The organism is Streptomyces sp. Tu6071 (assembly GCF_000213055.1).
Lineage (GTDB): Bacteria > Actinomycetota > Actinomycetes > Streptomycetales > Streptomycetaceae > Streptomyces > Streptomyces evansiae.
The window spans coordinates 2,010,693-2,068,363 of sequence record NZ_CM001165.1 but is presented as its reverse complement, the minus strand read 5'-3'; the positions used below and the strand labels follow the sequence as shown (position 1 = coordinate 2,068,363).

Genomic DNA, 57,671 nt, shown 5'->3' with positions numbered 1-57,671 from the left:
TGGAGTTCCGCCCGCAGATCCGGCGTCAGGACGGAGCCCGCCCGGTCCACGAGCAGGGCCATCTCGTAGCCGACGAGGCCGATGTCGGCCTCGGGGTGGGCGAGGACCGCGAGCGAGGAACCGTCCGAGATGGACATGATGAAGAGGAATCCCCGCTCCATCTCCACCACCGTCTGGTTCACGGTGCCGCCCTCGAAGATCCGGGACGCGCCCGCGGTCAGCGAGGTGAGACCCGAGGCCACGGCCGCGAGCTGGTCGGCGCGGTCGCGCGGGAAACCCTCGGACATCGCGAGGAGAAGACCGTCGGCGGAGACGACCACCGTGTGCGACACCCCGGGGGTGTTGTCCACGAAATTGGTGATCAACCAGTTCAGGTTCTGTGCCGCCTGGCTCATCGGGCTCACGCTAACGCTCCTGGTCGTAGGTGCTGTCGGGGCCGGAACCCCGGCCGTTGGTGCCATTCGTGTCGCTTCCCGCGGTGCGGCCCCTCGCGACGCCGTTGCGGAGCCGGCTGAGCCGGCCGCGGACGTCCTCGGGAGCGCGGGAGACCTGGGGGCCGCCCTGCGGGCTCTGTTCCTCCGCCGCGCCCTCGACCAGATTGGCCCTGGGCACCCGGCGCGGCAGACCGGAGGAGGTGACCCCGCCCGCCTGCGGGCGGCGCAGGCCGCTCGCGCGCTGAGCGCGGTCCTCGTTGGCCGCGTGGGCCGAGGAACCGGGGTCCTGCTCCGCCCGCGGCTGCTCGCCTGCGGGCGTGCCGTCCTGGGGCGGGGTGCCGCTCGGGCCATTGTCCCATCCCTGACGGTCCGTCACCTCACCGGCCCCCGCGGCGGGAACCCGGCGCGGCAGACCTGCTTCGGTCACCCCGCCCTCCTGCTCGGCGGCGCCACCGTGCGGGCCGAAGCCTACGCGGTCGGCGTCCTCCTGGGGAGCGCGTGCGGGGGATTCCGCTTCACCCCCGGGGGCGCCGCCCTGGGCGGGCCCGTGCTGCCACTCCTCCCGGTGAGGGGCGGCCGGGTAGCCGCCGGTCCCGGCGGCGTCCGGCGGGTACGGGGCGTGCGTGGGCTCCGCATAGGGCGTATAGGCGGACTGCGGGGCGTACTCGTCCTGTTCCCGCGCCGGGTAGCCGCCCTCGGCGCCCGGTGTCCCGGCCGCGGCGCCGGGGTACGCCCCCTGCGTGAAGCCGGGGTACGGCGGCTGCGGAGCGTAGGCGTTCCCGTCCGGGTAGGGCGCGGTCCCGCCCTCGCCCGCGTAGCCGGCCGGACCGTTGCCGTACGGGGCCGGGTAGCCCTGCGCGTACTCCCCGCCGTTGCCGTAGGAGGGCTGCGGGGCCTGCCCCGGGTAGCCGGGGCTCCCGCCGTACGGCGCGTCGGTGCCGCCGTTCCCGTACGGGCCGCCGCCCTCGTACGGGCCCGGCGCCGCCTGGTCGCGGAAGAGCGGCCGGTTCCCGTCCTGGTGCCGCTCCGGCGCGGGCTCCTGCGGGTGCGTCTGGGCCTCCAGGGCCGCGCGGCGCTCCTCGCGGAACAGGGAGCGGCCCACCGGGTCGAGCCCGGCCGGGTTCTCGCCCGCGGGCAGGGCGGGCTGCCCGGCCCCGTACCGGGTGTCGTCGAAGCCGAGTTCGGCGGCGGTGCGCAGCGGCGCGTGGCCCGCGCCCGGTGCGGCGTGCGGCTGCCCCGGGATCATCGAGGAGACGGTGAACTCGTTCTCCTGACCGGCCTGTCCGCCCCCGCCGTGCGTGATCGACTCGGGGAGCATGACGAGCGAGGTCGTGCCGGCCTGCTCGCCCGAGGGCCGGAGCTGGACCCGGATGCCGTGCCGGTCGGAGAGCCGCCCGACCACGAAGAGGCCCATGCGCTGCGAGATCGCCGCGTCCACGACCGGCGGATTGGCGAGCCGGTGGTTGATGTCGGCGAAGTCCTCGGCGTTGAGGCCGATGCCCTTGTCGTGGATCTCGATCACGACGCGGCCGTCCGGCATCCGCGTCGCCGTGACCCGCACCTTCGTCTGCGGCGAGGAGAACGTCGTGGCGTTCTCCAGCAGTTCGGAGAGCAGGTGCACGAGGTCGGTCACGGCGCGGCCGTGGATCTCGGCCTCGGGCACCCCGGACAGCTCGACGCGCTCGTACTGCTCGACCTCGGACGAGGCGGCGCGCAGCACGTCGACGAGCGGCACCGGCTGGTCCCAGCGGCGTCCCGGCTCCTCGCCCGCGAGGACGAGGAGGTTCTCGCCGTTGCGGCGCATACGGGTCGCGAGGTGGTCGAGCTTGAAGAGGTTCTCCAGCTGCTCGGGCTCCGCCTCGTTGTTCTCCAGGTCCGTGATGAGGGTGAGCTGCCCCTCGATGAGGGACTGGTTGCGCCGCGAGAGGTTGGTGAATATGGCGTTGATGTTGCTGCGCAGGAGGGCCTGTTCGGAGGCGAGCCTGACCGCCTCGCGGTGCACCTGGTCGAAGGCGCGGGCGACCTCGCCGATCTCGTCGGTCGAGGTGATCGGCAGCGGTGTGACGCGCGTGTCCACGCGGCCGGGATCGGTGCGCGAGAGCTGGTCGACGAGGGCGGGCAGCCGCTTCTGCGCTATGCCGAACGCCTCCGTGCGCAGGCGCCGCATGGACTTGCTCATCTGCCGCGCCATCATCCCCGCGATGAGGAAGGCGAGCAGCAGGGCGGCGACGACGGCCGCCGAGACGAGGAGCGTGTCGCGCTTGGCGTCGTCGACGATGCCCGCCGCCTCCGTCACGGCCTTCCGCGTGAGATCGGACTCGATCGTGCGGTACGCGTCGAAGCGCGGCGTCGTCGTGGCCCACCAGCTCGCGGGGGTGACGCCCTGCGCGGTGAGCCGGTCCTGCGTCGCGTCGGGCCGGGAGAGGAGGCCGACCATCGTCTCCTGGTCGGGCGGTGCCACGTACTTCTTGCCCGCCTCCTTCGCGGCCACGGCCGCGCGCGCGTTCGCCTTCTTGCCGTCCGCGGCGAGCTTCTTCATCGCCTCGTCCAGCGCCGCGACGTCCGCGGGGGTACCGCCGGAGGTGTACTCCTCGACGGCGATGCCCTCCAGGTAGGCGTAGGTGGGCAGCGCGGTGCGCTGCTTCGCGGCGCCCGCCGCGTCGGGACCCGGCGCGACCCACAGGTGCATGCCGATGGAGCGCTGGAGCGAGAGCGCCGCCTTCGAGAGCGAGATCGCGTAGACGGTGCGCCCGTAGCTCGTGATGTTGCCGGTGCCGAGGCCGAGTTCGTTGGCGAACTCCATGAGCGGGTGCTGGACCTCGGTGTAGCCCTCCTCGGTCCGCACGCCGGAGAGCTTCTTCGTGTACGCGGCCTTGCGCAGCGCGTCGAGCCCCGGCTCGACCTTGCGGAAGTCGGCCATGCGCCGGTCGAGGCCCTCGGTGTGCGGCATCTCGGCGGCGGCCGCGGTGAACTCGCGGGCCGCGACGTCCGTGGCCGTACGCGCCTTGGTCACCGCCGGGGTGACGCCCTCGCCCTTGAGCAGCGGCTCGGCGCTGACGTCGCGCTCCTCGATGAGCCGGTTGCCGTACGTCATGGCGGCCTGCACGAGGCGCGCCGTGTGCTCGGCGTCCTCCGCCTCCCGCCAGGTGTCGATCGACCCCTTCACCTGGAAGCCGCCCATGACGAGGCCGACGATGACGGGTATGAGCAGGATCGCGTTCAGCCGGGTGGGGACCCGCCAGTTGCGGGGGGACAGCCGGCTGCCGCGGGCGGAGGGGGAGGTGGGGCTCCCGCTCTCCGGCACCGCGGCCGGCGCCTCGGCGGTCGCGAGCGGGGTGAAGTTACCCCGGGCCCGCTCCGCCGGGCCTGAGCCCTTCTTGCTTCGCCTCACTCGACCAACAACCTCTCGGCGCCGGCACCGCTCGCGTGCCGCTGATGTTTTCCGGCCCTCAACAGCGGGCGGCTCACCACCCTTGCTACTGGGCAGTTCAGCGATTTCAGCACGCTCCGCCGTGCGCCGCCAAACGTTCTGCGGAAGTGGTCTTCCGGACACCCGGGACGCCGCGCCAGGCTAATAAAAGGGGCATAAAAGAACGAGCCCCGGCAAAAGCCGGGACTCGTATGCGCGCAGCGGCACCGCACGGGCGCGGCGCGTGGTGGCGCGCGGTCAATTCTCTGTCGAAACGTTATGAAGCCTGTCGACACCGTGTCGAAGGACACAGCGGGGCCGGGCGGGCGCGCCGGGCGGCCCGCCGGCCCCGTTCCGCGGCCTTCACTCCCGTCGCGCGGAGCCCCCGCGGGGCTCCCGCGCCCTCACTTCAGGCGGGCCATGAGGGCGTGTTCGACGAGGGTGATGAGGGCGGATTTGGCGTCGGCGCGGTGGCGGGCGTCGGTGGTGATGATCGGGGTGTCGGGTCCGATCTGGAGTGCTTCGCGGACTTCGTCGGGGGTGTAGGGCTGGTGTCCTTCGAAGCCGTTGAGGGCGATGACGAAGGGGAGGCCCGAGTTCTCGAAGTAGTCGACGGCGGGGAAGCAGTCGGCGAGGCGGCGGGTGTCGACGAGGACGATGGCGCCGATGGCGCCGCGGACGAGGTCGTCCCACATGAACCAGAAGCGGTCCTGTCCGGGGGTGCCGAAGAGGTAGAGGATGAGGTCCTGGTCGAGGGTGATGCGGCCGAAGTCCATGGCGACGGTGGTGGTGGTCTTGTCGCCGGTGTGGGTGAGGTCGTCGATGCCGGCGCTCGCGCTCGTCATGACGGCCTCGGTGCGCAGCGGGTTGATCTCCGAGACGGCGCCGACGAAGGTCGTCTTGCCCACACCGAAGCCGCCGGCGACCACGATTTTCGCGCTGGTCGTCGACCGTCCCGCCTCGGCGTTAGAGCTTGCGAAGTCCACTGAGCACCCTTTCGAGCAGTGTCACGTCTGGCTGGCCGCCGGCGTTCTCGTCGCCGCCGGGCTGGTGGATCGCGACGAGACCGGCCTCCGCCAGGTCGGCGACGAGAATCCGGGCCACGCCGAGGGGCATCGTCAGGAGCGCGGAGACCTCCGCCACCGATTTGACCTCGCGGCACAGGTGGCAGATCCGCTGGTGCTCCGGGAGCAGGCCCGACATCTGCATCGGGTCCGCCGTCGTGCTGACCAGCGCCTCGATGGCGAGCTGGTAACGGGGCCGGGTCCGGCCGCCCGTCATCGCGTAGGGCCGCACCAGGGGCTGGTCACCCTCGACCGCGTAGCCGGCGGAGGGCGGATTCCCGTACGGGTCGTGCGGTGCGGTGGGCGGTGTCATGCAATCCTCCGGGCGGAACAGCGGATGGTCTCGGCGCCGTCAGGCTGTGGCCGGTGGGGGGCTGAATGCGGCCGGGCGGGGTGGCGTTGAGCGGACGTCAGTTGAGCAGGCTGCCCTGGAGTTCCGCACGCAGGTCCGGCGTCAGCACGGCCCCCGCCCGGTCCACCAGAAGGGCCATCTCGTAACCGACGAGGCCGATGTCGCACTCGGGGTGGGCGAGCACGGCGAGGGAAGAGCCGTCCGAGACGGACATGATGAAGAGGAAGCCGTGCTCCATCTCCACGACCGTCTGGTTGACGGTGCCGCCCTCGAAGATCCGGGAAGCCCCCGCGGTGAGCGAGGTGAGACCGGAGGCCACGGCCGCGAGCTGGTCGGCGCGGTCGCGGGGAAAGCCTTCGGACATCGCGAGGAGGAGTCCGTCGGCGGAGACCACCACCGTGTGCGACACCCCAGGGGTGTTGTCCACGAAGTTGGTGATCAGCCAGTTCAGGTTCTGTGCCGCCTGGCTCATGGGGGTCAACTAGCGCTCCTGCTGGTGAGAGGGGCGGGGGTAGCCCTCGTTCGGCCGGTTCTCACCGGACGGACGCAGACTGTTGCCGGCCTGGTAGCGGCCCTGCTGGATGCCCCTGCGGAGATTGGTCAGCCGGCCGCGCACGTCGTCGGGCGCCCGGGAGACCTGGGGACCCGTCTGCTGCTGCGGCTGCTGCTGAGCGGTACCCGGCACCAGGTTGGCGCGGGGCACCCGGCGCGGGAGACCGGAGGTGGTGACGCCGCCCGCCGAGGGCTGCCGCACCCGCTCCGCCTGCCGCACCAACTCGTCGTTGGGCGAAGCGCGCCAGGTCTCCTGGCCGACCTGCGCGGGCAGCGCGCCGGGGCCCTGTCCCGCGGTCTCCTCCCCGCCCTCGGGCGCGGCGGCGGGCGAACGGGTCTCCTCGGCGGACCGCTGGGAAGCGCCGGTACGGGGCGGCTCGGCCGCGTGCGGCGGCTCGGGCTGCTCCGGCGGCTGCTCCTGCCCGCCGGGCTGCGGGCCGCGGAACCAGCTCGTCTCCAGCGTGTCGTACAGCGGGGTGCGGCCGTCGCCGGGACCGGCCGGGGGCAGCGCGTTCTCGGCGGGGCCGCGGCGCGGGAGTTCGCGCGCGGGCGGCCCGTCGGGACGCGGCGCCCTGGGCGGCTCGTACCCGGTGTTCACCGGGAAGGAGGAGGTCTCGCTGACCGCGAACCCGCCCTGACCCTGCGGCGCCTGCGGGCCCTGGGGCCCCTGGGGGCCCGCCTGTCGCGGGCCGCGGGGCTGCTGCGCGTTCGGCCCCTCGGCGTAGGCGCCGGGGCGCCCGTCCTGCGGGTACGGGGGCGCGGGGAACTGGCCGGTCTGCGAGGCGGCCGGGAACTGGCCCGTCTGCGAGGGGGCCGGGTACTGGCCGGTCTGCGAGGTGTCCTGGTACGGGCCGGGCTGCTGCGACGGCGCGGGGAACTGCCCGGTCCCGGAGGCTCCCTGGTACGGCTCGCCCTGGTACTGCCCCTGCTGCGGGGAGGCCGCGGGGAACTGACCCGTGTCGGAGCCCGCCGGGTACTGGCCGCTGTCGTAGCCGTTCGCCTGCCCGTACGGGGCCGGGGCGCCGCCCGGCGCGGGGAACTGCCCGGTCTCCTGCGGCGACCAGCCGCCCTGCTGCCGCGCGTCGTCGTAGCCGTAGCCCTGCTGGCCCTGACGGCCGGGGGCACCCTGGCCCTGGTCCTGCTGGGGGTGGCGCTGCTCGCGGTGCTGGTCCTGACGCTGGTCCTGGTGCGGCGGGTAGCCGCCGTCCTGGCCCTGGCCGCCTGGGGCGTAGCCCTCCTGCGGGCGTGCCCAGGAGCCGGTGTCCTCCGCCCCGTAGCCGCCCTGCGGGCCCCGCGCGTTCGCGGGGTCCACGGCCGGGAACGCGCCGGTCGAGGCGGGGTCGCCCTGCGCCTCGTAGCGCCCGATGCCCTCGGGGGCGGGCATGTCGGGAGTGATCGCGGGGAACTGCGCCGTCGAGCCGGGGCCGCTGTCGTTGCGGGGCGCGGCGAAGTTCTGGCGCGGGCCGCGCGGCTCGTCGTGGCCGCGCGGGGCGTCCTGGGCCTGCGGCTCCCACGGCGCCGCGGGCTGCTGCCGGTCGGCGGGCGCGGGGTGCTGCGGCTGCGGCGGGCCGCCGGGCAGCTCGGCGCGCGGGCCGCCGCGCGGCGGGAGCTGCGGGCGGCCGTCCTGGCCCTCGCCCTGCGGAGCGCGGCGCTGCGGCGGGATCGGCGCGGTCCGGCCGCCGCCGAAGGCGTCCTGCCGGTTGTCCTGCGGGGGCACGGGGCGGGCGCCGCCGGGGGGCGGGCCCTGCCGCGTGTCGCCGAAGAGGTTGCCGGGGCCCTGCGGCGGCCGTCCGCCGCCGACCGGCGGGAAGGCGTCGCGACCCGTCGGGGCCTGCGGGGCGTTGCCGCGAGCGGGCAGCGCGGCGCGCGGGGCGCCGCCGGGGCCGACCTGGCCGCGCTCGGGCGCGGCGCCGAGCCGCTTGCCACCGGGCCCGCCCTGACCGGGCCCGCCCTGACCGGGCCCGCCCTGGCCGCCGCCGAGCGCCCCCGCGGGAGCGCGGCGGGCCGCCGCGGCACCCGCCGCGGCCTGCGCGGCGGCGGGGCCGCCCTGGCCGGTGGGCGCGCCGGGCTTGCCCGGGACCTTGCGTCCGCCCTGCGCGACGTCGACGGGCAGCATGACGAGCGCCGTCGTGCCGCCGGAGTCGGAGGGGCGGAGCTGGATGCGGATGCCGTGGCGCTGCGAGAGGCGGCCGACCACGAAGAGGCCCATGCGGCGCGAGACCGAGACGTCCACGGTGGGCGGCGCCGCGAGGCGCTCGTTGATCGCCGCGAGGTCCTCGGGCGAGAGGCCGATGCCGGTGTCGTGGATCTCGACGAGCACACGCCCGTCGGGCAGCGCGTGCCCGGTCACCTTGACCTTGGTCTGCGGCGAGGAGAACGACGTCGCGTTCTCCAGCAGCTCGGCGAGGAGGTGGACGAGGTCGTTGACGACGCGTCCGGCGACTTCGGTCGAGGGCACGGCGGAGAGTTCGATGCGCTCGTACTGCTCCACCTCGGAGGCCGCGGCGCGCAGCACGTCGACGAGCGGCACGGGGCGCGTCCAGCGGCGTCCCGGCTCCTCGCCCGCGAGGACGAGGAGGTTCTCGCCGTTGCGGCGCATACGGGTCGCGAGGTGGTCGAGCTTGAAGAGCGAGGAGAGCTGGTCCGGGTCGGCCTCGCGGGACTCCAGTTCGGAGATGAGCGAGAGCTGACGCTGGATGAGGCCCTGGCTGCGGCGCGAGAGGTTCGTGAACATCGCGTTGACGTTGCCCCGCAGCATGGCCTGCTCGGCGGCGAGGCGGACGGCCTCGCGGTGCACGTCGTCGAAGGCCGTGGCCACGCGGCCGATCTCGTCGCGCGAGTGGACACCGACGGACTCGACCGAGAGGTCCACGTCCTGCGGGTCCGACTCGGAGAGCTGGCCGACGAGTTCGGGCAGTCGCTCCTGGGCGACCTTCGTCGCGGTGTCCTGCAGTCGCCGCAGCGAACGGATCATGGAGCGCGAGACGACGAAGGCGCCGACGAGCGAGACACCGAGGACGAGGATGATCAGCGCACCGTTGATGATGGCGTCGCGCTCGGCGCTCTGGCGCAGCTCACGGGCCTTCTGTTCCATCTGGCCGAGCAGTGTCAGCTCGATGGTCTTCATCTGGTTGATCTCTTCGGACGCCGAGTCCGTCCAGTCCTTGTAGGACCGCTTGGCGCGCAGCTCCATGCCGCCCTGGGTGCTCAGGGAGCCCTGGGCGTAGTCGCGCGCGCCCTTGATGGTGGGCTGCTCGTCCGGGTCGATCGGCTTGAGCAGGTCCTCCGGGTCGCCCGCGTAGGCGCCGTAGATCTCCTTGAACTGGTTGATCTCGTCGTCCTCGTTGCTCAGGGCGTTGAGGGCGTAGCGGCGATCGGTCTCGGAGAGCTTGCCGAACTGCGACTTGTTCGGGGGCAGCGCGGCGGCGAGCACGGCGCGCTGGATCGAGGCGTACTCCTTCGCCGAGGAGAACGCGGCGAGCGCGCGGGTGCGCTGGACCATCTCGGGGTTCGACGTCGCCTGCGCCATCTCCTGGGAGAGGCTGAGCAACTGGTCGATGAGCTGGCTGTAGGCGTCGACGGTCTGCGTGATCGAGGCGTCGTCGGCGTAGGCGTCGCGGCGGATCGCCTTGAGCTGGGCGACGCGCTTGGTGATCGCGTCGAGGTTGCTGCGGACACCGTTCAGCTCGTTGTTGCCGGTGATGTCCTTGGTGTTCTGCAGGAACGTGGCGACCTGGCGGTCCGTCTTCTGCCGCCAGCTCGCGACCGAGTAGTCGGTCGCCTTGACCTTGTGCGAGAGCGGCCCGGCCGACTGGTCGCGCTCGTCCTGGAGCGCGGCGGCCAGCTCGGTGGCCTGCTTCGTCATGTCGGTGAGCAGCTTCATGTTGTCGAGCTGCTGGATGTCGTCGAGGGAGTCGCTGATGCGGATGCCACCGAGGGTGGTCGCCGCCGCCACCGGGAGCACCAGGAGCGAGACCAGACGGGTCGAGATGCGCCAGTTGCGCAGGGCTATTCGCGAGCCGGGCCCGCTCGGGCCCGTCTTCGTCTTCGCCTTCTTCTCCGCCTTGTCGGCCTTCCCCGGCTTGTCGCCCTTGTCGCGCGGGGCCTCGCCCTCGGGGCCCTGCTCCTCGTGGCCCGCGGTGCTCAGCCCCTGCTGCGGTGCGTGCGGGGCAGCGGCGCCGCGGTCAGTGGCGCCGTTCGGCTCCGGCTCGGCCGGAGCACTGCCATCCCTCTTGAAACGTCCCTGCACTAGCGTCGCAACCTCTGGACCAGGCGCCCCTCACGCCGGTGGCGCTCGGGACGGTGTCGAGTCGTGGAGGTCCGTGAACCCCCGGGTGGTCGTAGTGACCGGCGCGTCTCCCCTTGACCGCCGCTCGGCGCTGCGTTGCGCCCTCGCGTGCCGGCCGAATCCCGCGGCGGTCCCGGGAATTCCAGCACAGCCGGGGATCTCCAACAAGGTCCGAAGAGCCCTCGCCGAAGCCTGTGACCGCGTGTGCCGGGCGCAACACGAGGAGTGCGAAACGATCTTGAACATTACGGGCATACGGGTCCGATCCGCATTCGCCGCCCACACCCCGCCCACACCCGTGAGCGCGAGGCGACGGGCGGAATGCCTGAGTCCGTACCCGGATGACCGATTCCCCGCCGCGCGACGGCAGCACGTTATGCCCCGGTTTCGCGCGTCACTCGTGAGCAAAATCACATGGGGAGGTCGTGTGCCGGTTGTGGTGGAGGGGGAGGGGGGCCGTACGCGTTAGCCTGGGGAGGCGGTTCTCCGTGTCGCGTCTGTGCCCCGTTACCGGCGGTCATACCCGCGGGACGGCAGGCCGAACCCACGACCCGGACCAACAGAGGGGCACCCGCCAGCCGTGCGCATCGCCAGATTCTCCATCGACGGCAATGTGGCCTTCGGAGCCGTCGAGGGCGAGGACCCGGACGGGCTCGTCCTCGACATCATCAAGGGCATCCCGTTCGCCGAGTTCGAGCTGTCCGGCACCAAGGTCCCCCTGGACAAGGTCCGCCTGCTGCCGCCCACGCTGCCCAGCAAGGTCGTGGCCGTCGGCCGCAACTACGCGGAGCACGCCAAGGAGATGGGCAACGAGGTCCCCGAGCACCCGGTCACCTTCTTCAAGCCCTCCACCTCCGTGAGCGGCCCCGGCGACCCGATCCCGTACCCCTCCTTCACCGAGGAGCTGTCGTACGAGGCGGAACTCGCCGTCGTGATCGGCCGCATGTGCCGCGAGGTGCCCCGCGAACGCGCCAAGGACGTGATCCTCGGCTACACCTGTGCCAACGACGTCACCGCCCGCGACGCCCAGCGCCGCGAGCAGCAGTGGGCCCGCGCCAAGGGCTTCGACGGCGCCTGCCCGCTCGGCCCCTGGATCGAGACGGATCTCGACCCGGCCGACCTCACGCTCCAGTGCACGGTGAACGGCGAGCAACGCCAGCTCGGGCGCACGAGCGACATGCTGCGCTCGGTCGAGGACCTCGTCGTCCACGTCACCGAGGCCATGACCCTGCTCCCGGGCGACGTCATCCTCACGGGCACCCCGGCAGGGGTCGGCCCGCTCAGCGTCGGCGACGAGGTCGCCGTCCACATCGAAGGCATCGGCACTCTCACCAACAAGGTGATCAAGCGTGGCTAACGACGGCACCGTCCGCGTACGTTTCTGTCCCTCCCCGACCGGCAACCCCCACGTCGGTCTCGTCCGCACCGCCCTGTTCAACTGGGCCTTCGCGCGGCACCACCAGGGCACCCTCGTCTTCCGCGTCGAGGACACCGACGCGGCCCGCGACTCCGAGGAGTCCTACGAGGCGCTCCTCGACTCCCTGCGCTGGCTCGGCCTCGACTGGGACGAGGGCCCCGAGGTCGGCGGCCCGCACGCCCCGTACCGCCAGTCGCAGCGCATGGACGTCTACCGCGACGTCGCGCGCCGCCTGGAGGAGTCCGGGCACGCCTACCGCTGCTACTGCACGACCGAGGAGCTGGACGCGCGCCGCGAGGCCGCGCGCGCCGCGGGCCGCCCCTCCGGCTACGACGGCCACTGCCGCGACCTGAGCGCCGAGCAGGTCGCCGCCTACGAGGCCGAGGGCCGCAAGCCCATCGTCCGCTTCCGCATGCCGGACAAGGCGATCACCTTCACGGACCTCGTGCGCGGCGAGCTGACCTTCGCGCCGGAGAACGTCCCGGACTACGGCATCGTCCGCGCCAACGGCGCCCCGCTCTACACGCTCGTCAACCCCGTCGACGACGCCCTGATGGAGATCACCCACGTCCTGCGCGGCGAGGACCTGCTCTCCTCCACGCCCCGGCAGATCGCCCTGTACGAGGCGCTCATCGAGCTGGACCTCGCCAAGGAGATCCCCGCCTTCGGCCACCTCCCCTACGTCATGGGCGAGGGCAACAAGAAGCTCTCCAAGCGCGACCCGCAGGCGAGCCTCAACCTCTATCGCGAGCGCGGCTTCCTCCCCGAGGGCCTGCTCAACTACCTCTCGCTGCTCGGCTGGTCCTTCTCACCGGACGAGGACATCTTCACGCTCGACCAGATGGTCGCGAAGTTCGAGATCGGCGACGTGAACGCTAACCCGGCGCGCTTCGACCTGAAGAAGGCCGAGTCGATCAACGGCGACCACATCCGGATGCTCTCGGTCGAGGACTTCACCGCCCGCTGCGCGCCCTGGCTCCGGGCGCCGTTCGCGCCCTGGGCGCCGGAGGACTTCGACCCGGCCGCCTTCGCCGCGCTCGCGCCGCTCGCGCAGACCCGTCTCACGGTCCTCTCGGACATCACGGCCAACGTCGACTTCCTCTTCCTCGACGAGCCCGCGATCGACGAGACCTCGTGGAACAAGGCGATGAAGGAGGGCTCGGACGCCCTCCTGGCCACGGCCCGCGCCAAGATCGCCGAGGCCGACTGGAAGGCCGAGGCGCTCAAGGAGGCGGTCCTGGAGGCCGGCGCCGAGCACGGCCTCAAGCTCGGCAAGGCGCAGGCCCCGGTCCGCGTCGCGGTCACCGGGCGCACCATCGGGCTCCCGCTCTTCGAGTCCCTGGAGATCCTGGGCCGCGAGAAGACGCTCGCGCGCATCGACGCGGCGCTGGCCAGGCTCGCCGCCTGAGCGCGCGGGCGCGGCGACGCCACCGCGTGGGACACGCGTCCCGAGGGGCGGACGCCGGGGACACCTCCCGGCGCCCGCCCCTCGGGCGTACCCGCAGGTCCGCGCCTATCCTCGGCGGCGTGGCAGCGAATACAGCGGTCAAGGCCGTCCTGTGGGACGTGGACGACACCCTCTTCGACTACACGGGCGCCGATACCGCGGGTCTCGCGGCGCACCTGCGCGCCGAGGGCCTCCTGGAGCGCTTCGGCGGCCCGGAGGCCGCGCTCGCACGCTGGAGGACGCTGACCCGGCGCCACTGGGGGCGCTTCGCCGAGGGCGGCGTCGGCTTCCTGGAACAGCGCAGGGACCGCGTACGGGACTTCCTGGAGGCGCCGCTGAGCGACGCGGAGGCCGACGCGTGGTTCGAGGCGTACTTCGGGCACTACGAAGCCGCCTGGACGCTCTTCGCGGACGTCCTCCCGGCCCTCGACGCCCTCGCCGCGAGCCACCGCCACGGCGTCCTCTCCAACTCCTCCGTCACCGTGCAGGGCCCCAAGCTCGGGACCCTCGGCCTCGGCGACCGCTTCGAGACCCTGCTGTGCGCCGCCGAACTCGGCGTCTCCAAGCCCGATCCCGGCGCCTTCCGCGCCGCGGCGCGCGCCCTCGGTCTCGCCCCGGCCGAGATCGCGTACGTGGGCGACGAACCCTGGATCGACGCACGCGGCGCGGTCGACGCCGGCCTCGTCGGCGTCTGGCTCGACCGCGCGGGGCGGCACACGCGCGAGGAGGTCCCGGAGGGCGTGCACCGCATCGGCGGGCTCGCCGAGCTGCCGGTGCTGCTGGGGGATACCCGTTTTGGAGCGCCGTCGACCTTCGGGTAATGTTCTTCCTGCGCCGCCGGACGGGAGGAACGCCCGAAAGAAAGCGCGAAGCGGATACCGGGCCCCAGGGCTTGCGTATCAATGGGCTATGGTGTAATTGGCAGCACGACGGTTTCTGGTTCCGTTAGTCTAGGTTCGAGTCCTGGTAGCCCAGCTGATCACTTCTCGTGATCGCGCCCCCGTTGTGTAGCGGCCTAGCACGCTGCCCTCTCACGGCAGTAGCGCCGGTTCGAATCCGGTCGGGGGTACTTCTCGCTAAGCCCTCCATCCTCCACGGATGGGGGGCTTTTCGGTGTGCGCGGAGCGGCGCGCGGCGGGCGCTTGTCCGGACGGGCGGGGCGGCTTCGTCGGCGTCCCGCCCGTACCGGCGGGTACGGGGGATGGAGCGTGCGGTACGGGGTCGCGCGTGCGGGTGCGGGACGTCAGCCACCGTTGCGGCGCAGGGCCTCGCTCAGGCGGGCCGCGGCGTCGATGATGGCCTGGGCGTGCATCCGGCCCGGGTGGCGCGTGAGGCGCTCGATCGGCCCGGAGACCGAGACGGCGGCGACGACGCGGTTCGAAGGACCCCGTACCGGCGCCGAGACCGAGGCCACGCCCGGCTCGCGCTCGCCGATCGACTGGGCCCAGCCCCTGCGCCGTACGCCCGAGAGCGCGGTCGCCGTGAAACGCGCGCCCTGGAGCCCCCGGTGCAGGCGCTCCGGCTCCTCCCAGGCGAGCAGGATCTGCGCCGAGGAACCCGCCTTCATCGTCAGGGTCGAACCGACGGGGACCGTGTCCCGCAGTCCGGACAGCCGTTCCGCCGCCGCGACGCAGATGCGGGTGTCGCCCTGCCTGCGGTAGAGCTGCGCGCTCTCGCCCGTCACATCGCGCAGGTGCGTGAGCACCGGGCCCGCCGTGGCGAGCAGGCGGTCCTCGCCGGCCGCGGCGGCGAGTTCCGAGAGGCGGGGGCCGAGGATGAAACGGCCCTGCATGTCCCGCGCCACCATGCGGTGGTGCTCCAGTGCCACGGCGAGGCGGTGTGCCGTGGGCCGGGCGAGCCCTGTCGCGCCGACCAGGGAGGCGAGAGTGGCCGGACCGGACTCGAGGGCGCTCAGAACGAGAGCAGCCTTGTCGAGTACGCCGACGCCGCTAGAGTTGTCCATGCAACGATATTCGCGTCTCACTCTGTGAAACGCAAGTTCAATTTCCACGGGAAGTTGCCACTCTGTACGAGCGGGCCCGAGGACCACCGGGCCCAGGACCGCCGCCACCCACGAGGGGACGGCCGGGTACTCACCTCTCTAGTTGGGCCAGGCATCGCCGCCGGCCGAAGGGAAAGCGATGGGTAGGACACTCGCGGAGAAGGTCTGGGACGACCACGTCGTCCGGCGCGCCGAGGGCGAGCCCGACCTCCTCTACATCGACTTGCACCTGCTGCACGAGGTCACCAGCCCGCAGGCGTTCGACGGCCTCCGCCAGAACGGCCGGCAGGTGAGGCGGCTGGACCTCACCATCGCGACCGAGGACCACAACACCCCGACCCTCGACATCGACAAGCCCATCGCGGACCCCGTCTCGCGCGCCCAGCTGGAGACCCTGCGCAAGAACTGCGCGGACTTCGGCGTCCGGCTGCACCCGCTCGGCGACGTCGAGCAGGGCGTCGTCCACGTCGTGGGACCGCAGCTCGGCCTCACCCAGCCCGGCACCACCGTCGTCTGCGGCGACTCGCACACCTCGACGCACGGCGCCTTCGGCGCTCTCGCCTTCGGCATCGGCACCTCGCAGGTCGAGCACGTGCTCGCCACCCAGACGCTGCCGCTCGCGCGCCCGAAGACGATGGCCGTCACCGTCGAGGGCGAACTGCCCGCCGACGTCACGGCGAAGGACCTGATCCTCGCCGTCATCGCGAAGATCGGCACCGGCGGCGGCCAGGGCTACATCCTGGAGTACCGGGGCAGCGCCATCGAGAAGCTCTCGATGGAGTCCCGGATGACCATCTGCAACATGTCGATCGAGGCCGGTGCCCGCGCGGGCATGATCGCGCCCGACGAGACGACGTTCGCGTACCTCAAGGACCGCCCGCACGCGCCGCAGGGCCCCGAGTGGGAGGACGCGGTCGCGTACTGGAAGACGCTGCGCACCGACGACGACGCGGTCTTCGACGCCGAGGTCGTCATCGACGGCGCCGCGCTCGCCCCCTTCGTCACCTGGGGCACCAACCCGGGCCAGGGAGCGCCGCTCTCGGCGAACGTCCCCGACCCGGCCAGCTTCGACGACCCCTCCGCACGCTTCGCCGCCGAGAAGGCCCTGGAGTACATGGGCCTGGCCGCCGGGCAGCCGCTGCGCGAGATCTCCGTCGACACCGTCTTCGTCGGCTCGTGCACCAACGGCCGTATCGAGGACCTGCGCGCCGCCGCCGACGTGCTGCGCGGTCGCGCGGTCGCCGACGACGTCCGCATGCTGGTCGTCCCCGGTTCCGTACGGGTCGCGCTCCAGGCCGTCGAGGAGGGGCTCGACAAGGTCTTCACCGAGGCCGGGGCCGAGTGGCGGCACGCCGGCTGCTCGATGTGCCTGGGCATGAACCCGGACCAGCTCGCCCCCGGCGAGCGCTCCGCGTCCACGTCCAACCGCAACTTCGAGGGCCGGCAGGGCAAGGGGGGCCGCACCCACCTCGTTTCGCCCAAGGTGGCCGCCGCGACGGCGGTCCTGGGCCGCCTCGGCTCGCCCGCCGACCTCACCGCCACCGCGCCCTCGGGAGTCTGAACCACCATGGAAGCCTTCACCGTCCACACCGGCCGCGCCGTCCCGCTGCGGCGCTCCAACGTCGACACGGACCAGATCATCCCCGCGCACTGGCTCAAGAAGGTCACGCGCGACGGCTTCGAGGACGGCCTCTTCGAGGCATGGCGGAAAGACCCGGAGTTCGTACTGAACAAACCGGAGCGCGCCGGGGCCACCGTCCTCGTCGCGGGCCCCGACTTCGGTACGGGCTCCTCGCGCGAGCACGCCGTCTGGGCGCTCCAGAACTACGGCTTCAAGACCGTCATCTCCTCGCGCTTCGCCGATATCTTCCGCGGCAACTCGCTCAAGAACGGTCTCCTGACGGTCGTCCTCGACCAGAAGATCGTCGAAGCCCTCCAGGAACTCGTCGAGAAGGACCCGCAGGCCGAGATCACCGTCGACCTCCAGGAGCGTCAGGTGCGCGCCGAGGGCGTCTCCGCGGACTTCGAGCTGGACGAGAACTCCCGCTGGCGGCTGCTCAACGGACTCGACGACATCAGCATCACGCTGCGCGAGGACGAGGCGATCGCCGCGTACGAGGCGCGCCGGCCGGCCTTCAAGCCGCGCACGCTGCCGGTGTGACGTGCGGCGGGACCGCCGCCCGGTCTGAACCGGCCGCCCGCGAGCCCGCCCGTGGAACGCAAGCTGTGCCCCTGGTCGTACGACGACCGGGGGCACGGTCGTGTGCGGGGCGGGGGGCGGATGGGGTGGGGTCGCTGCGGTCTGCGGCCGGGTGAGTGTTTGCGTGGGGCGGGGGGTCGGTGTCGCGTGCGGCGCGGGGTTCGGCGTCGCGTGCCGCGTGGGGTGGGCGTGGCGTACGAGGGGCGGCGCCGTGGTGCGCGGCGTGGGGTGAGGGCGGCACGGAGCCTTGGCCAAAAACCCTCGGTCGGCGCAGTGTTGCGGATGTCGGCGACGCGCCCGGGGCGCCGCCGAACGGGTGGTCTCAACTCCCTTGCCCCACAAGGCAGAAGACCTGCGATTATGGCCCCTGCCTGCACTGTCCCGGCCCGCCGACGAGGCCGCCCCAGACGGTAGTTACCCCCTGCGCAGGCGACAACTCAGGCCAGATGGCACAATCGAGGCATGGAAAGCGACGGCCAACTCCAGCTTTACGGCGCGGTCGCCGACCGACTCAAAGAAGCACATACAAGGGTGCGCACACTGCAAGTCCCGGAGAGCGTACGGATGGCGCTGACCCGGAAGCTGCTGGTCATTACGGCCGCGGCCAAACACGATCTCGCAGGTGCGGCGGCACGCCTGGACCGGTTGTTGAAGGACATCGACGAGGGACGCTATCCCGGTGACGGCTGAATCCAGCCGTGGAGCGGGACTCTCCCGGGTCCAGTGGGTGTTGCGGCACAAGGGTGATTAGCCCGTTTCGTGTTTGATTTGCGGTATATATCCGCCTAGCGTGCGAAAAAGCTTGAACAGATTCGTTCTGGCAATGTCTCCGAAGGGGAAGACGTGAACAAGGCGCAGCTCGTGGAAGCGATTGCCGACAAGCTCGGCGGGCGGCAGAACGCCGCCGACGCCGTGGACGTGGTCCTGGACGCCATCGTCCGGGCCACCGTCGCCGGTGACCGGGTCTCCGTCACCGGGTTCGGCTCGTTCGAGAAGGTCGACCGTCCGGCCCGGTACGCCCGCAACCCCCAGACCGGGGAGCGGGTCCGCGTGAAGAAGACCTCGGTGCCGCGCTTCCGCGCGGGCCAGGGCTTCAAGGACCTCGTCGCGGGGACCAAGAAGCTTCCGAAGAACGACGTCGCGGTGAAGAAGGCCCCCAAGGGCAGCCTCACCGGCGGCACCAAGACCACCGCCAAGGCGGCGGCGAAGAAGGCCACGGCGAAGAAGGCGACGGCCGCCAAGAAGGCCACCACGGCCGCCGCTCCGGCGAAGAAGACCACCGCCACGGCGAAGAAGGCCACGACCAAGAAGGCCGCCCCGGCGGCGAAGAAGGCGACGGGCACCTCCGCGACCGCGAAGAAGACCACGGCCAAGACGGCGCCGGCGAAGAAGGCGACCGCCAAGAAGGCCCCGGCCAAGAAGAGCACGGCGCGCACGACGACCGCCAAGAAGGCGACGGCGCGCAAGAAGTGACCTTCCCGCACGTCGTGCGCCTTCGGCGGTGACGCTCTTTCTTCCGCACCGGACGCAGTGACGTCACGGCCGCGGCCGGACCTCCGGTCCTCCGGGGGGGACGCGGCACCCACGCGTCGGGCCGGGCTCCTCGGGGAGCCCGGCCCGCGGCGTGTGCGGGGCGTTTGGCGCGCGGGATGCGAAGGGGCCCCCGGCGCGCGGCGTGTGCGGGTGTGTTTGGCGCACGGGGTCGGCGGGTCGCTCGGCGTGCGGCGTCGGCGGGTCGGTCGGCGTGCGCGGAGATGCCTTGGCTCTGACCGGGGCCGGCGGGTGCTCCCGTGCGGGGTGCGCGCCAGGGGAGCGCCGCCGACAGTCACTCAGAACGTTTGCAGGGTCACCAACGTGACGCGCAGTCCCGCCGCTTCGCCCTCGGTCTCGATCCGTACCCGCTGACCGGGGCGCAGGAGCCGCAGGCCGCCCGCGAGGAACGCGGCGCCGTCGAAGGGCACCGGGGTGCCGTCGTCGAGCAGCACGCTGCCGCTGTGGTCCGAGGGATCGTAGGTGTACGCCGTTGCCTGCATGGGGGGACCTTAACGGGGGCGGGGGCCCCGGCGCGGCGTGGGGAGGCCCGGCGGTCACGCACCCGCGCTCCCCGCGACGCGTTCCCTCGCCGGGAGTGCGGCGGCGGCGCGGCGGGTGTGCGGGCCCACGCCCAGGGCCAGCGCCGCGCGCAGATCGGCGACGGTGTCCACGTCCTGCCGCACCGAGGCGACCGCGCGCGCATCGAGTTCCACCGCGCCCGAGGCCCGGTGCCGGTTTCGCGAGTGCCCGCCGAAAAGGGGGCTCAATTCCGTACCGGAAAGCGCGGCGAGAAATGTCGTGCCGATTTCCGCGGCGTCGGGGAGAAAAGAACGCGGGAATTGCGCGGCGGCGCGCAGCACGGCGGACAGTTCCGCCGGGCGCAGAGCGGGCAGATCCGCGTTGAGAGCGGCCACGGCGCCGCGCGAAGTGCCGCGCCGTGCCGCGCGCGCCCCGTGCGCGAGAGCGGCGTTGAGGCCGGCCCCGGGAGTGTCGGGGACCACACGCGCGCCGAGCGCGGCGAGGGCGGCGCCGCCCCGCGCGTCGTCCGTGACGACCACCACACCCCGTACCTCGGGACACGCGAGCGCGGCCTCGACGGTGTCCTGCGCGAAGGCGAGCGCGAGGCGGCGACGGCTCGGCGCCGAGAGCGGCCCGGCGAGCCGGGACTTGGCCAGGGGGAGGGGCTTCACCGGGACGACCAGGGTCCATGGTGGGGGCGCGGCGGGCCCGGCGGGAGTGTTCATCGGCGCCATTGTCGCCCGTGGACGCCGCGCGGGAAGGGGGCGGTGCGGCGGCACGGAGGGCGCGGAAGGGGGCGCGCGAACCGGCCGCGGGGGAGTGCGCGGGCGTACCGTGTTCTCGACAGACGGGGGAGGCGGGTCCACACTTGTGCGGCCTGCCAGGCGCAGTACGTGATCTTTGGCCCGGGTCGGGCCGAACAGGAAGGTGCACGCGTGTCCCGCCGTAAAATCGGCTTTTGGTATCGCTTTGCCGCGGCGGTGCTCAAGCCGCTGTTGCTGGTCTTCTTCAAGCGGGAATGGCGCGGAGCGGAGCACATGCCCGAGGACGGCGGATTCATCACCGTCGTCAACCACAATTCGTACATCGACCCGCTGTCGTACGCGCACTACCAGTACAACACCGGGCGGCTGCCGCGATTTCTCGCGAAGGACGGCCTTTTCCGGCACGGCATCGTCGGCGCCATGATGCGCGGCACCCAGCAGATCCCCGTCTACCGCGAGACGACCGACGCGATGGACGCCTTCCGCGGCGCCGTGCGGGCGATCGAGAAGGGCGAGTGCGTCGCCTTCTACCCCGAGGGCACCCTCACGCGGGACCCCGAGCAGTGGCCGATGAGCGGCAAGACCGGTGCGGCGCGCGTCGCGTTGGCGACGCGCTGCCCCGTGATCCCCGTCGCGCAGTGGGGCGCCAACCTCGCGATGCCGCCGTACGCGCGGGAGAAGAAGCTGCGGCTGCTGCCCCGCAAGACGCTCCAGGTGCTCGCCGGGCCGCCCGTCGACCTCTCCCCGTACTACGGCAAGGAGCCCACGCCCGAACTCCTGCGCGAGGTCACGGAGGTGCTGATGCGCGCCGTCACGGACCTGCTGGAGGAGCTGCGGGGCGAGAAGGCGCCGGCGGAGATCTACGATCCGCGCAGGGCCCGGATAGAACAGCGTCGTCGGGCCGCGGCCAAGCGTGCCGTCGGTCCGGACGGCGCGGCCCAGGCGCACGACGCGGACGGGAACGGTCCGCGCGACGCGGACGGGAGCCGTTCGCGCGACGAGAGCACGACGCACGCGACAGGGGAGCACACCACGTGACAGGCCAGCCCGGCCGGAACGACCGTCCCGCCAAAGCCGCCGTCTTCGGCAGCGGTTCCTGGGGCACCGCCTTCGCCATGATCCTCGGCGACGCCGGGAACGACGTGACGATGTGGGCCAGGCGCCCCGACGTCGCGGAGGCGATCAACACGACGCGCACCAACCCCGGCTATCTGCCGGGCACGGTCCTGCCCGAGCGGGTACGCGCCACGAGCGACCCCGCCGAGGCCGCGGACGGTGCCGACCACGTGTTCTTCGTGGTCCCCTCGCAGACGCTGCGTGAGAACCTCACCGCCTGGGCGCCGCTGTTCGGGCCCGAGAGCGTGCTCGTCTCGCTCATGAAGGGCGTCGAACTCGGTTCCAAGATGCGGATGAGCGAGGTCATCGAGGACGTCGCGAAGGTGCCGCAGGAACGTGTCGCCGTCGTCACCGGGCCGAACCTCGCGGGCGAGATCGCCGCGCGGCAGCCCGCCGCCGCCGTCGTCGCCTGCCGCGACGAGAGCGTCGCCCGGCGCATCCAGCACGCCTGTCTCACGCCGTACTTCCGCCCCTACACGAACACCGATGTCGTGGGCTGCGAACTCGGCGGCGCGGTCAAGAACGTCATCGGGCTCGCGGTCGGCATCGCCGACGGCATGGGGCTCGGCGACAACACCAAGGGCTCGCTCATCACGCGTGGGCTCGCCGAGACGACGCGGCTCGGCCTCGCGATGGGCGCGGACCCGATGACGTTCTCCGGGCTCGCGGGGCTCGGCGACCTCGTCGCGACGTGCTCCTCGCCGCTCTCGCGCAACCACACCTTCGGCACCAACCTCGGCCGCGGCATGAGCCTCGCCGAGACCATCGCCGTCACCAACCAGACCGCCGAGGGCGTCAAGTCCTGCGAATCGGTCCTCGCGCTCGGCCGCGGGCACGGCATCGACATGCCCCTCACCGAGACGGTGGTGAGCATCGTCCACGAGGGGAAGGCGCCGCTCGTGGCGCTGGAGGAACTGATGTCGCGGAGCGCGAAGTCCGAGCGGGGGTAGGCGGCGGGGCGGGCCGGTGCGTTCGCCGCCGAGCGTGTGACGGGGCTGGCCGGGACGTGCGACGCTCCGCCCCACGCCCCGCTCCGCGGACGCCGGAGGGGCTTCCACGACATGGCCGGTGCGGTGCCGGGGCGCGGCGTCGTGGCGTTCGGCCGGGTGGTGGGGGTGGGCGACAAGCCGGGCTCCGGGCGCTGACGGGGCGGGGGGCAGCAGGTACCCTCATCGCGATATGAGCAGCCAGAACCTCCCCCAGAGCCCTGTTCCCCCCGTTGAAGGGGGAGAGCCGCGCAAGCCGCGGGTCGCCGTCGTCTTCGGCGGGCGAAGCTCCGAGCACGGAGTCTCCGTCGTCACCGCCGGTGCCGTGCTCGGCGCCATCGACCGGGAAAAGTACGACGTGCTGCCGATCGGCATCACCGGTGAGGGCCGCTGGGCCCTCGCCGTCGACGAACCGGCCCGGATGGCCATCGCCGACCGCGCGATGCCCACTGTCGAGAGCCTCGCGGAGTCCCTGGAGGGCAGCGTCGTCCTGCCCTTCGACCCCTCCGTGCGTGAGGTCGTCTACACCGAGCCGGGCTCGGTCCCCAAGGCGCTCGGCGAGGTCGACGTCGTCTTCCCGATGCTCCACGGGCCCTACGGCGAGGACGGGACCCTCCAGGGCCTCCTGGAGCTCTCCGGGACGCCCTACGTCGGCGCCGGGGTGCTCGCCTCCGCCGTCGGGCAGGACAAGGAGTACATGAAGCGGATCTTCACCTCGTTCGGGCTCGCGGTCGGCCCGTATCTCGTGATCCGCCCCCGCGAGTGGGAGCAGGACCCCGACGCGGCCCGCCGCCGCATCGCCGACTTCGCGGGCGACCACGGCTGGCCGCTCTTCGTGAAGCCCGCGCGCGGCGGCTCCTCCGTCGGCATCAGCAAGGTCGACGGCTTCGACGGCCTGGACGAGGCGATCGCGGAGGCGCGGCGCCACGACCCGAAGTTCCTGATCGAGGCGCTCGTCCAGGGCCGCGAGATCGAGTGCGGGGTCCTGGAGTTCGAGGACGGGCCGCGCGCGAGCGTGCCCGCCGAGATCCCGCCGGTCACCGACCACGCGTACTACGACTTCGAGGCGAAGTACATCGACTCCGCCTCGGGGCTCGTGCCCGCGCCGCTCACGCCCGAGGAGACGGCGGAGGTCCAGCGCCTCGCCGTCGCGGCCTTCGAGGCGACCTCCTGCGAGGGCCTCGTGCGCGCCGACTTCTTCCTCACCGACGACGGCTTCGTGATCAACGAGATCAACACCATGCCCGGCTTCACGCCCATCTCGATGTACCCGCAGATGTGGGAGAAGAGCGGCGTCGGCTACGCCGAACTCGTGGACCGGCTCATCCAGGCGGCGCTGCGGCGGTCGACGGGGCTGCGGTAGGACGCGGGGCTCGCGGCGCGTGACGGGGGCCGGGGCGGGGCTCTCGGCGCGGGCCTCGCGGTGAGGGCGTCGCGCTGGGGGAGTGTGGCGGCGTTCGTGGCGGGGGTGTGGCGGGCCGGCCGTTGAGGTGCGTCGTGGCGCGGTGGGCGCCCGGGGGGCGCGTCGTGGCGCGGTGGGTGCCCGGGGGGCGTCGTGGCGCCGGAGCTGTGGGGTGTGGGGTGCGCTTCGTCGCGCGGGCCGGCGATGACGCACGCGGCGTGGCATATGCGACGTCGCGTGTGACCTGCGGTGATGCGCGCGGCGTGTGGGCGTGGGCGCGACGTGGGCGCGCGACGTGGCGTCGGCTGCGTGGCGTCCGCGCGACGTGGCGTCTGCGGGCGACGTGGCGTGTGTGCGACGTGGCGTCTGCGGCGACGTGGCGTCGGCTGCGTGAGGGTGGTGCGGCGGGTGGTGTGCCCGGCCCGGGTGGGCGGGTCGTCCTCGTACCGCTGTCCCTTCCCGTACCACCGTCGCGGCGGGTTCCGCGCGGTGCTCAGCCCTCCGCGATGCCCTTCGGGATGGCGCTCGTGACCGGCTTCGCGAAGTCGGTGAGGGGGGAGAGTCCGTTGTCGGCGCGCGCGGCGGGGATCGTCACCTCGACGTAGGCGATGCGCAGCGTCGTGTAGAGGCGGTAGGGGCCACCGTCCTCGTGGACGATGGCCCAGTCCACGCCGTCGACCTCGACGCCGTCCGTCTTCGGGTCGTCGAGCGCGGCCGGACGGGGCACTCCGCAGCGCAGTATGATCGCCGGGTCGCCCCATCCGGCCGTCAGTTCGGACTTCGGAGCCGGGTTGTTCCTGTCGAGTCCGTCCACGCGCTCCGGAAGCTTCGGGTGCAGCTTCCGGCACGCCTTCGCGGCGGCGGCGTCCGGTGCGGGGACCGCGGCCTTCGCCGCGGAGTCCGACGCCGAGTCCGGCGACGAACAGCCGACGGCGGTCAGCAGCGGGAGCAGGACGGCGGGAACGAGCAGTCGCCGCAGCACGGAGATGTTCACGCCGCCCAGCGTAGACGGGGGTTACAGATGGACGACGGGGCAGGTCAAGGTCCTGGTGATGCCCTCCACCTGCTGCACTTTCGCGACGACCATGCGACCGAGGTCGTCCATCGTCGTCGCCTCGGCACGCACGATCACGTCGTACGGGCCCGTGACGTCCTGGGCTTGTATCACACCGTCGAACGAGCCGACGAGTTCGGCTACCGCGGAGGACTTGCCGACCTCCGTCTGGATCAGAATGTACGCCTGTACCACGGAACCTCCAGGGCGGCCATGAGGATCATGGGGGAAAGGGGACGCCACGGTATCGCGTCGCCGCGCGCCGCGGGGAGCCCCCCGCGCGTGCTGCGCCCCGCTCCGTACGGTGGTGCCGCTTCCGGGGGACGCGGCGCACGGAAGTTCAGGCAAGACTTGACGGTACCCGCGGCGGCGAAGGCACTCGGCCGTGAACGGTACGGCGCAGAAGGGGCACAGGGATGAAGGGCACTGTGGGGGAACTCGGCGAGTTCGGGCTCATCAGGGAGATGACGTCACGACTCACCACGACGCCGGCGGTGCGGCTCGGCCCGGGGGACGACGCCGCGGTGGTGACCGCGCCCGACCGCCGCGTCGTGGTGAGCACCGACGTCCTCGTGGAGGGCCGGCACTTCCGCCGCGACTGGTCGACCGCGTACGACGTCGGGCGCAAGGGCGCGGCGCAGAACCTCGCCGACATCGCCGCTATGGGCGCGGTGCCCACGGCCCTCGTCCTCGGCCTCGTCGTGCCCGCGACGCTGCCCGCGACATGGGCGATCGAGCTGATGGACGGGCTGCGCGACGAGTGCCAGGTGGCGGGCGCTGCCGTGGTCGGCGGCGACCTCGTACGCGGCGACACCATCACCGTCGCGATCACGGCGCTCGGCGACATGCGCAACCAGGAGCCGGTCGTCCGCTCCGGGGCGCGGCCGGGCGACGTCGTCGCCGTCACGGGTTGGCTCGGCTGGTCCGCCGCGGGGCACGCCGTCCTCTCGCGCGGCTTCCGCTCCCCGCGCGCCTTCGTCGAGGCGCACCGCAGGCCCGAACCGCCCTACCACGCGGGCCCCGCCGCCGCCGCGCTCGGCGCGACGTCCATGACCGACGTGAGTGACGGCCTCATCGCCGACCTCGGGCACATCGCCGAGGCGAGCAACGTCCGCATCAACCTCGTCTCCGGCAAGGTCGACGTGCCCTCGCAGATGTACGACATCGGGCAGGCGGTCGGCGTCGACCCGCTCCAGTGGGTGCTGACGGGCGGCGAGGACCACGCGATCGTCGCGACGTTCCCGCCAGACGTGAAGCTGCCGGCACGCTGGAAGGTCATCGGCGAGGTCCTTCACCCCTCGGCACGCCCCGAGGTGACCGTCGACGGCGCGCCCTGGACGCGCGCGGGGGGCTGGGACCACTTCGGCGGGGACGAGGGCGACGACGGGATCGAGACGCCGGGGCGGGGGTGAGGTTGCGGGGGTGAACGTGGCGCGGGGGACGTCGCGTCGGTGAACGTGGCGCGGAGGGACGTCGCGTCGGCGCACGTCGCGGCGGTGCGTGGTGTGCGGGGGCATGGCGCCCAGGTGCACGGCGCGTGGGGGCGCGTCGCGTTGGTGCACGTACGGGGGGCGTCGTGGTGCGTGGGTGCGGCGTCGTGTCGCGTGGGGTGACGGGGCGGGCGGTGCGCGACGTGGCTGCGCCGTGGCGCGGATGGGGCGGTAGATTCGGGCGTATGCACATACCCCCGCGCGTCCTGACCGTGGCCGGTTCCGACTCCGGCGGTGGCGCCGGCATCCAGGCGGACCTCAAGACGATGCTCGCGCTGGGCGTGCACGGGATGAGCGTGCTCACCGCCGTCACGGCGCAGAACTCGCTCGGTGTGCAGGGCGCCTGGGACCTCCCCGTCGAGGCCGTGCGCGCCCAGTACCGCAGCGTCGTCGACGACATCGGCGTCCATGCGGTCAAGACCGGGATGCTCTCCTCGGCCGCGCTCGTCGAGACGGTCGCGGAGCTCCTCGCGACGACCGACGCACCGACCGTCGTCGACCCGGTGGGCGTCTCCAAGCACGGTGACGCGCTGCTCGCCTCCGACGCGCTCGACTCCGTACGTACGCGACTGCTCCCCGTCGCCACCGTCGCGACCCCCAATCTGGACGAGGTCGCCCAGCTCACCGGCGTCCACGTCACGCGCCCCGAGGACCTGCCCGAGGCGGCCGGGGCCGTCCTCGCCCTCGGCCCGCGCTGGGCCCTGATCAAGGGCGGCCACCTGGAGGGCGAGGCCGTGGACCTCCTCACCGACGGCACCGAGGAGCACTGGCTCCGCGCCCCCCGCCTCGACAACCGCCACACCCACGGCACCGGCTGCACCCTCGCCTCGGCCGTCGCCTCCCACCTCGCCCTCGGCCACGACGTCCCGACCGCGGTGCGCGCCGCGAAGGACTACGTCACCGGCGCCATCGCGGCGGGCTTCCCCCTCGGCGCGGGCATCGGCCCCGTCGACCACGGGTGGCGGTTCCGGGGGGCGGGGGCGCAGGCGGGCTGAGGGGACTGAGGCGGGCTGAGGGGGCTGAGACGGGCGGCTGAGGCGGGCTGGCGGGGGTGGTGGTGACGCCGTGGAAGCCGCCGACGCCTCTGCACGTCGCGATGTGGGGAGGGCCGCCGCGGGGTGTGACGCGGCGCGGCGTGCGCGCGACGTGGCATATGCGACGTCGCGTGTGAACTGCGGTGATACGGGGCGCGGTGCGCGACGTGGCGGCGCGAGGCGCGCGACGTGGGGGCATGGAATGCGTGACATGGCCGCGAGGGGCGCGCGACGTGGTTGGGGCGGAGGCGTGGGGCGCGCGACGTGGTGGCGCTGAAGGCGAGGGCTGGAGCAGGGGTCACCGGAAGCGGCGGCCGGTGGCGACCGGCCGCGTGCGTGGAGTCCGCCTCGCACCGGAGGCCGACGCTCCGGTGTCCGGGCACACGTAAGAGCCGGTCCGCCCTAAGACGGACCGGCTCTCACAGCAACCAGCCAGGTGGCCGCGCCGCACTACGTCAGCGCGAGACCGGATCGGTACCGTCGTGAAACGGGACCGCCTCACGCTTAGCGCGAGACCTTGCCGGCCTTGATGCACGAGGTGCAGACGTTGAGCCGCTTCGGCGTTCCACCGACCACGGCACGCACGCGCTGGATGTTGGGGTTCCAGCGACGCGGCGTACGGCGGTGCGAGTGCGAAATGTTGTTGCCGAAGCCCGGCCCCTTGCCGCAGACGTCGCAGTTGGCAGCCACGGGTCACTCCAAAGACTTCAGATGCACTTACAGTGAATCCCGGCAGGCCGGGATCAGAGACGGAAGTGCCTGATTTGGCGTTGCCGGGGGGAATGGCCCGATTCTCATCGGGCAACCGGAGCAGCATACAGCGGCCACTCCCGCTCTACGAAACTACCATGACCGCGGCCATGGCCGTTCCCGGCCTCCGACCGTACCCGGTCCGAGCTGCGACTACGCTGCGTTCGTCCTGCTGCGCAAGGAGGCCCTGGTGCCCGGGAAGGCCCTGATGTCCGGGAACGAAGGACGGCTCCTCGACGCGACCACGCTCCGCGCCTGGTGCGCGACGGCCCTCGACGCACTGGGCCGGGCGCGCGAGGAGATCGACTCCATCAATGTCTACCCGGTCGCCGACGGCGACACCGGGACGAACCTCTACCTCACGAGCGAGGCGGCCTTCCGCGCCGTCGAGGCCGTCTTCGAGGCGTACGGGGACGACGCGTCCCCGGCGGCGGGGCCCGGCCTCGACGGAGTCGCCCGCGCGATGGCGCACGGCGCGCTCGTCGGCGCGCGCGGCAACTCGGGCACCATCCTCGCCCAGTTGCTGCGCGGCGCCGCGCAGGTGCTCGTCGAGGCGCCGGGCGAAGCGGTCGACGGCGTCGTCCTGGCCGCCGCGCTGCGCCGCGCCGCCGAGGCCGCGTACGAGGCCGTGGCGCACCCCGTCGAGGGAACCGTCCTCACCGTCGCATCCGCCGCTGCGCACGCCTGCCCGTCGGAGGAGGCGGACTGCCGCGTCGTCGCCCGCACCGCGTACGACGCCGCGCGCGACGCCCTGGAGCGCACCCCCGGACAGCTCGCCGCGCTCGGTCGCGCGGGCGTCGTCGACGCGGGCGGCAGGGGCTTCGTCGCCGTCCTGGCCGCGCTGGTCGCGGCGTTGGGCGGGGAGCCGTTCGCAGCGGGACCCGTCGCGCGGCCGGAGCGCTGGCAGCCGCGTCATCCGGAGACGTCGCGTATGGAGCGGGGCGGGGACGGGGCGCGAGCGGGCGGCGGGAGGGACGCGGACGACGCGGCGTTCGGGGAGGACGTCGCGCGCGGGGGCGGCGTCGCGGGGCGTGACGTCGCGCGCGGTGGAGACGTGGCGCGGGGTGACGTGACGCGCGGGGACGACGGGGCGTCGCGCGACGTCGCGCGGCGGGGGAGCGGGGACGTCGCGTGCCGGGACACCGAGGAGTGGGACGGGTCCGGGCCCGGGTACGAGGTGATCTATCTCCTCGACGCCGAGGACGAGGCGGTGGCGCGCCTGCGCGCGCGGCTCGACGCGCTGGGTGAGTCCCTCGTCGTCGTGGGCGGAGACGGCCTGTGGCACGTCCATGTGCACGTGGACGACGCGGGGGCCGCTGTCGAGGCCGGTATCGAGGCGGGGCGCCCGCACCGCGTCCGCATCACGCACTTCGCCTCCGACGCCGCGCGACCCGCCCCCGCGAGCGGTGAACGCGTACCCCGTGCCATCGTCGCCGTCGTACCGGGCGAAGGACTCGCCGAGCTGTACGCGGAGGCGGGCGCGGCGACCGTGCCCGCCAGGCCGGGCGAGCTGCCCGGCAGCGGTGAACTCGCCGAGGCGGTGCGCCGCGCGCACGCCCACGAAGTCGTCCTGCTGCCCAACGACGCCGCCCTCCACCACACCGCTGCCGCCGCCGCACGGGACGCGCGCCACCTGGGCGTTCGCGTCGCCGTGATCCCCACCCGCTCCGCCGTGCAGGGCGTCGCCGCGCTCGCCGTGCACGAGGCGGAGCGGCGCTTCGACGAGGACGTCGTCGCCATGACGAGCGCCGCGGGCGCGACGCGCTGCGCGGAACTCGCGGTGGCCGAGCACCGCTCGTGGACCTCGGTCGGCATCTGCCAGGCCGGCGACGTGCTCGGTCTCATCGACGGCGACGTCGTGGTCATCGGGCAGGACGTCGCCGCGATCGCCCGCACCGTTCTCGACCGGATGCTCGCTGCGGGCGGCGAGATGGTCACGCTCGTCCTCGGCGAGGACTGCCCGGAAACTCTCGCGGACGACCTGGAGCGGCACGTACGCGCGCACCACCTCGCGGTGGACACCGTCGTCTACGAGGGAGGACGCGACGCGGCGCTCCTGCTCGTCGGGGTGGAGTGAGGCGGAGCGGCGCCCGACGGCGCGCGACGGGCGGACGCTTGTACGCGCGTCTTGTACACGCGTACAAGGCGTCTGTACGCCTGTATGAGACGTGCGTACAGGGCGACGGCAAGACGACGATTCTATACGGCCGTCCCATACGGGTGTCCTGTACGCACGTCCGCCAGGCGTCAGGCGTTTTCTTCCCGCGCCCCGGCGCTCGTCGCCGCCAGGACCTGTTCCGCTGCCGCGGCGCGGGCCCGTTGGGCGGGTTCGGCCGGGAGGCGGGGAATGCGCCTGTTCCGCTGCCGCGGTGCGGGCCCGCGAGGTGCCCACGACCCGACGTCGCCCCCGCAACCCCCGCGACGTACCGCCCCCGCGAGGCGTGCGCGGTCGGTTGTCGGTCGCGTGGTGTGCAATGGGAGGGTGCCCACGCTCGATGAACCGCTGAAGAAGGTGCTCGGACCGCCCACCGCGAAGGTGATGGCCGAGCACCTCGGCCTGCACACCGTCGGTGACCTGCTCCACCACTACCCGCGCCGCTACGCCGAGCGCGGGGAGCTGACGCGGCTCGCCGAGTTGCCGCTCGACGAGCACGTCACGGTCGTGGCGCGCGTCGCCGACGCGCGAGTGCACACCTTCAACGCGGGCCGGGGCAAGCGCCTCGAAGTGACCATCACGGACGGCAGCGGCCGGCTGCAACTGGTGTTCTTCGGGCGCGGCGTGCACAAGCCGCAGCACGACCTGCTCCCGGGCACGCGCGCGATGTTCGCGGGCAAGGTCTCCGTCTTCAACCGCAAGCTCCAGCTCGCCCACCCCGCCTACGAACTGCTCGCCGAGGAGAGCGACGCGCGCGAGGCCGCGGGGACATGGGCGTCGAGCTTGCTGCCGATCTACCCGGCCACCGCGAAGCTGGAGTCGTGGAAGATCGCCAAGGCGGTCGACGCGGTGCTGCCGAGCGCGAACGAGGCCCTGGACCCGTTGCCCGACTCCCTGCGCGAGGGGCGCGGGCTGCTGCCCCTGCCCGAAGCCCTGGTGAAGATCCACCGGCCGCAGAGCAAGACCGAGGTGGAGGCGGCGCGCGACCGCCTCAAGTGGGACGAGGCGTTCGTCCTCCAGACCGCGCTCGCCCGCCGTCGCCACGCCGACGCGCAACTGCCCGCCGTCCCCCGCTGTCCCGCCCCCGACGGGCTCCTCGCGGCCTTCGACGCGCGCCTCCCGTTCACGCTCACCGAGGGCCAGCAGAAGGTCTCGCGCGAGATCTTCGACGACCTCGCCACCGACCACCCCATGCACCGCCTCCTCCAGGGCGAGGTCGGCTCGGGCAAGACGATGGTCGCGCTGCGCGCCATGCTCGCCGTCGTCGACGCGGGCGGCCAGGCGGCGATGCTCGCCCCGACCGAGGTCCTCGCGCAGCAGCACCACCGCTCGATCACCGAGATGATGGGCGACCTCGCCTCGGGCGGCACGCTCGGCGCGGCGGAGCACGCGACGGGCGTCGTGCTGCTCACCGGTTCGCTGGGCGCCGCCGCGCGCCGCAAGGCCCTCCTCGACCTCGTGACGGGCGAGGCGGGCGTCGTCATCGGTACGCACGCGCTCATCGAGGACGTCGTGAAGTTCCACGACCTCGGGCTCGTGGTCGTCGACGAACAGCACCGTTTCGGCGTCGAGCAGCGCGACGCGCTGCGTTCCAAGGGCGCGCAGCCGCCGCACCTCCTCGTCATGACCGCGACCCCCATCCCGCGCACCGTCGCCATGACCGTCTTCGGCGACCTGGAGACGTCGGTGCTCGACCAGCTCCCCGCCGGGCGCTCCCCGATCGCGACGCACGTGGTCCCCGCCCAGGACAAGCCCCACTTCCTGGCACGCGCGTGGGAACGCGTCCGCGAGGAGGTCGCGGCGGGCCACCAGGCGTACGTGGTCTGCCCACGCATCGGCGACGAGGAGGAGACCGCCGGGGCCAAGGGGGCCAAGAAGGGCGTCAAGGCGGGAGCCGACGCGGCGAAGGGGGCGAAGGGCGCGAAGGGCGAGTCCTCACGTACGAAGGCGGCGGAGGACGCGGACGGCGCGGGGCTCGGTACGGGGTTCGGCGCGGACGAGGACGCCGGTGCCGAGGCCGCCGGGGACAAGCGTCCGCCGCTCGCCGTGCTCGATGTCGCGCGCGGCCTCGCGGAGGGTTCGCTCGCCGGGCTGCGCATCGGCATCCTCCACGGGCGGATGGCGCCCGACGGGCCGGACGGCAAGGACGCCGTGATGCGCCGCTTCGCCGCGGGCGAGCTGGACGTGCTCGTCGCGACGACGGTGATCGAGGTCGGCGTCAACGTGCCCAACGCGACTGCCATGGTGATCATGGACGCCGACCGCTTCGGGGTCTCCCAGCTCCACCAGCTCCGCGGCCGGGTGGGCCGGGGCTCCGCGCCCGGACTGTGCCTGCTCGTCACGGACATGCCGGAGGCGAGCCCGGCGCGCGCCCGCCTCGGCGCGGTCGCCGCGACGCTGGACGGTTTCGAGCTGTCCCGCGTCGACCTGGAGCAACGCCGCGAGGGCGACGTCCTCGGGCAGGCGCAGTCCGGCGTCCGCTCGTCGCTGCGGATGCTCGCCGTCATCGAGGACGAGCAGATCATCGCCGAGGCCCGCGAGGAGGCCACGGCCGTCGTCGCCGCCGACCCGGCCCTGGAGGCCCACCCCGCACTGCGCACGGCCCTGGACGCGCTGCTCGACGAGGAGAGGGAGAGCTACTTGGAGAAGGGGTGAGGGCGCGGGCGAGGGGCGGGCCGCGACGCACGCCGCCCCGGCCGCGCGGGTACGGGGCGGGCCGCGACGCACGCCGCCCCGGCCGCGCTGGTACGGGGTCGGGCCGCGACGCGGCCTGCCCCGGGCTGCCCTCGTCTCCCGGCGGGCAGCTCCTGTCCCCACTGCCCCCGTACCCCCGGCGGGCAGCCCCCGCGCCCACTGCCTGCGTGCCCGTCCCACGGGCAGGCCCCCGCGCGCGTGTTCCCTTCCGCCGCCTACGCTGGACACGTACCGACCGGGTCCGGCCGGGAGGCCCGGCGGCGTGTGCGTGTGCCGTGGTCACCGGGGCGGGCGCCGGCGAGGGCCGAGCGACGAGGACCGACTAGCACCATGACCCGCGTGATCGCCGGGACGGCCGGGGGCCGCCGCCTTGCCGTACCGCCAGGCACCGGCACCCGCCCCACCTCCGAACGGGCGCGCGAGGGCCTCTTCTCCACCTGGGAGGCGCTCCTCGGCGGCCCGCTCGGCGGGGAACGCGTCCTCGACCTCTACGGGGGCTCCGGCGCCGTGGGCCTGGAGGCCCTCTCGCGCGGCGCGGCGCACGCGCTGCTCGTCGAGAGCGACGCCCGCGCCGTACGCACCATCCGCGCCAACGTCCGCGACCTCGGGCTCGCGGGCGCCGAGGTCAGGCCGGGCAAAGCGGCGCAGATCGTTGCCGGGCCGCCGCCGTCGGCCCCGTACGACCTCGTCTTCCTCGACCCTCCCTACGCGGTCTCCGACGCCGAGCTCGGAGAGATTCTGATCACACTCCGTACTCGCGGCTGGCTCGCGGACGAAGCGCTGGTCACCGTGGAGCGCAGCACCAGGGGCGGGGAGTTCGGCTGGCCGGACGGCTTCGGCGCACTGCGGTCCCGGCGCTACGGCGAAGGGACCTTTTGGTACGGTCGCGCCGCCTCCACGTGCGAAAACGCACCATGAATCGACCGCAGAGCGAGGGGATCACGTTGCGCCGCGCCGTCTGTCCTGGGTCCTTCGACCCGATCACCAACGGTCATCTCGACATCATCGCCCGAGCCTCCAAGCTCTACGACGTCGTGCACGTCGCCGTGATGATCAACAAGTCCAAGCGCGGGCTCTTCACGATCGACGAGCGCATGGAACTGATCCGCGAGGTGACCGCCGAGTTCGGCAACGTCGAGGTCGAGGCTTTCCACGGGCTCCTCGTCGACTTCTGCAAGCAGCGCGACATCCCCGCCATCGTCAAGGGCCTGCGCGCCGTCAGCGACTTCGACTACGAGTTGCAGATGGCCCAGATGAACAACGGCCTCTCCGGAGTCGAGACCCTCTTCGTCCCGACGAACCCCACCTACAGCTTCCTCTCCTCCTCGCTCGTCAAGGAGGTCGCGCAGTGGGGCGGCGACGTCTCCCACCTCCTGCCGCCGACCGTCCACACCGCCCTCACGCGACGCCTCGCGGAGCAGTGACGGGAGAGCGGTGAGCGGGAGCGGGGCGACGCAGGACGACGCGGGGGAGGAGCGCGGGGAGGCCACGCCGTGCGGTACGCGGCGCCGTGACGTCGCGCGGTGGGCGGCGTCGAGGGACCCGTACGCCGCGACGTCGCGCCCCACACGCCGCGACGTCGCGGCGTCACGCGTCGCGACGTTGCCCCCGTACGCCGCGACGTTGCCCCCGTACGTCGCCCCACGCCGCGCGACATGTCGCGTCACGTCGCCGCGCGTGCCCCCGCATGACGTCACGTCACCCGGTGTCGCCGCGCCGCGTCGTGGCCGTACAGTCGTCCCGTCCGGCTCCGCAGCAGCCGAGCGGTCCGTCTCCCCATCAGTCGAGAGAGTGGCGAGCACACGGTGGACGTGCAGAAGAAACTCGATGAGATCGTCGAGGTCGTCAACGCGGCCAGGTCCATGCCCATGTCGGCCTCCTGCGTGATCAACCGCGCCGACCTGCTCGCGATGCTGGAGGAGGTACGGGAGGCCCTGCCGGGTTCGCTCGCCCAGGCGCAGGAGCTGATCGGGGAGCGCGAGCGCATGGTCGGCGAGGCGCGCGCCGAGGCCGAGCGCATCATCCGCGGCGCGCACGACGAGCGCGGCAGCCTCGTCGCGGACACCGCCGTCGCGCGGCAGTCGCAGGGCGAGGCGGACCGCATCCTCAACGAGGCGCGGCGCGAGGCGGCCGAGGTCAAGGCCGACGCCGACGACTACGTCGACAGCAAGCTCGCCAACTTCGAGGTCGTCCTCACCAAGACGCTCGGCTCCGTCGGGCGGGGCCGCGAGAAGCTCCTCGGCACGAGCGACGGTCTCGACGCGCAGGGGTACGAGGACCCCGACTACGCCGAGGCTCCCGAGCGCAGCGGCGACCCCGAGACGCTGCGCCGGCGCGCCGACGAGTACGTGGACGTCAAGCTCGGTGCCTTCGAGGCCGTGCTCGCCAAGACCCTCGACGCGGTGGGACGCGGTCGCGACAAGCTGCACGGGCGCGTCGCGACCGACGACCTCGCCGCCCTCGGCGAGGACGGCGGCGAACGCCAGTACAGCAGCGACTCCGACTACCTCGCCGACCTCGCCGCGACGCGCGACGCCTCGCCCGAGACCGCCACCCGGGGTGACAACCCGGCGGGCGGCACCGGGGGCCGCGGCACCTCGGACGGCACCTTCGGCGGCGGTGCCTCGGACGGCACCTTCGGCGGGGGCACGTCGGGCGGTCTCGTCCTCCCGCCGCTCCCCGAGCCCGCCGTCGCCGCGCTCCCCGAGCAGACCCCGCAGCTCCCCGCGCAGCAGCCCTACGCCGCGCAGACCGACGGGTACGGGTACGCCGCGCAGACCGATGCGTACGGCTACCCGCAGCAGACCGACCCCTACGCCGCGCCCGCCGACCCCTACGGCTATCCGCAGCCGCAGGACCCGTACGCGGCGCAGAACGGCTACGGCTACCCCGACCCGCAGCAGGGCTACGAGCAGCAGCCCGCGCAGACGTGGCCGCAGCAGCAGGCGCCGCAGCAGCCCCAGGGCGGTGGCGCGCTCGACGAGACGAGCTTCTTCGACACCACGATGATCAGCGCGGAGCAACTGCGGGCGTACGAACAGGGGCGCTGAGGACGTCCGCGGGGCCGGGCCGGGGGCGGATTGGGCCGATCGCGCACTCTCCAGTACCCTGGGGTTTCGGTTTGTCTCTGCCCAGACGTGTGCCCGCACGACTCGTGTGTGCGGCTCTCGTACGCACGGCTCGTGTGAACGCGGACAGAGCGCCCGCCTGCCGTCGCGGCAGGCCCCCGACCCAGATCTCAGGACCCGAAACACAGGAGCAGCTCTGAACGCCCGCCTCGACCACCGCAACCCCCTCGTGTTCGACACGCACGAGCTGGGGCGCCGTCCTGGTGCGATGCAGAAGCTCTCCCGGACGGTCCAGGCCCCGGGCGGCGACAACGTCTTCGGCATCGCCGACGTCATCGCCATCCCGGGGGACTCCCCGGTGGAGATCGATCTCCGCCTCGAATCGGTGATGGACGGAGTGCTCGTCACGGGCACCGCCCGTGCGCACGCCGAGGGGGAGTGCGTAAGGTGTCTGGAACCGCTGGAGCGCGAGCTCACCGCGGATTTCCAGGAGATGTTCTCGTACCCCGAGGCCGAGGAGCGCCACCGCCGCATGGCGGGCACCGACGCGGACTCGGACGAGGACGAGAGCATCACCCCCCTTGAGGACGGAATGTTCGACCTCGAACCCGTGCTGCGTGACGCGGTGGTGCTGTCACTGCCCATGCAGCCGGTGTGCCGGGAGGACTGCCCGGGGCTGTGCGCCGTTTGCGGTGCGCGGCTCGCGGACGACCCGGAGCACCACCATGACGCCGTCGACGCACGTTGGGCGGCTTTGCAGGGACTCGCCGGGACCATGCCGGCCGGCGAGAAGGACGAGCTGGACGGCGCCGAGACCGGCGTCGACGAGAAGCAGGAGAAGTAGCCGTGGCTGTTCCGAAGCGGAAGATGTCGCGCAGCAACACGCGCCACCGCCGGTCGCAGTGGAAGGCTGCGGTCCCCACCCTGGTGGCGTGCGAGCGCTGCCACGAGCCCAAGCTCCAGCACATCGCGTGCCCGAGCTGCGGCACGTACAACAAGCGTCAGGTCCTCGAGGTCTGACGAGACAGGCGAGAAAGGCCGAGAGGGAATTGGTTAACGCCCCCAAGAAGAAGGCGCCCCGCTCGGGCGCCTCGGCGGACACCGCGGCCTCGTCCCACACGCTCCTGGAAGGGCGGCTCGGGTATCACCTGGAGTCCGCCCTTCTGGTGCGTGCGCTCACGCACCGCTCGTACGCGTACGAGAACGGCGGTCTGCCCACCAACGAGCGCCTGGAGTTCCTCGGGGACTCCGTGCTCGGCCTGGTGGTCACCGACACGCTGTACCGCACCCACCCCGACCTCCCCGAGGGGCAGCTCGCGAAGCTGCGCGCGGCGGTCGTCAACTCCCGCGCGCTCGCCGAGGTGAGCCGGGGCCTCGACCTGGGAGCCTTCATCAGGCTCGGCAGGGGCGAGGAGGGCACGGGCGGCAGGGACAAGGCATCGATCCTCGCCGACACACTGGAAGCCGTGATCGGCGCGGTCTACCTCGATCAGGGTCTCGACAAGGCGGCGGAGCTCGTGCACCGCCTCTTCGACCCGCTGATCGAGAAGTCCGCGGAACTCGGCGCGGGCCTGGACTGGAAGACCAGTCTCCAGGAGCTGACCGCGATGGAGGGGCTCGGGGTTCCCGAGTACCTCGTCACCGAGGAAGGCCCCGATCACGAGAAGACCTTCACTGCTGCCGCCCGCGTCGGAGGCGTCTCGTACGGCACCGGCACCGGCCGCAGCAAGAAGGAGGCGGAGCAGCAGGCCGCCGAGTCGGCGTGGCGCGCCATCCGTGCCGCCGCCGACGCGCGCGCGGCCGAGCAGGCCGCCGCGGGCGAGGTCCTCTCGCCCGGCGACGTCGTCCCCGAGGGCGGCTCCGCTTCCACTGCCTGACACACGACGGCGCCCCCGCCACGAGCCATGACGGCACTCTCGTCACGACATCCGTGGCGAACCGTCGTGACCTGCGGCGACACCGCTCGTCGGTCCACCCGGTATCCGCCGCCCCCGCTCCGTGACGCGTTACGGAGCCGGGGCGGCGGGTGCCGGGTGGGTGTCGTTGGGGGTGGTGACGTACCTCCGGCGCACGGCGGTGACGCGTCCCGCGTCCGGGTGGTGACGCCCTCCCCGCGTACGGCGGTGACGCGCCGTACCTCCCCCGCTTCGTTCCCCACTCCCAGGAGAGCCGCACCGTGCCCGAACTGCCCGAGGTCGAGGTCGTCCGCAGGGGGCTCGCCCGCTGGATCGACGGACGCACCGTCGCCGCGACGGAGGTGCTCCACCCGCGCTCCGTACGACGGCACCTCGCGGGCGGCGAGGACTTCGCCGCGCGCCTGAAGGGACGTACGTTCGCGACGCCGCGCCGACGCGGCAAGTACCTGTGGCTCCCGCTCGACGGCGGCGCCGAGGCGGTCCTCGCGCACCTCGGCATGAGCGGCCAGCTCCTCGTCCAGCCCCACGCCGCGCCCGCCGAGAGGCACCTGCGCGTCCGCATCGGCTTCGAGGACGCGCTCGGCACCGAACTCCGCTTCGTCGACCAGCGCACCTTCGGCGGCCTCTCGCTCCACGAGACGGGCGAGGGCGGCGTCCCCGACGTCATCGCCCACATCGCCCGCGACCCGCTCGACCCGCTGTTCGACGACGCGGCGTTCCACGCGGCGCTGCGCCGCAAGCGCACCACCATCAAGCGCGCGCTGCTCGACCAGTCGCTCATCAGCGGCGTCGGCAACATCTACGCCGACGAGGCGCTGTGGCGTGCCCGCCTCCACTACGACCGCCCCACGGCGGGCCTCACCCGCCCCCGCACCGACGAACTCCTCGGCCACGTGCGCGACGTCATGAACGCCGCCCTCGCCGTCGGCGGCACGAGCTTCGACAGCCTGTACGTGAACGTCAACGGCGAGTCGGGCTACTTCGACCGCTCCCTCGACGCGTACGGCCGCGAGGGCGAACCGTGCCGGCGCTGCGGGACGCCGATCCAGCGCGACGCGTGGATGAACCGGTCCAGCTACTACTGCCCGAAGTGCCAGCGTAGGGCGCGGGGGTGACGGAGCGGAGGGCGTCGCCCCGGTGACGGGGATGTTGCGGTCACGGGGGTGTTGCGGTGACGGGGTGGGGGTGACGTCGGGGCGGCGTGTGGCGTGGCGGTGTGGTGGTCTCCGCCGCGACGCTGTGGCGTGCGAGGCGTCGCCACGTGCAGGGCGTCGCGCCGTGCGCGGCCTTCGGGGCCACGCGACGTGTCGGTCGTACGCGGCATGCGCGCGGTTCCGGCGTGACGGTGCGCGCTACGTCGCGTCGCGTACGTACGCGACGTGGCCCTGCCCGCGCGCCGTGCGCGCCGTGCGCGACGCGGCGTACGCCGTGCCTCAGAAGCCGAAGTCCTGCGTCCACCAGGGACCGCCGGAGCCGAAGTGCACGCCGACGCCCAGGGTCTTGTAGTCGCAGTTGAGGATGTTCGCGCGGTGCCCCGGGCTGTTCATCCAGGACTCCATGACGGCGGCGGCGTCGGCCTGGCCGCGCGCTATGTTCTCGCCGCCCAGGTTTCCGACCCCTGCCTGGTCCGCGCGGTCCCAGGGCGTGTCGCCGTCGGGGTCGGTGTGGTCGAAGAAGCCGCGCGCGGCCATGTCGTCGCTGAAGGCCGTGGCGAGCGAGGCGAGCGCGCCGTCCGCGCGCACCGCACTGCAGCCCACCTTGGCCCGCTCCTGGTTGACGAGCGCGAGGACGGCAGCCGCCGCCGCGCTCTCGTCGCCGCTGGGGGCCGCCGCGACGGGCGGCTGCGCGGGCGCCTGCGACGCGGGCTTCGTCCTGACGGGCGTCGCGCTCTTCGGCGGCGTCGCCGTCCGGGTGGTCCCCGCGCCGGGCGACGTCCCGGTGCCCGTGCCGCCCTGTTCCGTGGTGACGGAGCGGGAAGGGCTCGGCGTCGCGGCGGCCTTGCTCTTCTTCTCGCGGGGCGAGGCGGACGCCGCGCGCCAGGGCGCGTCGGAACGCGTGGCGCCCCGGCTCGCCGCGGGCGTCGTACGGTCCGCGGCGGACGCCTCGTCGCCCTGTCCCTCGCCGGACGGCGCGTCCGCCGCGCGGACCTTCGCGTCGTGACCCCCACTGAAGGAGTAGCCACCACCGGGCAACAGCCCGGTGCTGACCGCGACGGCGCCTAGCGCCACCGCCGCCGACACCCCGAGCAGACCGGTGCGCACGGGCGCGCCGCGCCGCTTCCGGCGATGCCCGCTCGCGCCGCCGTGATCGGCGCCATGGGCGTCGGGGGCGTCGGGCGCGTCGGGCGCGTAGTAGGTGTCGTGGGAGTCGGCGGAGAGGCCGGGGACGGTTTCGGGCGTCGCGTAGGGGGCGCGGGGCGGGGATGCCGTATACGTCGCGGGGGTCGCGTATGGACCGGGCGTCGAGGAGGGCGTGGGCGGCTCGTAGGGCGCGGGCGTCGCGTAGGGCGCCGACACGTAGGCGCCGTGCGCCGCGTGGTCGCGGTACGCCGTCCGGCCCCCGTACGTCGCGCGGTCGCCGTACGCGGCGTCGCGGTCGTAGTCGTACGCGTCGTGGCCGGGACCCGTGGGGGTTCCGGCCGGAAAGTCCGCCGCTGGTTCGGCGCGGCCGGCGGCTGAGCGTCGGTGGCGTCCCATGGTCCTGGCCTTCCCTCGTCACCACTGTCCCGGGCGTACTCACCCGTTCGAGTGAGTCCTCCGCGGTGCGGACCCTACGCCATGGCCCCGTGGGACGACGTGTGCCTGAAGGGATTGGCCGGTTAGCGTGCCCTCATGGAAGACGAGGCACGGCTGACCGCGTGGGTCAGAGGAACGGTTCAGGGCGTGGGTTTCCGCTGGTTCACGCGGGCACGGGCGCTGGAGATCGGCGGACTGAGTGGTTTTGCTCTCAATGTGCGCGACGGGCGCGTCCAGGTCGTCGCCGAGGGACCGCGCGCGGCGTGCGAGGAGTTGCTGGAGTGGCTGCGGGGGAGCGACACACCCGGCAGCGTCCAGGGCGTCACTGAGATCTGGGACACGCCTCGCGGCGGCTACGAGGGATTCGCGATCCGCTGACAGCACCGCACGCGCCCCCGCCGTGCGCCGCCGATGCTCCCCCGCGTGCTTCGGTGGCGCCGCGGAAAGCCGCTGGTGACTGCCGCGACCCTCTTGCGCGCCCCACCGGGCGCTCGACAGGATGACCCGCACGCCCCCACGGCTCGCGGGAGTGCACGCGCCGTCGCCCGAAGCACCGCGCGCCCCGCCGCCGTGCCGCACCGGGGCTTGATCGTGTTGACCGTCAAACTTTTTGGTGAGACTCTGGAATCCCCGCGCACCTTAACTGTTTGACAGGCGACGTCACGGACGGAGTGCTGCCGGACACCGCGGGTGCGGACCGAATCCCTCTCGACCCACCACCGTACTGGTCGGTCACTCAGTGTGGAGGACCACTCATCATGGCAAAGGCGCTTCTCGGTTACGTCGGCGGCTCCGACCCGCGACTCCTCGCCGAGATGCGACGGCTCCAGCAGCGCGTGCAGGACCTCGAATCCGAGCTCGTACGGATTCAGACGGAGAACGACGCGCTCGCGGCTGCCGCTTCTCAGCACGGCGGCGCTCTCCTGGAGAGCATCGACGTACCGCAGGCGGAGCCCGCGCTCACCTGATCCAGGCCGCTGCCGCACACCGCCGCGTTCTCGCGGCGGGGCAGGGGCGTGTGACAGGTGGACCGCGCGGCCACGCCGGTACCGCCAGGGACGCTTCGGCGTCCCTTTCTTTTTCCGTCGCTCGTCCTTCCCCGCCCCGCCCTCCCCCTCGGCTTCCGCCGTCTTCGCTGTCCGCGTCGTCCGTTTCTCTCGCGGCCCGGTCCGCGTGGCGTCGTCGCCGCCGGGATCGCCGCGGGTCGCGGGACCCGGGCCCGTACGCCCTCCCCGCGGCCACCCGCCGACCGCACCCACCCACCCGTTCCCCGCTGTTTCCCGCCCCTCCCGGCCGTGTCTACCGTCTGATCTGCCCTGCGCGCTCCGTGGTGAAACCGTGACGGTGCGCGGGACGTCGCGTGATCTCCGCGCGGAGGGCTACGGCGCGTGCACAACGGGGCGCGGGACGCGACGCCGCGCGGCGGGGTGACGTGGCGTGGGGCGACGCGGCGCGACGGCGCGACGTGACATGTCGGGACGCTTCATCGACGACGCAACGTGACACCACGTGACGTCGCGCGGCGCTACGTACCGGCGTCGCGCGGCGTGACGTACCCCGCCCCGTAGCGCGACGTTGCGGCGTCCCACGCCGCGTCACTCTGTGTCGCTCCCCGTCACGTCGCGCCGTGCGCGTCGTGGGCCGCCGTCGTGCGGAGGCGGGACGGTAGAGTCCGGCGGCGTGCACCTCAAGGCCATGACTCTGCGCGGGTTCAAATCCTTCGCCTCCGCGACGACGCTGCGGTTCGAGCCGGGGATCACGTGCGTCGTCGGGCCGAACGGCTCCGGCAAGTCCAACGTCGTGGACGCGCTGACGTGGGTGATGGGCGAGCAGGGCGCCAAATCGCTGCGCGGCGGCAAGATGGAGGACGTCATCTTCGCCGGCACGACGGGCCGGCCGCCGCTGGGGCGTGCCGAGGTCTCGCTCACGATCGACAACAGCGACGGCGCCCTCCCCATCGAGTACGCCGAGGTCACGATCGCGCGGACGATGTTCCGCAACGGGGGCAGCGAGTACCAGATCAACGGCGACACCTGCCGCCTCCTCGACATTCAGGAACTCCTCTCCGACTCCGGCATCGGCCGCGAGATGCACGTCATCGTCGGCCAGGGGCAGCTCGACTCCGTCCTCCATGCCGACCCGATGGGCCGCCGCGCCTTCATCGAGGAAGCCTCGGGCGTCCTCAAGCACCGCAAGCGCAAGGAGAAGGCGCTCCGGAAACTCGACGCGATGCGCGCCAACCTCGCCCGCGTCCAGGACCTCACCGACGAACTGCGCCGCCAGCTCAAACCCCTCGGCCGCCAGGCCGCCGTCGCGCGCCGCGCCGCCGTCATCCAGGCCGATCTGCGCGACGCGCGCCTGCGGCTGCTCTCCGACGACCTCGTCACGCTGCGCCGCGCGCTCGACGCCGAAGTCGCCGACGAGGCCGCGCTCAAGGCACGCAAGGAGGCGGCGGAGAGCGCGCTCAAGACCGCGCTCGCCCGCGAGGCGCGTCTGGAGGAGGCGGTACGCGCCCTGGCGCCGCGCCTCCAGAGCGCGCAGCACACGTGGTACGAGCTGTCGCGCCTCGCGGAGCGTGTCCGCGGCACCGTCAGCCTCGCCGAGGCACGTGTCACGAGCGCGACGTCCGTACCGGCCGAGGAACGTCGCGGACGCGACCCGGAGGACCTGGAGCGCGAGGCGGCGCGCATCCGTGAACAGGAGGCGGAACTCTCGGAGGCGCTCGAAGCCGCCGAACGCGCCCTGGAGGACACCGTCGCGCACCGCGGCGAGCTGGAGCGTCAGCTCGCCGTCGAGGAGCGCCGCCTGCGCGACGTGAGCCGCGCCCTCGCCGACCGCCGCGAGGGCCTCGCCCGCCTCCAGGGCCAGGTGACCGCCGCGCGTGGCAGGGCGACATCGGCGCGCGCCGAGATCGAACGCCTCGCGACGTCGCGCGACGAGGCCCGGGAACGCGCCGACGTCGCGCACGAGGAGTACGAGCGACTGCGCGCCGAGGTCGACGGGCTCGACGCGGGGGACGTCGCGCGCGAGGAGCGCTACGAGGCGGCACGCCGCGCCCGCGCCGAGGCCGACGCCGCGCACCACGACGCCCGCGACGCCGCGGCGGCGGCGGAGCGTTCCCGCGCCGCGACCGAGGCGCGACGCGACGCCCTCGCGCTCGGCCTGCGCCGCAAGGACGGCACCGGCGCTCTCCTCGCGGCGGGCGACCGGCTCACCGGACTGCTCGGACCGGCGGCCGAACTGCTCAGCGTCGCCCCCGGCCACGAGGCGCACGTCGCGGCCGGGCTCGGCACAGCCGCCGACGCCCTCGCCGTCGACGGCCCCGAAGTTGCCGCCCAGGCCCTCCGCCTCCTGCGCGCACAGGAAGCGGGCCGCGCCGTGCTGCTCCTCGCGGACGCGGCGGGGAAGGACGTCGCGCTGCCGGACCACGTCGCGACGTCGCGCGCGGGCGCGACGTCGGGCACGCCACACGACGCGACGTCGCGTGCCGAGGTGCGCGACGTACCGGCGCCCCGCGACGTCCCCGGGGCCCCCGCCGCGACGGGGACATCCGGCACACGCGACGCCGGCCCGCGCGACATCCCCCACGGCGCGTCCTCCGGCTCCGACCACGCCGCGACGTCCCCCGCCCCCCACGACGCCCACCGCGTCGCGACGTCCCCCGACTCCCGCGACGCCGCGACGACCGACGCCCCCGACACCGTCGACCTCCCCGCCCCCCTCGACGTCCCGGGCCGCCCCCTCGCCGACCTCGTGCGCGGCCCCGAAGACCTGCTCCGCGCCGTACGCCGCCTGCTGCGCGGCATGGTCGCGGTCGGCACGCTCGACGACGCGCTCGCCCTCGTCCGTGCGCACCCCGCGCTCGTCGCGGTCACCGCGGAGGGCGACGTCCTCGGCGCGCACCTCGCGCAGGGCGGTTCCGCCGGGGCGCCGAGCCTGATCGAGGTGCAGGCGTCCGTGGACGAGGCGACCGCCGAGCTGGAGGAGCTGTCCGTACGGTGCGCCGCGCTCGCCGAGGCGCAGGAGGACGCCGCGACACGTCGCGCCGACGCCGCGGCGGTCCTGGAGGAGCTGGAGCGCGAGCGCCGTACCGCGGACCGCGAGAAGTCCGCCGTCGCGCAGCGGCTCGGCGCGCTCGCCGGGCAGGCGAAGGGCGCCGCGGGCGAGGCGGAGCGCTCCGCCGCGGCGGCGGCGCGCGCCCAGGACGCCCTCGACCGCGCCGAGGCGGAGGCCGCCGAACTGGAGGAGCGCCTCGCCGTGGCGGAGGAGTCCTCGCCCTTCGGCGACGCGGGGGAGTGGGACGGCGACGAGGAACCCGACACCTCCGTTCGCGACCGCCTCGCCGCCGACGGCGCCAACGCCCGCCAGACCGAGATGGAGGCCCGGCTCCAGCTCCGTACGCACGAGGAACGCGTGAAGGCGCTCGCGGGCCGTGCCGACGGCCTCGACCGTGCCGCGCGCGCCGAGCGCGAGGCGCGGGAGCGCGCGGAGCGACGTCGCGCGCGGCTGCGTCACGAGGCGGCCGTCGCACGCGCCGTCGCCTCGGGGGCGCGGCAGCTCCTCGCGCACGTCGAGGTCTCGCTGGGCCGCGCCGAGGAGGAGCGCGGCGAGGCGGAGCGGTACCGCGAGGAGGCCGAACGCGAGCTGACCGCCGAGCGCGAGAACGGTCGCGGGCTGAAGGCCGAACTCGACAAGCTCACCGACTCCGTCCACCGCGGCGAGGTGCTCGGCGCCGAGAAGCGCCTGCGCATCGAGCAACTGGAGGGCAGGGCGCTGGAGGAACTCGGCGTCGAGCCGAGCGTCCTGCTCGCCGAGTACGGACCCGGCACCCTCGTACCGCCGTCGCCGCCGGCCGAGGGCGAGGAACTGCCCGAGGACCCCGAGCACCCCCGCAACCAGCCGCGTCCCTTCGTCCGCGCCGAGCAGGAGAAGCGCCTCAAGGAGGCCGAACGCGCCTACCAGCGGCTCGGCAAGATCAACCCGCTCGCCCTGGAGGAGTTCGCGGCGCTCGAAGAACGCCACCAGTTCCTCTCCGAACAGCTCGAAGACCTCAAGAAGACGCGCGCCGACCTGCTCCAGGTGATCAAGGAGGTCGACGAGCGCGTCGAACAGGTCTTCACGGAGGCGTACCACGACACGGCGCGCGAGTTCGAGGGCGTCTTCTCGCGGCTCTTCCCCGGCGGCGAGGGCAGGCTCCTGCTCACCGACCCCGAGAACATGCTCACCACCGGCGTCGAGGTCGAGGCGCGCCCGCCGGGCAAGAAGGTGAAGCGGCTCTCACTGCTCTCGGGCGGCGAACGCTCCCTGACGGCCGTCGCGCTGCTCGTCGCGATCTTCAAGGCGCGGCCGAGCCCGTTCTACGTGATGGACGAGGTCGAGGCGGCGCTCGACGACACCAACCTCCAGCGTCTCATCCGCATCATGCAGGAGCTCCAGGAGAGTTCCCAGCTCATCGTGATCACGCACCAGAAGCGCACGATGGAGGTCGCCGACGCGCTCTACGGCGTCTCCATGCAGGGCGACGGCGTCTCGAAGGTGATCAGCCAGCGGCTGAAGTAGGCGCGCGACGCGGGGGACGTCGCGTCCTCGCGTCACGCGGGGCGTCGCACCGTGCGCCGTCGCGTCGTCGTACGGGGCGCGACAAGGCGGCGTCGCGTCGTGCGGGGTGCGGGGTGCGGCAAGGCGACGTCGCGTCGTACGGGGCGTGACAGCCGCGACGTCGCGGCCTCGTACGTACCCACGCCGCGCGGCGCCGCACCGCCCCGTACCCACGCCGCGGCGTCGCACCACCCCGTACGCGACGTCGCACCGCCCCGTACCCCCGTGCCCCGCGACGCCTCGCGACGTCCCGCCACCCCGCCCCCACGTCGCGCCCCGCCACCGCTCCCTCGCCCCCCGCCAGACGCAATCCCCGACCCCGTCCCGGGCATGGCCGATACTGGGGGGCGTTATGGACATCGTCATCCTTGCAATCATCATCGCGGTCGTCGTGATCGGTGCGATCAGCGGTCTGGTGGTGAGCGGACGCCGCAAGAAGCGGCTCCCCCCCACGCCGCCGGAGCGCACGCCGAGCGTCACCGCCCCGGAGGCCGAACCGCACGTCGGGGACGAGGCCGAGAAACCGCGCGACGAGCAGCGCCGCACGATCGAGGAGGTATCGCTTCCCGACGCGGAGACGGCGACATCGACGCCCGAGGCCGTCGAGGACCCGGTCGTCGCGCTGCCCCCGCAGCCCGAGATCGAGGTGCCCGAGCCCACCGCCGGGCGCCTGGTGCGCCTGCGGGCCCGTCTCTCGCGCTCCCAGAACGCCCTGGGCAAGGGCCTGCTGACCCTGCTCTCGCGCGAGCACCTCGACGAGGACACGTGGGAGGAGATCGAGGACACGCTCCTCACCGCCGACGTCGGCGTCGCGCCGACGCAGGAACTCGTCGAGCGGCTGCGCGAGCGCGTCCGCGTGCTCGGCACCCGCACCACCGACGAGCTGCGCACGCTGCTCCGTGAGGAACTCCTCACGCTCGTCGGCGCCGACACGGACCGCACCGTGCACACCGAGGCCGCGCCCGACAAGCCGGGCATCGTGATGGTCGTCGGCGTCAACGGCACCGGCAAGACCACCACCACGGGCAAGCTCGCGCGCGTCCTGGTCGCGGACGGCAAGAGCGTCGTGCTCGGCGCGGCCGACACCTTCCGCGCCGCCGCGGCGGATCAGCTCCAGACCTGGGGCGAGCGCGTCGGCGCACGCACCGTGCGCGGCCCCGAGGGCGGAGACCCGGCGTCGATCGCCTTCGACGCGGTCAAGGAGGGCATCGCCGAGAAGGCCGACGCGGTCCTTATCGACACGGCGGGCCGCCTGCACACCAAGACCGGCCTCATGGACGAGCTGGGCAAGGTCAAGCGCGTCGTCGAGAAGCAGGCGCCGGTCGACGAGGTCCTCCTCGTGCTCGACGCGACGACGGGCCAGAACGGTCTCGTCCAGGCGCGCGTCTTCGCCGAGGTCGTGTCGATCACCGGCATCGTGCTCACGAAGCTGGACGGTACGGCCAAGGGCGGCATCGTCATCGCGGTGCAGCGCGAACTCGGCGTCCCGGTCAAGCTCATCGGGCTCGGGGAGGGCGCGGACGACCTCGCCCCGTTCGAACCCGGCGCCTTCGTGGACGCCCTCATCGGCGACTGACCGCCCCCGCCGCCGCGACTCCCACGAGCCCCGGCCGCGCCCCCGCGACGAAAGGCCCCGTGGCACCTCCACGGGGCCTTTCCGCTGTCCGCCCGCGAAGAGCCACCCGCCCCGGGGTTTGGGGTTTCTCCTGCCATGGCGTCGGCCCCTGCGGGACTTTCCGGTACGGGCACGGGGCCGCCACCCCGCGCGGGCTCACCCACGCGTCCGCCAAGCCCGCGCTGTACGGGGCCGCTATCCCTGGACCCGGTGGGCGACGTACGCGAGCGTCCCGAGCAGCAGGCGCACCTCCGGCGGGCGCAGCGCCGTGTCGAGCGAGGGCGCGCGCAGCCAGCTCACCGGGCCGCGTCCGCCGCGGTCGGAGGGCGGCGCGGTGACGTACGCGCCCGTGCCGAGCGCGCGGAGGTCGAGGCGCGCGTCGTCCCAGCCCGCGCGGGCGAGGAGGCGGGGGAGGGCCGCGGCGGAGCCCGGCGCGACGTAGAACTGCGCGCGGCCCTGGGGGGTGAGGGCGACGGGGCCGGGGGGGAGGCCCATGCGCTCCAAGCGCGCGAGGGCGTGGCGGCCCGCGCGCTCCGCGACGTCGAGCACGTCGAAGGCGGAGCCGACCGGCAGCATGAGCGCGGCGCCCGGCCAGCGGGACCACGCCGCGGTCGCGTCGGCGAGCGTGGCACCGGCCCGTACCGGACGCGCGCGGCGCAGCGGATGCGCGCCCGGGGCCCCGCACGCCGCGTCGCCGCAGGAGCAACCGCCCGCCTCGATCCGCGCCCCCGGCGCGACGTCCCAGCCCCACAGCCCCGTGAACTCGGCCACCGCGGTGCACTCCGAGGAGCGTCCACGGCGCCGCACGCCTTCGCGCTTCTCCCGGATGCCGCCGATCGTGAAACCCATGCCCCCTCCAACGTGTCTGGAGCGTCCAACGCGTTGACGCTCCACCGGTTACGCGCTGAACCGCTGGAGTGACGCTCCGTGTGTAGCGTGTGGCGTACGGAGGGGGCGTGTGTATCTCCGAGTGCGCCCCGGCGCGCTTCGATGCGCTGGTCCCCGTTCGTCTTCCGTCAGTCAATCGTGTGAAGTCCAGGGCGAGTTATTGGCGCGGGGGTGGCGAAAGGTGGCGTTTCCGGGGACGGGCTCGTGCGCGCGTGAGGGACGCCCTACCTTCACGGGACAGACTCCGGCAGTGTGGCGCACCGCCTCGGGTGTTGACGAGGAGGCGTCGCACGGCGCGTGCGTCCGCGGCGACGACGCCGCGCGGTGACGGTGACGGTGACGGTGACGTCGAGGGTGACGGCGCGGTGCCGCGCACCGGCGCCGCGACGCCGGGCGGGCGCGACGATGGGTCGGCGCGATGGTGCGTGGGCGCACGCGACGTCGCGCATGCTGAGAGGGTCGGGGCCGCGTACGGCAGAGGCGCGGTGCGATGGGTGACGGATGGGGGCGTGCTCATGGACATGAGCCGGGGGTTCGGCGGAACGCACAGCGAGACCGACTACGGCGCCGGCGAAGGCGTCGACAAGAAGCCCAACGCCCTCCTCGAATCCTGGTTCGTCCGCAGCGGCTGGTCCAAGGGCGAACTCGCCCGGCAGGTCAACCGCAGGGCACGTCAGCTCGGCGCCGTGCACATCTCGACCGACACCTCGCGGGTACGTCGCTGGCTCGACGGGGAGCAGCCGCGCGACCCGATCCCGCGGCTGCTCTCGGCGCTCTTCTCGGAACGTTTCGGCTGTGCCGTCAGCGTCGAGGACCTCGGACTGCGCCCCGTCCACCAGACGCCGTCCACGGCGGGCATCGACCTTCCCTGGACGGCGCCCCAGGCCGTCGCCCTGATGAGTGAGTTCTCGCGCAGCGACCTCATGCTCGCGCGTCGCGGCTTCCTCGGCGGTTCCCTCGCGTTGACGGCGGGCGCCGCCCTCGTCGAGCCGATGCAGCGCTGGCTCCAGCCCGCACACGGCGAACGCCTGCCCACCCTCGCCGACATCGCCACGCCCAACCGCACCGCACGGCGCCTGTCCGAGCCCGAACTCTCCCTCCTCGAATCAACAACGATCATGTTCCGCAAGTGGGACGCGCAGAGTGGGGGCGGTCTACGTCGCAAAGCGGTCGTCGGGCAACTCCACGAGGTCACCGACCTGCTCCAGGAGCCGCAGACCGCCGAGACCGGCCGCCGCCTCTTCCGCGTCGCCGCCGAACTCGGCGAGCTGGCCGGCTGGATGAGCTACGACATCGGCCTCCAGCCCGCGGCCCAGAAGTACTTCGTCCTCGCCCTGCACGCCGCGAAGGAGGCCGAGGACCGGCCCCTCGGCTCGTACATCCTCTCCAACATGGCGCGCCAGATGATCCACCTCGGCCGCCCCGACGACGCCCTCGAACTCATCCACCTCGCGCAGTACGGCAGCCGCCACGAGGCGACGGGGCGCACGCAGGCCATGCTCTACGCGATGGAGGCGCGCGCCTACGCCAACCTCGCCCAGCCGGGCAAGTGCAAGCGCGCCGTGCGCATCGCCGAGGACACGTACGCCGAGGCGACGGAGTCCTCCGGCGAGGAGCGGGACCCGGACTGGATCGGGTTCTTCACCGAGGCCGAACTGCACGCCGAGAACGGCCACTCCTTCCGCGACCTCGTCTACACGGCCGGGCGCCACAAGGAACACGCCGCGCTCGCGGAGCCGCGCATCGAGCGCGCCGTCGAACTCTTCGGCAGCGACCTTGAACACCACCGGTCGTACGCGCTCAATCTCATCGGCCTCTCGACCGTCCACCTGATCAAGAAGGAACCCGAACTGAGCGCCGAACGCGCCGGAGCCGCCATCGGCATCGCACGCAAGGTCCGCTCCGAACGCCTCAACAACCGCCTGCGCACGACGGTCGACCAGGTCGTCCGCGCCTACGGCGCCGTCCCCGAGGTCCTCCACCTGCGCGACGAGATGGCGCGACAGCTCCCGGAGGACGGGGACGTGGAGGTGTAGTGGAGGTGTAGGCGTGGCGGACGACGGGGGTACGGGGGCGGGGCGATGGGGCGGGTACGTCGCGTCGGGGGCGGGGTACGTCGCGTCGGGTTACGCGGCGTGGGGGCGTACGACGCGACGTGGCGCGAGAGGTGGCGTCGCGCGACGCGACGTCGCCCCGTACGACGCGACGTAGGCCGCTCGTAACGCGACGTCGCGCCCCGCACGACGCGACGTGTCGCCGCGACGTCGCCCGCCGCGTACGCCACCTGCCCCCCCGCCCCTGCGCGACGTGCCTCCGCCCCGCACGCGACGTACCCCGCACCCGCGCGACGCCGCAACCGCCCGATTCCGGCCACATCCGCCCGTACGCCGCCCCGTCCGTGCCGCCGCGTCGTGCTCCGGCGCGGCATCCGGGTGGCCTGCGCAGGTATACGGACGCCGGGAGCGCGCGAGGCGTCGCGGGCCGTCCCGTAGGTTGCGCGACGATAACGACGCGGCGTGGGGCCGCGTCGCGGTTCATGAACGCGTAACACGCACCGTGCCTTCGTCACGGCGGTGAAACACCGAGGGGCATCGACCGAAACCGCGCTGCGACAACCTCATGGCGCATAACGGCCCACCCCTCACGACCGCACTGGTTGAGCCCGCACGGGCCGCACCGACGACGAGGAGACGCAGATGCCCCCAGGCATTGCGCTCGCCGCAGACGCTCCCCAGCTGTCTGCCGCGAACACGGGATTCATGCTCATCTGTTCCGCCCTGGTCATGTTGATGACCCCGGCGCTGGCCTTCTTCTACGGAGGCATGGTCCGCGTCAAGAGCACCCTCAACATGCTGATGATGAGCTTCATCAGCCTCGGGATCGTCACGATCCTGTGGGTGCTCTACGGCTTCAGTCTCGCCTTCGGGACGGACAAGGGAAGCCTGATCGGCTGGAACGGCGACTTCGTCGGACTCAGCGGTATCGGCGTCGTGGAGCTCTGGGACGGTTACACCATCCCGATCTACGTCTTCGCCGTCTTCCAGCTGATGTTCGCGATCCTCACGCCCGCGCTCATCAGCGGCGCGCTCGCCGACCGCGTCAAGTTCACCGCCTGGGCGCTCTTCATCGCGCTCTGGGTCACGATCGTGTACTTCCCCGTCGCGCACTGGGTCTGGGGCACCGGCGGCTGGGCCTACGACCTCGGCGTCATCGACTTCGCCGGCGGTACGGCCGTTCACATCAACGCGGGTGCCGCGGCGCTCGGCGTCATCCTCGTCATCGGCAAGCGCGTCGGCTTCAAGAAGGACCCGATGCGGCCCCACAACCTGCCGCTCGTGATGCTCGGCGCCGGACTGCTGTGGTTCGGCTGGTTCGGCTTCAACGCCGGCTCGTGGCTCGGCAACGACGACGGCGTGGGCGCCGTCATGTTCCTCAACACGCAGGTCGCCACCGGCGCCGCGATGCTCGCCTGGCTCATCTACGAGAAGATCCGCCACGGCGCCTTCACGACCCTCGGCGCGGCGTCCGGCGCCGTCGCGGGCCTCGTCGCGATCACCCCGTCCGGCGGCGCCGTCAGCCCGCTCGGTGCCATCGCCGTCGGCGCCATCGCCGGTCTCCTGTGCGCCATGGCCGTCGGGCTCAAGTTCAAGTTCGGGTACGACGACTCGCTCGACGTCGTCGGCGTCCACCTCGTCGGCGGGATCGTCGGCTCCCTGCTCGTCGGCTTCTTCGCCACCGGCGGCGTCCAGTCCGACGCCAAGGGCCTCTTCTACGGGGGCGGGCTCGACCAGCTCGGCAAGCAGGCCGCGGGTGTCTTCGGCGTCCTCGCGTACTCTCTCGTCGTCTCCGCGCTCCTCGCCTTCCTCATCGACAAGACCATGGGCATGCGGGTCAGCGAGGACGACGAGGTCTCGGGCATCGACCAGGTCGAGCACGCCGAGACCGCGTACGACTACAGCGGAGCCGGCGGCGGCTCCCTGCCCCGCAGCACGTCGGCCCCGCTCGCGACCGAGACCACGGCGGCCCCGGCGACGAACAAGAAGGTGGACGCATGAAGCTCATCACCGCGGTCGTCAAGCCGCACCGGCTCGACGAGATCAAGGAAGCCCTCCAGGCCTTCGGCGTCCACGGCCTGACGGTGAGCGAGGCGAGCGGCTACGGGCGGCAGCGCGGTCACACGGAGGTCTACCGGGGCGCGGAGTACACCGTCGACCTCGTGCCCAAGATCCGTATCGAGGTCCTCGTCGAGGACGAGGACGCCGAGCAGCTGATCGAGGTCGTGGTCAAGGCCGCCCGCACCGGCAAGATCGGTGACGGCAAGGTCTGGAGCCTCCCCGTCGAGACCGCGGTCCGCGTCCGCACCGGCGAACGCGGCCCCGACGCCCTCTGACCCCCTCCACCATGCCCCGTACCCCCCGACGTCCCCCGCCCCGCACGCCGCCCACGCGACGTACAGGGCGGGGGACGGGCGTATCGGGGGTACGGGACGGGGGCGGGGCGCGGCGTCGCGCGGCGGAGGCCGGGGCGGCGGGTGCGGTTGGTCCAGGGTCGTCGCGGCCGTGGGCGGGACCGGAGCCGCCCGGTGGGACGGGGCGGGCGCGGTGCGTCGTGCTACGCGACGTGGCATATGCGACGTCGCGTGCGACCTGGGCTTTTGTCGCGATGTCGCGCGACGCCGCAGGACGAGAACGCGTGCGGCGAGGCCGCAGGACGACGCGCGACGAGGCGCCGGGAACGGGACCCTCGCGCCCTGGACAGGAGGCGACGCGATGCGACGCAAGCCGTGCGCGACGTCGCATGACGACGCCGCGTCCTCCCGCGCGACGCGGCGGGCACGACGAAGTGCCGCCCCGCGCCGTCCCCCTTCCACCGACGCCTCACCCCAGACGCGACGTCGCGTCCCGCCCTCGGCTTCGCACGCAACGTGGCATATGCGACGTCGCGTGCGACCTGCACCTTTACCGCGACGTCGCGCCGCCCCTGTAGACCGTCGAAAACTGTAGGAACCACGAAAGACTCATCAGGACCCAGTACCCAGTACCCAGTACCCAGTACCCAGGACCCAGGACCCAGGACCCAGGACCCGGGACCCGGGACCCGACCACCCCCGACCCTTCGCCGTTGACACCGCTGACCGACCACGAACCCCGCTCCCGCGGGGGCCAGGAGCTGCCGGGTGACGAGCCTCGACCAACGCCAGGAAACCGAAGACGCCGAGCCGGGGGGCTACGCGGCGGCGCGACTGCGCCTGCTGCACGAGAACGCGGAGGACGGCCGCGCCCGCAGGCAGGCGCTCGCCACCCTCACCGATTCCTGGCTCGCCGAGCTGTTCGACGCCGCCGCGGCGCCACGCGGCGTCGCCCTCGTGGCGGTCGGCGGCTACGGACGTGGCGAACTCTCCCCGCGCAGCGACCTCGACCTCCTGCTCCTCCACGACGGCCGTGCGGAACCGCGCGCCATCGCGGCCGTCGCCGATCGCGTCTGGTACCCCGTGTGGGACCTCGGTCTCGATCTCGACCACTCCGTGCGCACCCCGGACGAGGCGCGCAAGACCGCCGGAGAGGACCTGAAGGTCCACCTCGGTCTCCTCGACGCCCGCCACGTCGCGGGCGACCTCGGGCTGACGACCGCCCTGCGCTCCACCGTCTTCGCCGACTGGCGCAACCAGGCCCCCAAGCGCCTGCCGGCCCTCCACGACCTGTGCGTCGAACGCGCGGAGCGCCACGGCGAGCTCCAGTTCCTCCTCGAACCCGACCTCAAGGAGGCCCGCGGCGGCCTGCGCGACGCGACAGCCCTGCGCGCCGTCGCCGCGTCGTGGCTCGCCGACGCCCCGCGTGCCGGGCTCGACGAAGCGCGCCGCACCCTCCTCGACGTGCGCGACGCGCTCCACCTCGCGACGGGGCGCGCCACCGACCGCCTCGCCCTCCAGGAACAGGACCAGGTCGCCGCCCACCTCGGCCTGCTCGACGCCGACGCGCTGCTCCGCCAGGTCTACGAAGCGGCGCGCACCCTCGCGTACGCGGGCGACGTCACGTGGCGCGAGGTGCAGCGTGTCCTGCGCGCCCGCTCGCTGCGGCCCCGACTGCGCGCCGTCTTCGGCGCCGGGCGCGGTGCGCCGGAGCGCACGCCGCTCGCCGACGGTGTCGTCGAGCAGGAGGGTGAAGCCGTCCTCGCCCGGACGGCGCGCCCCGAACGCGACGCCGTCCTGCCCCTGCGCGCCGCCGCGGCCGCCGCGCAGGCAGCCCTCCCGCTGTCCCCCCACGCCGTACGCCGCCTCGCGACCGCCTGCCCGCCGCTCCCGACGACGTGGCCGGCCGAGGCCCGCGAGGAACTCGTCACTCTGCTCGGCGCGGGACGCCCCACCGTCGAGGTGTGGGAGGCGCTGGAGGCGGGCGGGCTCGTCACCAGACTGCTGCCCGACTGGGAACGCGTAAGGTGCCGCCCGCAGCGCAACGCCGTCCACACCTGGACAGTCGACCGCCACCTCGTGGAGACGGCCGTACGCGCCGCCGCGCTCACGCGTCGCGTCTCCCGCCCCGACCTGCTGCTCGTCGCGGCGCTGCTCCACGACCTCGGCAAGGGGTGGCCCGGCGACCACTCGGTGGCGGGCGAGATCATCGTGCGCGACGTCGCGGCACGCATCGGCTTCGACGCCACGGACGTCGCGACGCTCGCGACCGTCGTGCGTCACCACCTGCTGCTCGTCGAGACCGCGACGCGACGTGACCTGGACGATCCCGCGACGGTGCGCGGCGTCGCCGACGCTGTGCGCGACATCGCGACGCTGGAACTGCTGCACGCCCTCACGGAGGCCGACGCCCTCGCGACGGGCCCCGCCGCGTGGTCCGCCTGGCGCGCCTCGCTCGTCGACGACCTCGCCGCCCGCGTCGCCGCCGCGCTCTCCGGTGCCGAGCCCCCGGAGCCGGAGGAGGCCGCGGCGCTCACGGCCGAGCAGGAACGGCTCGCCGTCGAGGCGTACCGCACTGCCGGCCCCGTCCTGACCCTCCGCACCCGCCACGAGGGAGAGCCGGGCGACGCCGAGGCGGACGCGCAGGCGCCTGTGGGCGTCGAACTGCTCGTCGCGGTGCCGGACCAGCCCGGCGTCCTGCCCGCCGTCGCCGGTGTCCTCGCGATGCACCGGCTCACGGTTCGCACCGCCGAATTCCGGGGCACGGAGATCCCCGGGGAACTGCGCACGGCACCCGACGTTCCGCGCGACGTCGCGTCCGGCGGGGCGCGCGCGGGCGACGCCACGGCCGTTCTCGTCCTGGACTGGCGCGTGTCCGCCGCGTACGGCTCGCTGCCCCAGGCGACGCGGCTGCGCGCCGACCTCGTCCGCGCCCTGGACGGCAGCCTCGACATCCGGGGCCGCCTCGCCGAACGCGACGCGGCGTACCCGCGCCGCAAGGGACTCTCCGTACCCCCGCCCCGAGTACGCGTCGCCCCCGCCGCGTCCCACAGCGCGACGGTCATCGAGGTCCGCGCCCAGGACGCCCCCGGCCTGCTGCACCGTCTCGGCCAGGCGCTGGAGAACGCGGGCGTACGAGTACGCAGCGCCCACGCCAGCACCCTCGGCGCCAACGCCGTCGACGCCTTCTACGTCACCGGCCCCGACGGCGGCCCCCTCGCCCCCGACGTCGCGTCGGCACTGGCGTCCGAACTGGAACGCACGCTGGGCTGAGGCGCAGACGAGGCAACGAGGCCGCGACGTCCTGTGCCAAGGTGCGTGACGTCGCGGCCGGGGACCACGCGCATGGCGCGACGCCGCGACGTCCACGCGGTGCGCGCGACGTCAAGCGCACGCGACGTCGCCCCGCCCCGTACGCGACGTCGCGCCTCCACCACGCGACGTCGCCGACGTCCCGCACGCGCGACACCGGCGCGACGTCACGTCCCACGCCCGGCGCGACGCCGCGTTCCAGCCCCCGCGTCGTGCCCCCCGGCGACGGTCGCGTCGCCCCCGCCCCGTACCGGATCAGAGCCCCCGTTCCCCCGCGACGGCTTTCCTCCCCGGCAGGGCGGATACCCTAGACAGCGATTACCCCTGCCCCCGACCCCGAGGACCGACGAGCGCCGTGTTCGATACCCTCTCCGATCGCCTCTCAGCGACTTTCAAGAGCCTCCGTGGCAAGGGGCGGCTGTCCGAGGCGGACATCGATGCCACCGCGCGGGAAATCCGCATCGCGCTCCTCGAAGCCGACGTCGCGCTTCCCGTCGTGCGCGCCTTCATCAAGAAGGTCAAGGAGCGCGCTCTCGGCGAAGAGGTCTCCAAGGCGCTCAACCCCGCGCAGCAGGTCATCAAGATCGTCAACGAGGAGCTCGTCGGCATCCTCGGTGGCGAGACGCGACGCCTCCGCTTCGCGAAGCAGCCCCCGACCGTGATCATGCTCGCGGGTCTGCAGGGTGCCGGTAAGACGACCCTCGCGGGCAAGCTCGGCCGCTGGTTGCAGGGGCAGGGCCACTCGCCGCTGCTCGTCGCCTGCGACCTGCAGCGTCCCAACGCGGTCAACCAGCTCAGCGTCGTCGCCGAACGCGCCGGCGTCGGCATCTACGCGCCGCAGCCCGGCAACGGCGTCGGCGACCCCGTCCAGGTCGCGAAGGACTCCGTCGAGTACGCGCGGACGAAGCAGTTCGACGTCGTGATCGTCGACACCGCCGGGCGACTCGGCATCGACCAGGAGCTGATGCGGCAGGCCGCGGACATCCGCGACGCCGTCAGCCCGGACGAGATCCTCTTCGTCGTCGACGCGATGATCGGCCAGGACGCGGTGAACACCGCCGAGGCGTTCCGCGACGGGGTCGGCTTCGACGGCGTCGTGCTCTCGAAGCTCGACGGTGACGCGCGAGGCGGTGCGGCGCTCTCCATCGCGCACGTCACCGGCAAGCAGGTCATGTTCGCCTCCAACGGCGAGAAGCTCGAGGACTTCGACGCGTTCCACCCGGACCGCATGGCGTCGCGCATCCTCGACATGGGCGACGTACTCACGCTCATTGAGCAGGCCGAGCGGACCTTCAGCCAGCAAGAGGCCGAGGAAATGGCCCGCAAGCTGCAGAAGGGCCCGAAGGAGTTCACGCTCGACGACTTCCTCGCCCAGATGGAGCAGGTCCGCAAGATGGGCTCCATCTCCAAGCTGCTCGGCATGCTGCCCGGCATGGGCCAGATCAAGGACCAGATCAACAACCTCGACG

Annotated in this window: 44 protein-coding genes and 2 tRNA genes (2 of these 46 cut by a window edge); 32 read left to right on the top strand and 14 right to left on the bottom strand. The window is 73.2% G+C overall.

The window, feature by feature from the left end:
- From STTU_RS08330 to STTU_RS08305, 6 genes are all read right to left on the bottom strand, one after another.
- Nucleotides 1-395 carry the 5' portion of a roadblock/LC7 domain-containing protein gene (locus STTU_RS08330; protein ID WP_008745460.1) on the bottom strand. The gene continues 19 nt to the left of window position 1, outside the view, so the window shows 395 of its 414 coding nt (coding positions 1-395); its start codon is at nucleotides 393-395; its stop codon lies beyond the left edge, outside the window.
- Nucleotides 396-405: 10 nt separating this feature from the next.
- On the bottom strand, nucleotides 406-3,825 hold the full coding sequence (locus tag STTU_RS08325) for a nitrate- and nitrite sensing domain-containing protein (RefSeq protein ID WP_043254569.1): 3,420 nt from the start codon (nucleotides 3,823-3,825) through the stop codon (nucleotides 406-408).
- A 422-nt stretch (nucleotides 3,826-4,247) separates the two neighbouring features.
- Complete coding sequence (locus tag STTU_RS08320; RefSeq protein WP_043254567.1) at nucleotides 4,248-4,829, bottom strand: GTP-binding protein; 582 nt, start codon at nucleotides 4,827-4,829, stop codon at nucleotides 4,248-4,250.
- A complete protein-coding gene (locus tag STTU_RS08315) occupies nucleotides 4,810-5,220 on the bottom strand; it encodes a DUF742 domain-containing protein (RefSeq protein ID WP_008745457.1) in 411 nt (136 codons plus the stop codon). Before STTU_RS08315 ends, STTU_RS08320 begins: the two co-directional genes overlap by 20 nt.
- Before the next feature lie 97 nt (nucleotides 5,221-5,317).
- On the bottom strand, nucleotides 5,318-5,731 hold the full coding sequence (locus STTU_RS08310; protein WP_007821711.1) for a roadblock/LC7 domain-containing protein: 414 nt from the start codon (nucleotides 5,729-5,731) through the stop codon (nucleotides 5,318-5,320).
- Between the two features lie 9 nt (nucleotides 5,732-5,740).
- The gene (locus STTU_RS08305; RefSeq protein ID WP_007821710.1) at nucleotides 5,741-10,060 is read right to left on the bottom strand and encodes a nitrate- and nitrite sensing domain-containing protein; all 4,320 of its coding nucleotides are present in this window, start codon (nucleotides 10,058-10,060) and stop codon (nucleotides 5,741-5,743) included.
- A 619-nt stretch (nucleotides 10,061-10,679) separates the two neighbouring features.
- Between STTU_RS08305 and STTU_RS08300 the strand changes: the two genes are divergently transcribed.
- From STTU_RS08300 to STTU_RS08280, 5 genes are all read left to right on the top strand, one after another.
- The gene (locus tag STTU_RS08300; RefSeq protein WP_043254565.1) at nucleotides 10,680-11,456 is read left to right on the top strand and encodes a fumarylacetoacetate hydrolase family protein; all 777 of its coding nucleotides are present in this window, start codon (nucleotides 10,680-10,682) and stop codon (nucleotides 11,454-11,456) included.
- Nucleotides 11,449-12,924: a glutamate--tRNA ligase gene (gltX, locus tag STTU_RS08295; protein WP_007821706.1), complete on the top strand. Its 1,476-nt coding sequence runs from the start codon at nucleotides 11,449-11,451 to the stop codon at nucleotides 12,922-12,924. The genes STTU_RS08300 and gltX overlap by 8 nt, the downstream gene beginning before the upstream one ends.
- Nucleotides 12,925-13,043: 119 nt before the next feature.
- Complete coding sequence (locus STTU_RS08290; protein WP_007821704.1) at nucleotides 13,044-13,784, top strand: HAD family hydrolase; 741 nt, start codon at nucleotides 13,044-13,046, stop codon at nucleotides 13,782-13,784.
- A gap of 82 nt (nucleotides 13,785-13,866) precedes the next feature.
- Nucleotides 13,867-13,938 (top strand) — tRNA-Gln (locus STTU_RS08285).
- Between the two features lie 21 nt (nucleotides 13,939-13,959).
- A tRNA-Glu gene (locus STTU_RS08280) sits at nucleotides 13,960-14,032 on the top strand.
- A gap of 174 nt (nucleotides 14,033-14,206) precedes the next feature.
- On the opposite strand, the gene ndgR is transcribed toward STTU_RS08280, so the two are convergent.
- Complete coding sequence (gene ndgR, locus STTU_RS08275; RefSeq protein WP_007821702.1) at nucleotides 14,207-14,926, bottom strand: IclR family transcriptional regulator NdgR; 720 nt, start codon at nucleotides 14,924-14,926, stop codon at nucleotides 14,207-14,209.
- A gap of 178 nt (nucleotides 14,927-15,104) precedes the next feature.
- On the opposite strand from ndgR, the gene leuC reads away from it, so the two are divergent.
- From leuC to STTU_RS08255, 4 genes are all read left to right on the top strand, one after another.
- The gene (gene leuC, locus STTU_RS08270) at nucleotides 15,105-16,526 is read left to right on the top strand and encodes a 3-isopropylmalate dehydratase large subunit (protein ID WP_007821699.1); all 1,422 of its coding nucleotides are present in this window, start codon (nucleotides 15,105-15,107) and stop codon (nucleotides 16,524-16,526) included.
- 6 nt (nucleotides 16,527-16,532) lie between these two features.
- Entirely contained in the window at nucleotides 16,533-17,126 is a 594-nt protein-coding gene (gene leuD / locus STTU_RS08265; RefSeq protein WP_007821698.1) for a 3-isopropylmalate dehydratase small subunit, read from the top strand.
- A 501-nt stretch (nucleotides 17,127-17,627) separates the two neighbouring features.
- Nucleotides 17,628-17,855, top strand: coding sequence for a hypothetical protein (locus STTU_RS08260; protein ID WP_009068861.1), 228 nt, complete (start codon nucleotides 17,628-17,630; stop codon nucleotides 17,853-17,855).
- Nucleotides 17,856-18,008: 153 nt separating this feature from the next.
- Nucleotides 18,009-18,638, top strand: coding sequence for an HU family DNA-binding protein (locus tag STTU_RS08255; protein WP_043254562.1), 630 nt, complete (start codon nucleotides 18,009-18,011; stop codon nucleotides 18,636-18,638).
- A gap of 356 nt (nucleotides 18,639-18,994) precedes the next feature.
- Here STTU_RS08255 and STTU_RS08250 read toward each other — a convergent pair whose 3' ends face one another.
- Nucleotides 18,995-19,198, bottom strand: a complete 204-nt coding sequence (locus tag STTU_RS08250) for a hypothetical protein (RefSeq protein WP_007821692.1) — start codon at nucleotides 19,196-19,198, stop codon at nucleotides 18,995-18,997.
- Nucleotides 19,199-19,252: 54 nt separating this feature from the next.
- On the bottom strand, nucleotides 19,253-19,951 hold the full coding sequence (gene cofC / locus STTU_RS08245; RefSeq protein WP_370672439.1) for a 2-phospho-L-lactate guanylyltransferase: 699 nt from the start codon (nucleotides 19,949-19,951) through the stop codon (nucleotides 19,253-19,255).
- A gap of 201 nt (nucleotides 19,952-20,152) precedes the next feature.
- Here cofC and STTU_RS08240 point away from each other — a divergent pair, with 201 nt between their 5' ends.
- From STTU_RS08240 to STTU_RS08225, 3 genes are all read left to right on the top strand, one after another.
- The gene (locus STTU_RS08240; RefSeq protein WP_043254560.1) at nucleotides 20,153-21,019 is read left to right on the top strand and encodes a lysophospholipid acyltransferase family protein; all 867 of its coding nucleotides are present in this window, start codon (nucleotides 20,153-20,155) and stop codon (nucleotides 21,017-21,019) included.
- Nucleotides 21,016-22,047, top strand: coding sequence for an NAD(P)H-dependent glycerol-3-phosphate dehydrogenase (locus tag STTU_RS08235; protein WP_043254558.1), 1,032 nt, complete (start codon nucleotides 21,016-21,018; stop codon nucleotides 22,045-22,047). Before STTU_RS08240 ends, STTU_RS08235 begins: the two co-directional genes overlap by 4 nt.
- A 229-nt stretch (nucleotides 22,048-22,276) precedes the next feature.
- Entirely contained in the window at nucleotides 22,277-23,446 is a 1,170-nt protein-coding gene (locus STTU_RS08225; RefSeq protein WP_009068867.1) for a D-alanine--D-alanine ligase family protein, read from the top strand.
- Between the two features lie 532 nt (nucleotides 23,447-23,978).
- Here the strand turns inward: STTU_RS08225 and STTU_RS08220 are convergent.
- Nucleotides 23,979-24,479 carry a DUF3515 domain-containing protein gene (locus STTU_RS08220; RefSeq protein ID WP_007821682.1) on the bottom strand — a complete coding sequence of 167 codons (501 nt, stop codon included), beginning with the start codon at nucleotides 24,477-24,479 and terminating at the stop codon, nucleotides 23,979-23,981.
- A 21-nt stretch (nucleotides 24,480-24,500) separates the two neighbouring features.
- A complete protein-coding gene (locus STTU_RS08215) occupies nucleotides 24,501-24,734 on the bottom strand; it encodes an Lrp/AsnC family transcriptional regulator (RefSeq protein WP_043254555.1) in 234 nt (77 codons plus the stop codon).
- Between the two features lie 221 nt (nucleotides 24,735-24,955).
- Here STTU_RS08215 and STTU_RS08210 point away from each other — a divergent pair, with 221 nt between their 5' ends.
- The gene (locus STTU_RS08210) at nucleotides 24,956-25,951 is read left to right on the top strand and encodes a thiamine-phosphate kinase (RefSeq protein WP_010261880.1); all 996 of its coding nucleotides are present in this window, start codon (nucleotides 24,956-24,958) and stop codon (nucleotides 25,949-25,951) included.
- Between the two features lie 263 nt (nucleotides 25,952-26,214).
- Nucleotides 26,215-27,024, top strand: a complete 810-nt coding sequence (thiD, locus tag STTU_RS08205) for a bifunctional hydroxymethylpyrimidine kinase/phosphomethylpyrimidine kinase (protein ID WP_043254554.1) — start codon at nucleotides 26,215-26,217, stop codon at nucleotides 27,022-27,024.
- Nucleotides 27,025-27,567: 543 nt separating this feature from the next.
- On the opposite strand, the gene rpmB is transcribed toward thiD, so the two are convergent.
- Entirely contained in the window at nucleotides 27,568-27,753 is a 186-nt protein-coding gene (gene rpmB / locus STTU_RS08200; RefSeq protein ID WP_008745436.1) for a 50S ribosomal protein L28, read from the bottom strand.
- Between the two features lie 268 nt (nucleotides 27,754-28,021).
- Here rpmB and STTU_RS08195 point away from each other — a divergent pair, with 268 nt between their 5' ends.
- The 9 genes from STTU_RS08195 (at nucleotide 28,022) to mutM (ending at nucleotide 38,761) form a co-directional block, all read left to right on the top strand.
- Nucleotides 28,022-29,890 (top strand): DAK2 domain-containing protein, encoded by a 1,869-nt coding sequence (locus STTU_RS08195; RefSeq protein WP_043257210.1) that lies wholly within the window; start codon nucleotides 28,022-28,024, stop codon nucleotides 29,888-29,890.
- A gap of 462 nt (nucleotides 29,891-30,352) precedes the next feature.
- Nucleotides 30,353-32,623, top strand: coding sequence for an ATP-dependent DNA helicase RecG (recG, locus tag STTU_RS08190; protein WP_234019369.1), 2,271 nt, complete (start codon nucleotides 30,353-30,355; stop codon nucleotides 32,621-32,623).
- 369 nt (nucleotides 32,624-32,992) lie between these two features.
- A complete protein-coding gene (gene rsmD, locus STTU_RS08185) occupies nucleotides 32,993-33,580 on the top strand; it encodes a 16S rRNA (guanine(966)-N(2))-methyltransferase RsmD (RefSeq protein WP_043254552.1) in 588 nt (195 codons plus the stop codon).
- A 26-nt stretch (nucleotides 33,581-33,606) separates the two neighbouring features.
- Nucleotides 33,607-34,086, top strand: a complete 480-nt coding sequence (gene coaD / locus STTU_RS08180; RefSeq protein WP_010261905.1) for a pantetheine-phosphate adenylyltransferase — start codon at nucleotides 33,607-33,609, stop codon at nucleotides 34,084-34,086.
- 381 nt (nucleotides 34,087-34,467) lie between these two features.
- Nucleotides 34,468-35,712 (top strand): cell division initiation protein, encoded by a 1,245-nt coding sequence (locus tag STTU_RS08175; protein WP_043254550.1) that lies wholly within the window; start codon nucleotides 34,468-34,470, stop codon nucleotides 35,710-35,712.
- A gap of 214 nt (nucleotides 35,713-35,926) precedes the next feature.
- Entirely contained in the window at nucleotides 35,927-36,574 is a 648-nt protein-coding gene (locus STTU_RS08170) for a YceD family protein (protein WP_009068881.1), read from the top strand.
- A gap of 2 nt (nucleotides 36,575-36,576) precedes the next feature.
- The gene (gene rpmF / locus STTU_RS08165) at nucleotides 36,577-36,750 is read left to right on the top strand and encodes a 50S ribosomal protein L32 (RefSeq protein WP_007493396.1); all 174 of its coding nucleotides are present in this window, start codon (nucleotides 36,577-36,579) and stop codon (nucleotides 36,748-36,750) included.
- 29 nt (nucleotides 36,751-36,779) lie between these two features.
- Nucleotides 36,780-37,607 carry a ribonuclease III gene (rnc, locus tag STTU_RS08160; protein WP_010261931.1) on the top strand — a complete coding sequence of 276 codons (828 nt, stop codon included), beginning with the start codon at nucleotides 36,780-36,782 and terminating at the stop codon, nucleotides 37,605-37,607.
- Between the two features lie 299 nt (nucleotides 37,608-37,906).
- Entirely contained in the window at nucleotides 37,907-38,761 is an 855-nt protein-coding gene (gene mutM, locus STTU_RS08155; protein WP_007821666.1) for a bifunctional DNA-formamidopyrimidine glycosylase/DNA-(apurinic or apyrimidinic site) lyase, read from the top strand.
- A 318-nt stretch (nucleotides 38,762-39,079) separates the two neighbouring features.
- Here mutM and STTU_RS08150 read toward each other — a convergent pair whose 3' ends face one another.
- Complete coding sequence (locus tag STTU_RS08150) at nucleotides 39,080-40,342, bottom strand: CAP domain-containing protein (protein ID WP_043254547.1); 1,263 nt, start codon at nucleotides 40,340-40,342, stop codon at nucleotides 39,080-39,082.
- 135 nt (nucleotides 40,343-40,477) lie between these two features.
- On the opposite strand from STTU_RS08150, the gene STTU_RS08145 reads away from it, so the two are divergent.
- From STTU_RS08145 to ftsY, 4 genes are all read left to right on the top strand, one after another.
- Nucleotides 40,478-40,759, top strand: a complete 282-nt coding sequence (locus tag STTU_RS08145; RefSeq protein WP_007821659.1) for an acylphosphatase — start codon at nucleotides 40,478-40,480, stop codon at nucleotides 40,757-40,759.
- A gap of 380 nt (nucleotides 40,760-41,139) precedes the next feature.
- Nucleotides 41,140-41,349: a hypothetical protein gene (locus STTU_RS08140; protein ID WP_009068885.1), complete on the top strand. Its 210-nt coding sequence runs from the start codon at nucleotides 41,140-41,142 to the stop codon at nucleotides 41,347-41,349.
- Between the two features lie 712 nt (nucleotides 41,350-42,061).
- Nucleotides 42,062-45,940, top strand: a complete 3,879-nt coding sequence (locus STTU_RS08135; protein ID WP_043254545.1) for an AAA family ATPase — start codon at nucleotides 42,062-42,064, stop codon at nucleotides 45,938-45,940.
- Between the two features lie 391 nt (nucleotides 45,941-46,331).
- Nucleotides 46,332-47,555: a signal recognition particle-docking protein FtsY gene (gene ftsY / locus STTU_RS08130; RefSeq protein WP_007821651.1), complete on the top strand. Its 1,224-nt coding sequence runs from the start codon at nucleotides 46,332-46,334 to the stop codon at nucleotides 47,553-47,555.
- 234 nt (nucleotides 47,556-47,789) lie between these two features.
- Here ftsY and STTU_RS08125 read toward each other — a convergent pair whose 3' ends face one another.
- Nucleotides 47,790-48,443 (bottom strand): bifunctional DNA primase/polymerase, encoded by a 654-nt coding sequence (locus STTU_RS08125; protein WP_007821650.1) that lies wholly within the window; start codon nucleotides 48,441-48,443, stop codon nucleotides 47,790-47,792.
- Between the two features lie 560 nt (nucleotides 48,444-49,003).
- Between STTU_RS08125 and STTU_RS08120 the strand changes: the two genes are divergently transcribed.
- From STTU_RS08120 to ffh, 5 genes are all read left to right on the top strand, one after another.
- Complete coding sequence (locus STTU_RS08120; RefSeq protein ID WP_043257207.1) at nucleotides 49,004-50,518, top strand: hypothetical protein; 1,515 nt, start codon at nucleotides 49,004-49,006, stop codon at nucleotides 50,516-50,518.
- Between the two features lie 660 nt (nucleotides 50,519-51,178).
- The gene (locus STTU_RS08115) at nucleotides 51,179-52,537 is read left to right on the top strand and encodes an ammonium transporter (RefSeq protein ID WP_009068891.1); all 1,359 of its coding nucleotides are present in this window, start codon (nucleotides 51,179-51,181) and stop codon (nucleotides 52,535-52,537) included.
- A complete protein-coding gene (locus tag STTU_RS08110) occupies nucleotides 52,534-52,872 on the top strand; it encodes a P-II family nitrogen regulator (RefSeq protein ID WP_008745418.1) in 339 nt (112 codons plus the stop codon). The genes STTU_RS08115 and STTU_RS08110 overlap by 4 nt, the downstream gene beginning before the upstream one ends.
- A 786-nt stretch (nucleotides 52,873-53,658) precedes the next feature.
- Nucleotides 53,659-56,163 carry a [protein-PII] uridylyltransferase gene (locus STTU_RS08105; protein ID WP_007821638.1) on the top strand — a complete coding sequence of 835 codons (2,505 nt, stop codon included), beginning with the start codon at nucleotides 53,659-53,661 and terminating at the stop codon, nucleotides 56,161-56,163.
- A gap of 394 nt (nucleotides 56,164-56,557) precedes the next feature.
- Nucleotides 56,558-57,671, top strand: partial view of a signal recognition particle protein gene (ffh, locus tag STTU_RS08100; protein ID WP_007821634.1) — the 5' portion only. It continues 428 nt past the right edge of the window; only the first 1,114 of its 1,542 coding nucleotides appear in the window; it begins with the start codon at nucleotides 56,558-56,560; its stop codon lies beyond the right edge, outside the window.

Excerpts from the sequence above, each read along its gene's own strand:
- STTU_RS08315 (WP_008745457.1), bottom strand. The coding sequence starts at position 5,220 with ATGACACCGCCCACCGCACCGCACGACCCGTACGGGAATCCGCCCTCC.
- STTU_RS08310 (WP_007821711.1), bottom strand. The coding sequence starts at position 5,731 with ATGAGCCAGGCGGCACAGAACCTGAACTGGCTGATCACCAACTTCGTG.
- ndgR (WP_007821702.1), bottom strand. The coding sequence starts at position 14,926 with ATGGACAACTCTAGCGGCGTCGGCGTACTCGACAAGGCTGCTCTCGTT.
- leuC (WP_007821699.1), top strand. The coding sequence starts at position 15,105 with ATGGGTAGGACACTCGCGGAGAAGGTCTGGGACGACCACGTCGTCCGG.
- leuD (WP_007821698.1), top strand. The coding sequence starts at position 16,533 with ATGGAAGCCTTCACCGTCCACACCGGCCGCGCCGTCCCGCTGCGGCGC.
- STTU_RS08260 (WP_009068861.1), top strand. The coding sequence starts at position 17,628 with ATGGAAAGCGACGGCCAACTCCAGCTTTACGGCGCGGTCGCCGACCGA.
- STTU_RS08250 (WP_007821692.1), bottom strand. The coding sequence starts at position 19,198 with ATGCAGGCAACGGCGTACACCTACGATCCCTCGGACCACAGCGGCAGC.
- cofC (WP_370672439.1), bottom strand. The coding sequence starts at position 19,951 with ATGGCGCCGATGAACACTCCCGCCGGGCCCGCCGCGCCCCCACCATGG.
- STTU_RS08225 (WP_009068867.1), top strand. The coding sequence starts at position 22,277 with ATGAGCAGCCAGAACCTCCCCCAGAGCCCTGTTCCCCCCGTTGAAGGG.
- STTU_RS08210 (WP_010261880.1), top strand. The coding sequence starts at position 24,956 with ATGAAGGGCACTGTGGGGGAACTCGGCGAGTTCGGGCTCATCAGGGAG.
- thiD (WP_043254554.1), top strand. The coding sequence starts at position 26,215 with ATGCACATACCCCCGCGCGTCCTGACCGTGGCCGGTTCCGACTCCGGC.
- STTU_RS08195 (WP_043257210.1), top strand. The coding sequence starts at position 28,022 with ATGTCCGGGAACGAAGGACGGCTCCTCGACGCGACCACGCTCCGCGCC.
- recG (WP_234019369.1), top strand. The coding sequence starts at position 30,353 with ATGGCCGAGCACCTCGGCCTGCACACCGTCGGTGACCTGCTCCACCAC.
- rsmD (WP_043254552.1), top strand. The coding sequence starts at position 32,993 with ATGACCCGCGTGATCGCCGGGACGGCCGGGGGCCGCCGCCTTGCCGTA.
- STTU_RS08150 (WP_043254547.1), bottom strand. The coding sequence starts at position 40,342 with ATGGGACGCCACCGACGCTCAGCCGCCGGCCGCGCCGAACCAGCGGCG.
- STTU_RS08145 (WP_007821659.1), top strand. The coding sequence starts at position 40,478 with ATGGAAGACGAGGCACGGCTGACCGCGTGGGTCAGAGGAACGGTTCAG.
- STTU_RS08140 (WP_009068885.1), top strand. The coding sequence starts at position 41,140 with ATGGCAAAGGCGCTTCTCGGTTACGTCGGCGGCTCCGACCCGCGACTC.
- ftsY (WP_007821651.1), top strand. The coding sequence starts at position 46,332 with ATGGACATCGTCATCCTTGCAATCATCATCGCGGTCGTCGTGATCGGT.
- STTU_RS08125 (WP_007821650.1), bottom strand. The coding sequence starts at position 48,443 with ATGGGTTTCACGATCGGCGGCATCCGGGAGAAGCGCGAAGGCGTGCGG.
- STTU_RS08120 (WP_043257207.1), top strand. The coding sequence starts at position 49,004 with ATGAGCCGGGGGTTCGGCGGAACGCACAGCGAGACCGACTACGGCGCC.
- STTU_RS08115 (WP_009068891.1), top strand. The coding sequence starts at position 51,179 with ATGCCCCCAGGCATTGCGCTCGCCGCAGACGCTCCCCAGCTGTCTGCC.
- STTU_RS08110 (WP_008745418.1), top strand. The coding sequence starts at position 52,534 with ATGAAGCTCATCACCGCGGTCGTCAAGCCGCACCGGCTCGACGAGATC.